Annotated in this window: 40 protein-coding genes and 1 tRNA gene; 17 read left to right on the top strand and 24 right to left on the bottom strand. The window is 38.7% G+C overall.

Annotated features, from left to right (window positions below):
* Positions 1–920: 920 nt before the first annotated feature.
* The 14 genes from HMPREF9145_RS06850 to HMPREF9145_RS06785 form a co-directional block, all read right to left on the bottom strand.
* Positions 921–1,265 (bottom strand): hypothetical protein, encoded by a 345-nt coding sequence (locus tag HMPREF9145_RS06850; RefSeq protein ID WP_021825619.1) that lies wholly within the window; start codon positions 1,263–1,265, stop codon positions 921–923.
* 79 nt (positions 1,266–1,344) lie between these two features.
* Entirely contained in the window at positions 1,345–1,641 is a 297-nt protein-coding gene (locus tag HMPREF9145_RS06845) for a winged helix-turn-helix domain-containing protein (protein WP_021825602.1), read from the bottom strand.
* Positions 1,642–1,804: 163 nt separating this feature from the next.
* On the bottom strand, positions 1,805–3,562 hold the full coding sequence (aspS, locus tag HMPREF9145_RS06840; RefSeq protein WP_021825595.1) for an aspartate--tRNA ligase: 1,758 nt from the start codon (positions 3,560–3,562) through the stop codon (positions 1,805–1,807).
* Positions 3,563–3,792: 230 nt separating this feature from the next.
* The gene (gene pdxT, locus HMPREF9145_RS06835; RefSeq protein WP_021825553.1) at positions 3,793–4,362 is read right to left on the bottom strand and encodes a pyridoxal 5'-phosphate synthase glutaminase subunit PdxT; all 570 of its coding nucleotides are present in this window, start codon (positions 4,360–4,362) and stop codon (positions 3,793–3,795) included.
* The gene (gene pdxS / locus HMPREF9145_RS06830) at positions 4,359–5,240 is read right to left on the bottom strand and encodes a pyridoxal 5'-phosphate synthase lyase subunit PdxS (protein ID WP_021825556.1); all 882 of its coding nucleotides are present in this window, start codon (positions 5,238–5,240) and stop codon (positions 4,359–4,361) included. The genes pdxT and pdxS overlap by 4 nt, the downstream gene beginning before the upstream one ends.
* A 19-nt stretch (positions 5,241–5,259) precedes the next feature.
* The gene (locus HMPREF9145_RS06825) at positions 5,260–6,210 is read right to left on the bottom strand and encodes a hydroxymethylpyrimidine/phosphomethylpyrimidine kinase (protein WP_007133902.1); all 951 of its coding nucleotides are present in this window, start codon (positions 6,208–6,210) and stop codon (positions 5,260–5,262) included.
* A 96-nt stretch (positions 6,211–6,306) separates the two neighbouring features.
* Entirely contained in the window at positions 6,307–8,451 is a 2,145-nt protein-coding gene (locus HMPREF9145_RS06820; protein WP_021825550.1) for an alpha-amylase family glycosyl hydrolase, read from the bottom strand.
* Positions 8,451–9,338: an ACP S-malonyltransferase gene (gene fabD, locus HMPREF9145_RS06815; RefSeq protein WP_021825561.1), complete on the bottom strand. Its 888-nt coding sequence runs from the start codon at positions 9,336–9,338 to the stop codon at positions 8,451–8,453. Before fabD ends, HMPREF9145_RS06820 begins: the two co-directional genes overlap by 1 nt.
* Before the next feature lie 149 nt (positions 9,339–9,487).
* Complete coding sequence (gene rplI, locus HMPREF9145_RS06810) at positions 9,488–10,006, bottom strand: 50S ribosomal protein L9 (protein WP_021825563.1); 519 nt, start codon at positions 10,004–10,006, stop codon at positions 9,488–9,490.
* Between the two features lie 17 nt (positions 10,007–10,023).
* Entirely contained in the window at positions 10,024–10,296 is a 273-nt protein-coding gene (gene rpsR, locus HMPREF9145_RS06805) for a 30S ribosomal protein S18 (protein WP_007133906.1), read from the bottom strand.
* 2 nt (positions 10,297–10,298) lie between these two features.
* Positions 10,299–10,643: a 30S ribosomal protein S6 gene (gene rpsF / locus HMPREF9145_RS06800; protein ID WP_007133907.1), complete on the bottom strand. Its 345-nt coding sequence runs from the start codon at positions 10,641–10,643 to the stop codon at positions 10,299–10,301.
* Positions 10,644–11,009: 366 nt separating this feature from the next.
* On the bottom strand, positions 11,010–11,708 hold the full coding sequence (gene rprY / locus HMPREF9145_RS06795; RefSeq protein ID WP_007133909.1) for a response regulator transcription factor RprY: 699 nt from the start codon (positions 11,706–11,708) through the stop codon (positions 11,010–11,012).
* Positions 11,709–11,753: 45 nt separating this feature from the next.
* Positions 11,754–13,316 carry a sensor histidine kinase gene (locus HMPREF9145_RS06790; RefSeq protein ID WP_007133910.1) on the bottom strand — a complete coding sequence of 521 codons (1,563 nt, stop codon included), beginning with the start codon at positions 13,314–13,316 and terminating at the stop codon, positions 11,754–11,756.
* 166 nt (positions 13,317–13,482) lie between these two features.
* Entirely contained in the window at positions 13,483–15,645 is a 2,163-nt protein-coding gene (locus HMPREF9145_RS06785; RefSeq protein ID WP_021825621.1) for an elongation factor G, read from the bottom strand.
* Between the two features lie 137 nt (positions 15,646–15,782).
* Here HMPREF9145_RS06785 and hemW point away from each other — a divergent pair, with 137 nt between their 5' ends.
* Entirely contained in the window at positions 15,783–16,937 is a 1,155-nt protein-coding gene (hemW, locus tag HMPREF9145_RS06780) for a radical SAM family heme chaperone HemW (protein ID WP_021825545.1), read from the top strand.
* An 846-nt stretch (positions 16,938–17,783) separates the two neighbouring features.
* Here the strand turns inward: hemW and HMPREF9145_RS13715 are convergent.
* The 6 genes from HMPREF9145_RS13715 to HMPREF9145_RS06755 all read right to left on the bottom strand — a co-directional run bounded on the left by HMPREF9145_RS13715 (position 17,784) and on the right by HMPREF9145_RS06755 (position 26,324).
* A complete protein-coding gene (locus HMPREF9145_RS13715) occupies positions 17,784–17,951 on the bottom strand; it encodes a hypothetical protein (protein WP_007133913.1) in 168 nt (55 codons plus the stop codon).
* A gap of 270 nt (positions 17,952–18,221) precedes the next feature.
* The gene (gene carB, locus HMPREF9145_RS06775; RefSeq protein ID WP_021825603.1) at positions 18,222–21,446 is read right to left on the bottom strand and encodes a carbamoyl-phosphate synthase (glutamine-hydrolyzing) large subunit; all 3,225 of its coding nucleotides are present in this window, start codon (positions 21,444–21,446) and stop codon (positions 18,222–18,224) included.
* A 7-nt stretch (positions 21,447–21,453) separates the two neighbouring features.
* On the bottom strand, positions 21,454–22,530 hold the full coding sequence (gene carA, locus HMPREF9145_RS06770; RefSeq protein ID WP_021825592.1) for a glutamine-hydrolyzing carbamoyl-phosphate synthase small subunit: 1,077 nt from the start codon (positions 22,528–22,530) through the stop codon (positions 21,454–21,456).
* 58 nt (positions 22,531–22,588) lie between these two features.
* A complete protein-coding gene (locus tag HMPREF9145_RS06765) occupies positions 22,589–24,472 on the bottom strand; it encodes an amidophosphoribosyltransferase (RefSeq protein WP_021825614.1) in 1,884 nt (627 codons plus the stop codon).
* A 387-nt stretch (positions 24,473–24,859) separates the two neighbouring features.
* Positions 24,860–25,636 (bottom strand): polysaccharide biosynthesis/export family protein, encoded by a 777-nt coding sequence (locus HMPREF9145_RS06760; RefSeq protein WP_021825581.1) that lies wholly within the window; start codon positions 25,634–25,636, stop codon positions 24,860–24,862.
* Positions 25,637–26,236: 600 nt separating this feature from the next.
* Positions 26,237–26,324 (bottom strand) — tRNA-Ser (locus HMPREF9145_RS06755).
* Between the two features lie 154 nt (positions 26,325–26,478).
* Between HMPREF9145_RS06755 and uvrA the strand changes: the two genes are divergently transcribed.
* Positions 26,479–29,298, top strand: coding sequence for an excinuclease ABC subunit UvrA (uvrA, locus tag HMPREF9145_RS06750; RefSeq protein WP_021825557.1), 2,820 nt, complete (start codon positions 26,479–26,481; stop codon positions 29,296–29,298).
* Between the two features lie 4 nt (positions 29,299–29,302).
* The gene (locus HMPREF9145_RS06745; protein WP_021825577.1) at positions 29,303–30,190 is read left to right on the top strand and encodes a glycosyltransferase family 2 protein; all 888 of its coding nucleotides are present in this window, start codon (positions 29,303–29,305) and stop codon (positions 30,188–30,190) included.
* Here the strand turns inward: HMPREF9145_RS06745 and HMPREF9145_RS06740 are convergent.
* A complete protein-coding gene (locus HMPREF9145_RS06740; protein WP_231369766.1) occupies positions 30,174–30,644 on the bottom strand; it encodes a fibroblast growth factor in 471 nt (156 codons plus the stop codon). The two genes, HMPREF9145_RS06745 and HMPREF9145_RS06740, sit on opposite strands and share 17 nt — an antisense overlap.
* Before the next feature lie 157 nt (positions 30,645–30,801).
* Between HMPREF9145_RS06740 and HMPREF9145_RS06735 the strand changes: the two genes are divergently transcribed.
* Entirely contained in the window at positions 30,802–31,605 is an 804-nt protein-coding gene (locus tag HMPREF9145_RS06735; protein ID WP_021825582.1) for an MBL fold metallo-hydrolase, read from the top strand.
* Between the two features lie 28 nt (positions 31,606–31,633).
* On the opposite strand, the gene tamL is transcribed toward HMPREF9145_RS06735, so the two are convergent.
* Complete coding sequence (gene tamL, locus HMPREF9145_RS06730) at positions 31,634–33,847, bottom strand: translocation and assembly module lipoprotein TamL (RefSeq protein WP_021825597.1); 2,214 nt, start codon at positions 33,845–33,847, stop codon at positions 31,634–31,636.
* 150 nt (positions 33,848–33,997) lie between these two features.
* Here tamL and HMPREF9145_RS06725 point away from each other — a divergent pair, with 150 nt between their 5' ends.
* From HMPREF9145_RS06725 to rpmA, 4 genes are all read left to right on the top strand, one after another.
* Positions 33,998–34,750, top strand: coding sequence for an RNA methyltransferase (locus HMPREF9145_RS06725; RefSeq protein WP_021825601.1), 753 nt, complete (start codon positions 33,998–34,000; stop codon positions 34,748–34,750).
* Between the two features lie 24 nt (positions 34,751–34,774).
* The gene (locus HMPREF9145_RS06720; protein WP_021825618.1) at positions 34,775–35,695 is read left to right on the top strand and encodes a putative membrane protein; all 921 of its coding nucleotides are present in this window, start codon (positions 34,775–34,777) and stop codon (positions 35,693–35,695) included.
* A 158-nt stretch (positions 35,696–35,853) separates the two neighbouring features.
* The gene (gene rplU / locus HMPREF9145_RS06715; RefSeq protein WP_007133926.1) at positions 35,854–36,171 is read left to right on the top strand and encodes a 50S ribosomal protein L21; all 318 of its coding nucleotides are present in this window, start codon (positions 35,854–35,856) and stop codon (positions 36,169–36,171) included.
* A 17-nt stretch (positions 36,172–36,188) separates the two neighbouring features.
* Complete coding sequence (gene rpmA, locus HMPREF9145_RS06710; RefSeq protein WP_007133927.1) at positions 36,189–36,476, top strand: 50S ribosomal protein L27; 288 nt, start codon at positions 36,189–36,191, stop codon at positions 36,474–36,476.
* 341 nt (positions 36,477–36,817) lie between these two features.
* Here the strand turns inward: rpmA and uxaC are convergent, their stop codons facing one another.
* On the bottom strand, positions 36,818–38,221 hold the full coding sequence (gene uxaC / locus HMPREF9145_RS06705) for a glucuronate isomerase (protein WP_007133928.1): 1,404 nt from the start codon (positions 38,219–38,221) through the stop codon (positions 36,818–36,820).
* 201 nt (positions 38,222–38,422) lie between these two features.
* Between uxaC and HMPREF9145_RS06700 the strand changes: the two genes are divergently transcribed.
* Together HMPREF9145_RS06700 and HMPREF9145_RS06695 are read left to right on the top strand one after the other, a co-directional pair.
* The gene (locus tag HMPREF9145_RS06700) at positions 38,423–39,478 is read left to right on the top strand and encodes an asparaginase (protein WP_021825616.1); all 1,056 of its coding nucleotides are present in this window, start codon (positions 38,423–38,425) and stop codon (positions 39,476–39,478) included.
* Positions 39,479–39,745: 267 nt separating this feature from the next.
* Positions 39,746–41,023 (top strand): O-acetylhomoserine aminocarboxypropyltransferase/cysteine synthase family protein, encoded by a 1,278-nt coding sequence (locus tag HMPREF9145_RS06695; protein ID WP_021825572.1) that lies wholly within the window; start codon positions 39,746–39,748, stop codon positions 41,021–41,023.
* Positions 41,024–41,111: 88 nt separating this feature from the next.
* Here HMPREF9145_RS06695 and HMPREF9145_RS06690 read toward each other — a convergent pair whose 3' ends face one another.
* The gene (locus HMPREF9145_RS06690) at positions 41,112–44,063 is read right to left on the bottom strand and encodes an outer membrane beta-barrel protein (RefSeq protein WP_021825566.1); all 2,952 of its coding nucleotides are present in this window, start codon (positions 44,061–44,063) and stop codon (positions 41,112–41,114) included.
* A gap of 434 nt (positions 44,064–44,497) precedes the next feature.
* On the opposite strand from HMPREF9145_RS06690, the gene HMPREF9145_RS06685 reads away from it, so the two are divergent.
* The 7 genes from HMPREF9145_RS06685 to HMPREF9145_RS06655 all read left to right on the top strand — a co-directional run bounded on the left by HMPREF9145_RS06685 (position 44,498) and on the right by HMPREF9145_RS06655 (position 50,446).
* On the top strand, positions 44,498–44,710 hold the full coding sequence (locus tag HMPREF9145_RS06685; protein ID WP_021825590.1) for a hypothetical protein: 213 nt from the start codon (positions 44,498–44,500) through the stop codon (positions 44,708–44,710).
* Positions 44,711–44,723: 13 nt separating this feature from the next.
* Positions 44,724–44,996, top strand: a complete 273-nt coding sequence (locus HMPREF9145_RS06680; protein ID WP_021825551.1) for a type II toxin-antitoxin system RelE/ParE family toxin — start codon at positions 44,724–44,726, stop codon at positions 44,994–44,996.
* Positions 44,997–45,419: 423 nt separating this feature from the next.
* Positions 45,420–46,394 (top strand): DUF6261 family protein, encoded by a 975-nt coding sequence (locus HMPREF9145_RS06675; RefSeq protein WP_036906900.1) that lies wholly within the window; start codon positions 45,420–45,422, stop codon positions 46,392–46,394.
* A 240-nt stretch (positions 46,395–46,634) separates the two neighbouring features.
* Positions 46,635–47,162 (top strand): DUF4494 domain-containing protein, encoded by a 528-nt coding sequence (locus HMPREF9145_RS06670; RefSeq protein WP_021825600.1) that lies wholly within the window; start codon positions 46,635–46,637, stop codon positions 47,160–47,162.
* Positions 47,163–47,168: 6 nt separating this feature from the next.
* Positions 47,169–47,843: a YggS family pyridoxal phosphate-dependent enzyme gene (locus HMPREF9145_RS06665; protein ID WP_021825564.1), complete on the top strand. Its 675-nt coding sequence runs from the start codon at positions 47,169–47,171 to the stop codon at positions 47,841–47,843.
* 98 nt (positions 47,844–47,941) lie between these two features.
* Positions 47,942–49,150 carry a pyridoxal phosphate-dependent aminotransferase gene (locus HMPREF9145_RS06660; protein WP_021825570.1) on the top strand — a complete coding sequence of 403 codons (1,209 nt, stop codon included), beginning with the start codon at positions 47,942–47,944 and terminating at the stop codon, positions 49,148–49,150.
* Positions 49,151–49,198: 48 nt separating this feature from the next.
* Positions 49,199–50,446, top strand: a complete 1,248-nt coding sequence (locus tag HMPREF9145_RS06655; RefSeq protein WP_021825555.1) for an ABC transporter permease — start codon at positions 49,199–49,201, stop codon at positions 50,444–50,446.
* The last annotated feature ends 53 nt before the right edge of the window (positions 50,447–50,499 follow it).

The following is a 50,499-nucleotide window of genomic DNA, read 5'->3' as shown; positions in this document are numbered from 1 at the left end:
TTATAGAGTGGCTTTTTTATTCTATCATCATACCAATAGAAACATCATCACGGCCCACCTCTACCCTATCCGTAGACTTCAAAAATAGAATTTGAAAACAATATTTTCTATTGGAAGGAAACAACACCAAGAATTTCAAGCTACAACACCATTCAGTAAGGCAAAAAAGAGTTTTGCCAATGCTTCTGTCAACGACATAAACGCAAAATGAAGAAAATAATCGCTCCTGTCAACGACATAAGCACAAAATGAAGAAAATAATCGCTTCTGTCAACGACATAAGCGCGAAATGAAGAAAATAATCGCTTCTGTCAACGACATAAGCATGAAAAAAAGAAAATTGGTGCTTCTGACAACGACATAAGCATGAAAAAAAGAAAATTGGTGCTTCTGACAACGACATAAGCATAAAAAAAGAAAATTAGGTGCTTCTGACAATGACATAAGCACGGAATGGAGAAAATAAATGCTTCTGACAACGACATAAGCATGAAAAAAAGAAAATTGGTGCTTCTGACAACGACATAAGGACGGAATGGAATTTTTTTAGTGCTTAAGCGCGGCGCGGAAAGACGTAAAAGAGATTTTTGGTGTTTAAGCGCGGCGCGGAAAGGCGAAAATAGAAAAAACCATGTTTCTGAACATTTCAGAAACACCAAAAAGAAGTTTTTCACGCTTCTGAACATTTCAGAAACACCAAAATGAAGATTTTCACGCTTCTGAACATTTCAGAAAGGCCAAAAAGAAGTTTTTCATGCTTCTGAACGTTTCAGAAAGACCAAATGGAAGTTTTTCGCGCTTCTGAACGTTTCAGAAATACTTAAAAAAGAAGAATTGCCGTTAGCGCATAACTTTCTATCACAATATGGCGTAAAAAGAAGGGAGATGACGCGCAATTTTAGACACATTGCGTTTTGGGCCTAAAAATCATCAAATAAAGATAAAGATTGGTCAACAGCTGCTTCCTGTGAATTCTCCTTCTCATCATATTCATCTTGAAATTGCAACATTAGTTGTTGAGAATGTTCATTGCGCAAATTAATACGATACACGCCGCGCAAATCGGTTCGCTCTATAATGGAGTCAGCACACTTAGAATTGCGTTTCAAATATTGGCCTACATAAGCATAAACCTCATCGAAACTGACATTAGAAAACAAGGTGTTATGGGCATTGTGAACATGGCGCGCAATCTTCTTGACCGACAATCCATCATTGCCAGCCTCAGCTAAAACTTTTAATATTTCGTTATTATAGATTTGCATAACCAATCGAAAAAAAGGGGAACTGAACGCTTATAGTCAGTTCCCCTTCCTCTTGACTCAATATTCTCTTCAGTGAATATTATGCGAGTGTCATCAAATTGTTCTCGTCCTTAACTTTGCCCTCTTTGAAGAGCCAGCCAATACCGAGATAAACTTCTTCAGTGCTAATCTTTGCAGCTTTAGCAATCTCAACTACAGAGAGAGCCTTACCTGCTGCTGCCAAAGCCTGGTAAACATCACCGGCACGGAAACCTACATTTTCAGCATTGATAGACAATACAGACTCTTTTGCTGTGTCCTTCTTAGGCGCAGCGACCTTCTTTGTTGCAGCCTTCTTTGCAGGCGCAGCCTTTGTTGTTGCTTTCTTTTCTGCCATAACTAACAAATTAATTAATCTTTATCATAAATGTGAGCGTATCATGTCAAACATTTAAGTTGACAGCACAAAAGTAATTATTATTTTTTAAATCGACTAAGCTTGTGTAAGAAAACTTACAAGCCCTTATCATAGAGAGCTATTTTCTTGACATATATCAACATTACTCTTTGATATCGAGCTTAAGCTGCAACTCGTCTAATTGTTTCTGATCTAACGTTCCTGGAGCATCAAGCATCACGTCACGTCCACTATTATTCTTTGGGAAAGCAATGCAGTCACGAATAGAATCGAGTCCGGCAAGGATACTTACAAAGCGATCTAAGCCGAAAGCAAGGCCTGCATGAGGTGGTGCTCCATATTTGAAGGCATTCATCAAGAAACCAAACTGCGCCTCAGCTCGTTCTTTGGTAAAGCCAAGAACTTCAAACATCTTCTCCTGAAGTTGTGTGTCGTGGATACGAAGTGAGCCTCCTCCAACTTCAATACCACTGCAAACAAAGTCATAAGCTTTAGCACGCACCTTCTCGGGTTGGCTTTCAAGCAGTGGGATGTCGTCGGGATTAGGCATTGTAAATGGATGATGCGTTGCCATGAGACGCTGCTCTTCATCACTCCACTCAAACAATGGGAAATCAATAATCCAAAGGCATTTAAAGACGTTTTTATCGCGAAGGCCAAGTCGATCACCCATTTCAAGACGCAAAGCACAAAGCTGGATGCGTGTTTTATTGGCGTTGTCTCCACTAATAATCAGCACAAGGTCGCCATCATTGGCCCCCATGACCTTCTTGATTTCAAGGAGTTCGTCTTCACTATAGAACTTGTCAATTGAACTCTTAATAGTTCCGTCGGTGTTATATTTAATGTAAACAAGTCCTTTCGCACCAACCTGTGGTCGCTTGACAAAGTCTGTCAACTCATTAAGTTGCTTGCGGCTGTAGTCTGCACAACCTGGAACACAAATACCACCAATATATTTCGCTTCATCAAACACTGAGAAAGTGCCCTTTCCTGCAAAAGCATCCTTGAGTTCAACAAACTCCATTCCGAAACGCAAATCAGGTTTATCACTACCAAAACGCTTCATTGCTTCGTGCCATGTCATTTGTTGTAGCTTGGGCAACTCAACTCCGCGAATCTCTTTGAACAAGTGGCGTGCCATCTCTTCGAACAAATTGATGACATCATCTTGGTCAACAAAACTCATCTCGCAATCGATTTGAGTAAACTCAGGCTGACGATCGGCACGCAAATCTTCATCTCGGAAGCACTTTGCAATTTGGAAATAACGATCAAAGCCTGCAACCATCAACAATTGTTTCAGTGTTTGTGGACTCTGTGGAAGCGCATAGAACTGGCCAGGATTCATGCGACTTGGAACAACAAAGTCGCGTGCACCTTCTGGCGTACTACCAATAAGTATCGGAGTTTCTACTTCAATGAAGTTTTGAGAATCTAAGAAGTTGCGAATCAAGATTGTCATACGATGACGCAACTCTAAATTCTTTCGCACCGCATTTCGACGTAAATCAAGGTAACGATACTTCATACGGATGTCGTCACCTCCATCTGATTCATCTTCAATGGTGAATGGAGGAGTTAATGAAGGTGAGAGAATTTGAAGTGTCTTTACTAAGATTTCAATATCACCTGTGTCTATCTTTGGATTCTTACTCTGGCGTTCACTGACAACACCCTTTATCTGGATGCAATATTCACGACCGAGTTTGTTGGCAGCATCACAAAGAGAATGATCATCAGCTTCATTAAAAACAAGCTGTGTGATACCATAACGATCACGGAGATCAACAAAGGTCATACCTCCCATCTTTCTTGATCGCTGTACCCATCCAGCCAAAACTACTTCTTTTCCAACATCAGAGAGACGAAGCTCTCCACATGTATTTGTTCTATACATAATACGTATGTGTTTATTATCTTTCTACTAAGTTGCAAAGTTACAAAATAATATTGAATCTGAATACCAATCAAATGATTAAAACAAGAACATTATCATACTTCCAAACTAAAATAATAACCTTTATTATCTATATACAAAAAGGAAACGTTCCTCTATACGCACACAGAGAAGAACGTTTCCTGTTATAGAAACAAATGATTTGGACAACATTCTCAATGTTAGGGAAGTTATACGTTGCCTTGAATCATTTGCAAGAAGTATTTATGCACAAATGTGTTTTCAGTGAGTTCTGGATGAAAGGCTGTTACAAGTTGTTGTTGTTCACGAGCTGCAACAATTCTGCCATCTACCTCAGAAAGCACTCGAACACCATCATTTACCTTACTAATATAAGGCGCTCGGATAAAAGTCATGGGAACCATAACGTCGGCAAACGAAGCTTCTGTATTGAAACTCCCCAATTGTCTGCCATAAGCATTCCGCTTAACCTCTATATCCATAGTAGCTATTCGCTCATTCGATTCATGCTCAACCTGCTTGGCCAGCAGTATTAAGCCTGCACATGTGCCAAACACAGGAAGTCCGTTTTGAATAGCTTCACGTATAGGAAGCAAAAGATTTTGTTTGCCCAGTAAAGATGCTTGAACAGTACTCTCTCCTCCGGGAATAATCAAAGCATCTTTCGACTGTTGCCAGTCTGCAAGCTGACGAACTTCAAAACTTTCGACACCTAATCGATGGAGCATCTGCCGATGTTCAGCAAACGCCCCTTGTAATGCAAGAACTGCGATTCTCATTTTCCGCGTTCAGCCATTAGAAGTTCTATTTCATCTTCATTAATTCCTACCATAGCCTCCCCTAAGTCTTCACTAAGTGCAGCAAGACAAGCAGGATCATTATAGTTGGTTACAGCTTGAACAATGGCAGCAGCACGCTTTTCAGGATTACCACTCTTAAAGATTCCGCTTCCAACAAAGACTCCTTCTGCCCCCAAAAGCATCATCAATGCTGCATCTGCAGGTGTAGCTACACCACCAGCGGCAAAGTTTACAACAGGCAAATGATTATGGTCATGTACAAATTTAACAAGATCGTAAGGTGCTTGCAACTGCTTAGCTGCTTCAAAAAGTTCATCTTCAGCCATACTTGATAGTCGATGAATCTCACTTTGCATCAATCGCATGTGACTTACAGCCTGTACAACATCACCTGTACCAGGCTCACCCTTTGTGCGAATCATCGTTGCACCTTCTGCTATTCTACGCAGAGCCTCGCCTAAATTACGTGCTCCGCATACAAAAGGAACATTAAATTGAGTTTTATCAATATGATAAATATTATCTGCAGGAGATAAAACCTCACTCTCATCAATATAATCTATGTCGATAGCTTGAAGAATCTGTGCCTCTGCAATATGTCCAATTCGGCACTTAGCCATAACAGGAATACTTACTGCTTCTTGGATACCTTTAATCATCTTAGGGTCACTCATTCTTGATACTCCTCCAGCTGCCCTAATGTCTGCAGGGATTCTTTCTAATGCCATAACAGCACAAGCACCGGCAGCTTCTGCAATTTTCGCTTGTTCGGGAGTTGTTACATCCATAATAACACCACCCTTCAACATCTGTGCAAGGTTCCGATTTAATTCTTGACGTTCATTCTTATTATTCATATTCTTTGTATTAATTAAATTATTCATGTTGAAGTTTTCTATATTCTGAAGGAGAAATCCCTTTTATTTTATGGAAAAACTTAGAAAAATGAGCTTGATTGGAAAAGCCAAACTCATAGGCAAGCTGTTGAATTGTTTTAGAAGTCTCTGCCGTAAGAGATTTGGATAGCTGGTCAACTATATAATCATCAATAATTGCTTTTGGTGACTTTGAAACCACGCGTTTACAAACCTGAGCTAAGTATCGTGCAGAAACATTCATACAATTAGCATAAAAAGCAACATCACTGTTTGTCTGATAATTCTGATGTACTAAGTGGATAAACTCGTGAAACAATTCTAAACTCCTACCATTAAGTGGGCTTGGCGAAACCATTGATTGTTCAACATACTTTCGAGCAAGCTGAAAAGCCTCTTCATTAGACTTTCCTTTCTGCAAATAAACAGCTACAGCACTGGTAAAAACATTCCGAACACCATGTCGTTTGATATCTTCTATGAAGTAAACATTAGGGAATGAGCACTCACCTAAAAGCAAATCATTCTCTGAATGCTGAATAATAATAACAGAACAAAGTGGTAAGAGACATGATCTAATCTGCGAGATAACATCTCGACTCATCAATTTCTCCTTCAAAAAAGAACTGATAACAGGATCAAAAACAACATGCTTTGGCTTATACTTCACAATCGTATTGACAATGACATTCAACATTTCAACACTCCGAATCATACCGATTTTGATTACAGTAGGTTGAACATCATTGACAATTGCCTCTATCTGAGCTGCAACAATATCACATGGGATATCATAAAAACACTGGATGCCAAGCGTGTTCTGAATCGTTATTGTCGTTATTGCAGACACTGCATGACAACCTAATGCAGTTATCGTTCTTACATCTGCTTGCAAACCTGATTCACCAGTGCCGTCACTTCCCGTTATCGTTAATATCGCAGTCTGATTCATTAAATTAGAAATTAGATTACAAAGTAAAAGAATAAATTGCACAAAAAGAAATGATGTTCTCCTTTTGACAAAGAAAACATCATTTTAAATAAACTTCTATTGGATAACTTTGAAACGTATCCTAAAGGAATGGTTTGATTCATCCCATTTCGTACCAAGCATTTCAAAACGCCCAATTTGTGAAGTAGAACGAACATGCTTACCTATACAAGGACAGATATCAAATGTCCCTATATGAACCAAACGTAACATTTCTGATACATCATTTGGTAACCTGTCAAGAGTAACACCATCTGGAATATGCGCTCTATCAACAAGTTCGTAAGTAACAGGTAAGTCTTCTTGAATAAGTTCATTCATCCTCCTTTCAATTTCTTTTTCTTCTTGTCTTGTAGGTTTATGATTCAAGATAAAGCTCATCTTGCTCTTCTTCCTTTCAATATGAGCATTGTAACTCCTATCACAATGAAACATTTGAATCATTACTTGGTTGAGTAAATGTTCAGCAGTATGCGCTGGAGGGAACTCTTCTTTATTGTGTTCATTAAACAAATAATCATTATTCTTCATACTCAAATCAAACTTAAACACTCCACAACCATAAGCGGGAACTGTCACACGAACAGCCGAGTCGCATCTTAAATCTAAATTAAAGAATTTACCACTCAATAATTCCTGCGATACAATCTTCATCTCGGGAAGATGCCAAAAATCGAATGCATGTGAAGGGATAATGACGTTTGTATCTTTTTTTTCATTAGAGAAATTCGCTACAATGAGTAATACGACGTTACCTTTCTTTCGCATAAATGCAAACTCTCTACATGAATCAAAGTGCTCACTATTAGGATTTGCATAAGTTAAATCAAAGAATTCACCTTCTTGAATTGCAACTTCTGTTCGAGAAATATGAAGTAGTTTACGATAAGATTCTGCAAGTTCTTTTTCTTCTTTTGTCAAGGACGGCGTCTCAGAGAAAGCACGTCGAAGTGTTGAAACTGACCAATAATCAAAAATTGTAGTTCTTCCATCTAAACCACTAAAGCCCTCTTTATCCATACCTCGCTCTCCAAACTCCTGCCCACTATAAAGCATAAAAGGATTTGTCCTCATAAAAAGAGCTACAGCTACAGCTGGAATTGCTTTATATCCTTCACCCGCAAAGAAATCACTCGCAATTCTTTGTTCATCATGATTTTCAAGAAAATAGAGCATATGAGAATTGATATCATCTGTTGCCTGCCACCAATGTGTAATCTCATTAGCACTTCTTACACCCGTAATAATGCCACGCAGGCAATCATACATACCCACTTTATCATACAAATAGTCAAAGCCATTAGCAATATAGCTACAATATTGTGACATATCGTAAACTTCTCCTATAAAGATTAATGATGGGAAATTTGCTTTAATGTTTCTAATTGCATAGTTCCAAAAATCTACAGGAACCATTTCTGCCATATCACAACGAAAGCCATCAATCCCCATTGATGCCCAATACAGAAGGATATTTGTCATTTTATCCCATGTTTCAGGACGCGGATTAAAATGATAACTACGTCCTCCTGCATCACAATAGTCTACACCATAGTTTAATTTTATGGTTTCATACCAATCATTTGATGCTGGATGTGCATCGAAATGATCATTTCCTGTAGCCTTAGCGGGAATCTCGTTGTATGTAGAATGTGCTGTGATTAAACTCAAATCAAGAGGCTCTCCCCAACAATAATAGAAATTATTAGATGGTGAAAATGCCATGGAAGAATTATCAGTAGCACCTATATCCTGTACATCTTGTGGTTTGCAAATAGATAAATACTCGCGTGCAACATGATTAGGGACAAAATCTATAATCACCTTCATTCCCGCAGTATGCGTACGATCAACTAATCGTTTCCATTCAGTCATTCGCAAAGAAACATTATCTGCAAGATCAGGATCAACATCATAATAGTCTACAATAGCATAAGGTGAACCAGCTTGTCCTTTCACAAGTTCAGCATGTTGAACAGGAATACCATGTATAGAATAGTCTGTTTGTGTTGCATGTCTGATGATTCCTGTAAACCAAATATGGGTAAATCCCATATCACTTAAAGTTTTTAGAGTCTTATCATCAAACGAAGAAAACTTACCACAACCATTTTCGGCAATCGTCCCGAATTCAGTTAATGATTCGTTCCGATTACCGAAAAGTCTTGGTAATACTTGATATATTAGTATTTTATCTTTCATTATGCAATGCCATGAGCATTAACATTCTTATCAATCCTACCAATCATCCCCTGAAGTGCCTTCCCCGGACCACACTCCGTAAAATCATCAGCACCATCATGAATCATGGTTTGAACACTTGCTGTCCAACGAACAGGACTTGTTAGCTGGGCTATCAAATTCAATTTTATCTCTTCTGCATCTGTATGCGGCTTTGCATCTACATTCTGATAGACTGAACATTTAGGTGACTTAAATGTTGTTTTCTCAATAGCTGCCTGCAATTCGTCTTTAGCAGGTTGCATTAAAGGAGAATGGAAAGCACCACTTACCTTTAAGGGTAGTGCACGTTTCGCACCAGCTTCTTTTAATTTTTCACATGCAACATTAACAGCATTGACATTACCTGAAATTACTAATTGTCCTGGACAATTATAATTTGCAGCTACTACAATATCACCTTCAGAACTAACAGAAGCACAAATCTCCTCAACTTTTTCGTCAGAAAGACCTATAATAGCAGCCATAGTACCAGAATTAATTTCACATGCCTTCTGCATAGCATTGGCACGAGATGCCACTAACCTCAAACCGTCTTCAAAATCTAAAGTTCCCGAAGCAACAAGTGCAGAAAATTCACCAAGTGAATGACCAGCGACCATTGCTGGATTAAAGCTGTCGCCTAAACATAATGCTTGAATAACACTATGCAAAAAAACTGCAGGTTGGGTCACTTTGGTTTCCTTTAATTGTTCATCTGTTCCATTGAACATTATCTCAGTAATCTTAAAACCAAGAATTTCATCTGCTCTATCAAAATATTTTTTGGCAAGTGCATTAGTCTCATACAAGTCCTTACCCATACCAACAAACTGAGCACCCTGCCCAGGAAATACAAAAGCTTTCATTATATGATATTTAAATGTTTATAATATTCTTTGCAAAGCTACAAAAAAAAAAGCAGAAACATGCAATAGAAAAAGAAAATCCCGAAAACAAACAAGTTGTTCTCGGGATTTATATAGATTTGCTTTACAGTGCAATAATTGTTATTCTATTATTCTGCAGCAGGTGTTTCTTCAACTTCAACCTCTGCTTTAGGAGTATCCTCTACTGCAACCTTCTCTACAGGAGCATTCTCTGGAACAACTATTACAGGTACCTTTACCTCTACTTCCTTATGGAAGTGCACTGTTGCCTCAAATTCGCCAACCTTTTTGATGTCATGCATCGTGATAATCTTACGATCAACCTCAATGCCTTTCTTTGATAACTCTTCTGCGACTGTAGCTGCATTCACAGAACCATAAAGAGCACCCGTTGCACTTACTTTCGCTGTAATTGTAAGAGAAACACCACTCAGAGCATTACCTTTCTTCTCAGCTTCAGCTTTAATAGCAGCAAGTTTGTGTGCTTGCTGTTTCAAATCTTCAGCTAAAACTTTCTTTGCTGAATCAGAAGCAATAACACCTTTACCTGTAGGAATCAAATAGTTACGTCCATAACCATTCTTTACATTCACAATATCATTCTTGTATCCAAGTCCGATAATATCTTCTTTCAGTATAATTTCCATATCAAAATCCTCCTTTATTACTTCATCAAATCGGTTACATATGGAAGCAAAGCAATCTGACGGGCACGCTTAATGGCTTGTGCCACACGACGTTGATACTTCAAAGATGTACCTGTAATACGACGAGGTAAGATTTTACCTTGCTCATTCAAGAATTTCTTCAAGAACTCAGGATCCTTATAGTCAATATACTTAATACCACTCTTCTTAAAACGACAATATTTCTTCTTACGAGTGTCGATTGAAGGAGCTGTCAAATAACGGATTTCTGTTTTTTTCTGCTCTGCCATAATTAAGCCTCCTCTTTTTTACCAAGTTTACTTCTGCGCTTTTCTGCATACTGTACAGCATACTTATCAAGACGCACTGTCATGTAACGAATTACTTTTTCGTCACGACGGAATCCTGTCTCAAGCGTGTTAACGATTGATGGTTCACCTTTAAATTCAACCAGGCAATAAAAACCTGTTGACTTCTTCTCGATAGCATAAGCCATCTTTTTCAATCCCCAGATCTCTTCATTCAAAATCTCGGCTCCATTATCTGTGAGGAGATTTCTGAATTTAGCGACCGTTTCCTTCATCTGTTCATCAGACAAAACGGGAGTCAAAATGAAAACGGTTTCGTATTGATTCATACTAATAAAATTGAAAAAATTATTATTTAAACGTTTAATTTATATTTGAAGATTAAATACTATTAGGCATTATATCTCCAAAAAGTTTTGCAAAATTACATTTTATTTGTGAGATAAACAAATTATTTTGTATTTTTGTGCCAAAATAAGATGAATGAAAAGGTTTGCTTTTACAAAAAGAAGACAATTACAAAAATTAGTAAACTTACCACTGGTATATTTAGGTGTCATTATTTTATGCATCCATCACATATTTAAATTATACCAGTCGAACTATTTACTATTTATAAGCTTGGTGCTTATCGTCATTGGTATTATTGGGCACACAATGAACGATAAGCACCAAAGTAGATATTAAATATTCAATTAATCCTCTTCTGGAGTAATCAACTTATATCCCTTGCCATGGATATTAATGATCTCTATTTGGGGATCATCTTTCAGATGTTTACGCAATTTGGTAATATACACATCCATAGAACGTGCATTGAAATAATTGTCATCTATCCAAATAGTTTTCAAAGCAAAGTCACGCTGCAAAATTTCATTGGCATGTGAGCACAACAAAGCAAGCAATTCGTTTTCCTTTGTAGTTAATTTTGTTTGCTTCTCTCCAATCACAAGCAGTTGTTTTTGAGTATCAAAAGTAAACTTGCCAATATGATAGAGTGTGCTTTCTTTATTTTTCTTACCACGAACTCTTCTCAAAATTGCCTCAATACGAAACACAAGTTCTTCCATAGAAAAAGGCTTAGTGATATAATCATCAGCACCAATCTTAAAGCCTTCTAATATATCTTCTTTCAAGGTTTTTGCCGTTAAAAAGATAATAGGTATTTCCGTATTCGCCTGACGTATCTCTTGTGCCAGTGTAAATCCATCCTTTTTAGGCATCATCACATCTAAGACACAAATATCAAACTTTGTCTTCAAAAACTCTCTATAACCGACTTCGCCATCTGGACAAAGTGTAGCGGCATAACCTTTTGCTTGTAAATACTCACGTAGAAGCATTCCCAAGTTCTCATCATCTTCACATAAAAGAATCTTCAATTTGTCTTCCATAACTTCATATTTTTAATGTTAGTAATCTTATTTATAACTCTATAATTAACTCTCAACATAGGGTAACTTAATCGTAAAAGTCGTTCCTTTTCCATATTCACTATCTACATGGATATCTCCATCATGCAAATCTACCATTTTTTTCACATAAGCAAGACCGAGACCAAAGCCTTTTACATCATGTACATTGCCTGTATGCACACGATAGAATTTATCGAATACTTTTTTTAAGTTCTCTTTTTTTATACCCATTCCAGTATCTCTCACAGAGACACAAACCTTCTTTCCTTCATTCCAAGTCCTCAAATAAACATTCAAAGGCTGGTCAGGATTCTTATATTTTACAGCATTATCCAAGAGATTAAAAATCACATTCTGAAAATGCATATCATCAACATAGATCATAGAGTCAACTGCTTCTATCTCTGTATAAACCTTTCCTCCAGTATGTTCTACACGCAAGGTGAACGAATTTCCAATGCTCTCTATCATCTCATTGATATCTATCTCACGCTTTTTTAATACAGCTTTCTTGCGATCGTACATGCTCATTTGCAATACTTTTTCAACAAGGAACCGTAAACGACGACTTTCATCATTAATAACGGAGCCCAAATGAGCCATCATCGATTCATTCTTCGTAACACTTTTATCATTTAACATCTGCGCAGCCAGAGATATACTGGCAATTGGAGTCTTAAGTTCATGCGTCATGTTATTTATAAAGTCATTCTTTATCTCACTATAACGTTTTGATCTAAAGATTATGACTATCGTAAAGATGAACGTTACCAACAACACCAATGTAAAGATTATACTCGGTATCATGAATCGAATACTCGAAAAAATATAATTATTCATATCTGGAAAATGAATCTTCACAACCCCCATTTTCGACTGAGGATCATTCCTAAACAGCACCTGTGAATAAGTAAATTCTTCCCCTTCATCCGAGTAATCTGGACAGCGATACACCTCTCTTCCATCCTGAGTTGAAACCGTAAAGTGATAAGGTATGTTGATACCATTATTCATTAGTTCCGCTCTCAAATCTTGATCAAGAAGCTTAAAATTAATGCGTTCCTTCAAGGGTTTATCCGAAGCAGAGTACAATATAGAATAAACGACTTCATCCAATAAGGCTTTCTGATAGACATAACGATTCTTAATAATCTCCTGTAAAGACTTAGAAGCCTCAGACAAAGAGTTCTTATCTGTCTTGAGAATCATTCCTTTTGGCATTGAAGCCGGTTTTGTCGCTATGGTTTTCAACTCAAATGATGAATACACCGTACCATCTTTACCTATAGTAGAATACTGGTGGCTCTGCTGAATTGTACCATCATTGGGTTGCCCCGAACGTGTACCAACGGAATCACGAACAAAAGAACGCCGCTCACTTTCCTTCACATCTTTCTCTAAATATCGAAGGGTTTCATTCAATTCAAGATTGCGTGAAGCCTGATAAAGAGCTCGGTTGACGGATTCATCAAACTGCTCCTTCTTCATTTCTGCCATCTCCTGTATATAGCTCAACTGCAGGAATAAGAGCCCCATAAATGAGATTCCCATGATGGTAGCAATTGTCCATATCGTTCTTTTCTTCATAATGACAAAGATAAACTAATCTTTAACAAGTTAACATGAATGTGTTAAAATAATCACCCTAATTTATTTAATTTAACAACATAATAATATTTTGATTACATATATACAATTACAAAGGGCGAGAACTATAATATTCTCACCCATTATATTTATTATCAAATAACTTTTAATCTTGTTCTTCTGCCAACTCTGCACTATGTTCACTAATCAAATTTGCCTGTAAATCTGTCGGAACAAGTTCATAACTTGCAAATTTTGCTGTAAACGATGCGCGACCACCTGTTAATGAGCTCAACGAAATGCTATAGTTATTCAACTCCTTCAATGGGATTTTGGCTTGCAACTTTTGATAACCAGCTTCTGCATCCATTCCCATAATCAATGCTCTTCGACCCTGAAGATCACTCATTACATCACCCATAAAATCAGAAGGAACAAATACTTCCAAATCATATATAGGCTCTAAGATCTTCGGTCCAGCATTACGGAAGGCATCAGCAAAAGCATGACGTGCAGCAAGCATAAACGAAAGTTCATTACTATCAACAGGATGCATTTTACCATCATACACTACTACACGAACGTCACGGGCGTAACTACCTGTCAACGGACCATGTTCCATACAATCCATGATACCTTTTAAAATAGCTGGCATAAAGCGAGAGTCAATTGCTCCGCCGACAACCGAGTTGATAAACACAAGTTTTCCACCCCACTCTAAGTCCACAACTTCCTTGCCTTTGATGTTTACTTTGAACTCTTGGCCATTGAAATTATACATTGTTGGATCGGGCATACCTTCAGCATAAGGTTCCACTATGAGATGAACCTCACCAAACTGACCTGCGCCACCACTTTGTTTCTTATGTCGGTATTCTGCTTTTGCTTTCTTGGTAATCGTCTCTCGATAAGGAATTCGAGGCTCCCCAAACTTCACTTGCAATTTTTCATTATTCTCTAAACGCCACTTCAAGGTTCTCAAATGGAATTCTCCTTGTCCATGAACAATAATCTGTCTCAGCTCTTTACTTTGTTCTACCACCCAGGTTGGATCTTCTTGATGCATCTTTACCATGGCAGCCATGAGCTTTTCTGTATCTTGCGAATTTACCGTTTTTATTGCTCGGCTGTATTTAGAATTAGGATATTTGATAAAATTATAATGCCAATCACAATCTTTTCCATTCAAAGCATTACCCGTTTTTACGTCTTTCAATTTCACGGTACAACCAATATCACCAGCGTTTAGCATATCAACTGCAATACGATTTGCACCTGCACACGCATAAATTTGCCCCATACGTTCGCGACTTCCACGGTCAGAATTGGTCAAATCATCACCCGGTTTAACCTGTCCACTCATAACTTTGAAGTAGCTAACTTCCCCAATATGCGGCTCCATTCCTGTCTTAAAGAAATACAAACTCGTGGGTCCTTCTGACGCAGGAACAACTTCTTCACCTCGTGAATTATGTTGTTTTGGCATTTCACTTACAAAGGGAACAACATTTCCAAGGAATTCCATCAAACGCTGAACTCCCATATCTTTTCCTGCACATACACAGAATATAGGGAAAATACTTCGTGTAATCAGGCCTTTCCGAATACCTTCTCGCAGTTCATCCTCAGTCAAAGTTTCATCTTCAAAGAACTTTTCCATCAAATGTTCGTCATTTTCTGCCGCTGCTTCAACTAACTTCTTATGAAGTTCTAAAGCCTTCTCCATTTCCTCTTCTGGAATATCTTCAACTATTGGTGCACCGCCTTCGGGTTTCCAAGAATATTTCTTCATCACCAAGACATCAATTAAAGCATTGAATCCTGGACCTGTTTGCAAAGGATATTGGACCTGTACACACTTCGAACCATAAATGTCTTGCATAGAAGAAATGATACTTTCAAAATCACATTTTTCACTATCTAACTGATTGATTAAGAAGATAACAGGTTTCTTGAGCTTTTCAGTATAACGGAAATTATTTTGAGTTCCAACCTCAGGTCCATACTGACCATTAATCAATATCAAAGCAATATCGGTCACATTCAATGAAGTTATTGCCCCGCCTACAAAGTCATCACTCCCCGGACAGTCAATGATATTCAGCTTCTTATTATTCCATTCAACATGAAATACCGTTGGAAAGACTGAATAACCATACTCTAACTCTACTGGAAAATAATCGCTTACAGTGTTCTTATTCTCAACACTTCCTCGACGTTTAATTATTCCAGCCTCAAAAAGCATACTCTCGGCAAGCGTCGTCTTGCCACTTCCCGCACTGCCAAGCAATGCAATGTTTTTGATTTCATTCGTCTGATAAACTCTCATATCAAAAGATTTAAAGTGTTAGTAATAATTTCATGGTTAGCAAAGACATTATATCTTTGTTGGCCCCTAAGTTAAAAAAAAAGACAAACCGACCAAGAATATTTTAGAAAATTAGTACTTTTGTAGTCAAAAATCACATGGCAGGCCTATATATCCATATTCCTTTTTGTGCAAGTCGATGCATATACTGCGGATTTTATAGTACTACGCAGCAATCACTTCAACAGAAATATGTTGATATGCTCTGTCATGAAATCGACCTCCGAGCGTCTGAGCTTTTCAACCTTAATACTGATTCTGACAACAAACTCCACACAATATACTTGGGTGGAGGCACTCCAAGTATGCTTTCTTCAGAACAATTAAACCAACTTCTCACACATATATATAAGGTATGGGGCAGCTTATCTGACTTGAAAGAACTCACCATAGAATGTAATCCCGATGACATTACAGAAGAATTTGCCATTCAACTTGCCGACTTAAAGTTTAATCGTGTTAGTATGGGAGCGCAAACTTTTAGCAATGAACGCCTAAAATTTCTTCACCGCAGACACAATCGAGAGGACATTTCCCAAGCTGTTACACGATTACGTCACGCTGGAATACAAAACATTAGCATTGATTTAATGTTTGGTTTTCCTAATGAAACAATAGTAGACTGGCAAAAAGATATTCGTGAAGCGATTGATTTGGGAGTTGAACATATATCGGCTTATAGCCTGATGTACGAGGAAGGGACTTCTCTTTTCAATATGAGGAAACATCAAAAAATTAAAGAAGTTGATGAAGAAACAAGTCTCTCCATGTACAATATCCTTATCAACGAGCTAACAAATGCAGGCTATGAGCAATATGAAATCAGTAATTTTGCCCGTCCAGGCTTCCGTAGTTTACACAATAGTAGCTACTGGCATGAAATTCCTTACATTGGACTTGGTGCATCAGCCCACAGCTATCTTGATGGGATTCGAAAATGGAATATCAGCAATCTCAAAAAATACATGGATGAAATTGCATGCAACAAACTTCCACAAGAGATTGAAGTTTTAAGCAAAGACACCCAATACAACGACTTAATCACTACTGCCCTACGGACCAAAGAAGGGATTGATCTCAATAAAATGAAAAATAAATATGGCGAAGAACGCTATAACTATTTAATGAAAGAAGCTCAACCTCATATCAATGCGGGGAAAATGAAACTTTCTAAACATCGTCTTTTCATAACAAGAATGGGCCTTTTTACATCCGATGATATTATGAGTGACCTTATTTATATAGCTGATTAAGATATTATTAAACTTTGTTGTCAACTTTATTATTAATGAATTGAACCATAAAACGCACTAAATTTAACTACTATATCAATTTAATTGTCCTATAAACAGATAGTAATAAAATGAGGATTCTAAGGTTCGATATAAATTTACAAAACAATTTATAAAGTCGAAATTTTCAAGTCTTAGCAAAATTATAGTTTAATAAACTACTACTTTTTACGGAATCATAACATCCTATGAATCAACACATTAATTAATACCCTCCGTTTTATCTTACCACAAACAAGAAAATTACAAATAATCTGCGTCAAACTATACAATAAAACATGCCTTTTTATACGATAATTTGATTCAAATAGAACGATAAACTGCATTACTTCACGCTACAAGAAAATTGATTATAAAAACAAATTCAATATAAAATTATAATAGAAAGCCTAAACATTACTTATAATGTAGTTTCTTTATGATAACAGGAATGGAATAGAAGTGATAGAATATAAGGCAATATTTTACAAAACGGCAAAAGAATAATCAAGAAAAAAGATAGTTTTTATTTGTGAAGTAGAAATCTATTTATGAAAGAATCAAAATCATCAATAACACAAATTCAGCTTTCAAACCTTATATAGTACTATCAAAAACAATAAAGCTAAATAGAATGAATTCGACATACAATATGCAGATAACGCATGTTGGAATTCATTACGCAATTTCATTCATAATAGAGTTTACAAAGAAAATCAATGAACCATGTCAAGAAATACATTTTCTCAGTTCAGAAATGAAACAAAAAAAACCGCTGAACAATTAAAGTTCAGCGGCAATCTCTCATTTTTCTACTCGTTTGCAAAATTACTTTGCAGTGTCAGCAGCAGCAGTATCAACAGCAGCAGTATCAGCAGTGTCAACCTGAGCTACAGAGTCTGAATCACCATTGTTTGCATTTGCTGCAGTTTTGTTACCACAAGATGCGAATGAGATAGCTGCAACAGCTACGAGTGCTAAAACTAATTTCTTCATTTTCTTTGCTTTTTAAATCTGTAAAACAATCATTTGTTTATTAAAACGATGCAAAGGTAACTATTTTTTTTAATTCACATTCATCTTTTAACTACTTTTTTTTACTCCGTATGTAACTTTTTATTAAGTTACTGATTATTAGTAATTTATAAACTGCAAAATATTGTTAATAAAATAACACCTTTTCTTTCACTCCAAAATTTAACAAAGAAAAAGGCACTCCATAAGTTCTAACAGAACCCCAGGAATGCCTCTTTTCGTTGTTATTTTTTAATATTCATTCCATGACTTGATGTCTATGTCGTCAAGTTTTAATGTGCAGAAAGCGTTTATAAAGGCACTGGCTAAACGACTATTCGTGATTAATGGAACATTAAGATCTATAGCCGCGCGTCTCACTTTGTATCCATTTGTCAACTCATGTACAGTAAGATTCTTAGGAATATTAACCACCATATCAATCTTATGCTCATGCAACAAATCTAAAGCTTGGGGAGTTTGTCCTGCTTCAGAAGGCCAATAAGCTCGTGTATTGCTTATACCGTTTTCATCAAGGAACTTACTTGTACCTCCTGTTGCATAGAGTTCATAGCCATTTTCTACCAGTTGACGCGCCGCATCAAGCATCTCCACCTTCTGCTTTGCTCCACCTGTAGAAAGGAGTATCGTCTTTTTAGGAATTCTTTGCCCTACGGCTAACATACTCTTTAATAGTGCAGCGTTCGTATCATCAGCCAAACAGCCAACTTCTCCCGTAGAACTCATGTCAACACCCAATACAGGATCCGCTTTCTGTAAACGATTAAATGAGAACTGGCTGGCTTTGATTCCAACATAATCAAGGTCGAACAAGTTCTTATTTGGCTTTTTGACAGGCAGTCCTAACATTACTCTTGTGGCCAACTCAATAAGATTAATCTTCAAAACCTTACTTACAAATGGGAATGAACGACTTGCACGAAGGTTACATTCAATAACAAGTATATCATTATCGCGAGCCATGAACTGGATATTGAATGGTCCGTTGATATGCAATTGCTTAGCAATCTGACGACTAATTCGCTTAACACGTCTAACTGTTTCTACGTATAGTTTCTGTGGAGGGAACTGAATCGTGGCGTCACCCGAGTGAACTCCCGCAAACTCTATATGCTCACTGATAGCATAAGCGAGTATCTCTCCGTTCTTTGCAACGGCATCCATCTCTATTTCCTTAGCGTGTTCAATGAATTTAGAAACGACAACGGGATGATCTTCACTTACATTTGCTGCCAATTGTAGGAAACGTTTAAGTTCTTCTTCGTTAGAACAAACATTCATGGCAGCACCCGATAAGACATAAGAAGGACGCACGAGAACAGGGAATCCAACTCGTTTAATGAACTCATCGATATCTTCCATACTCGTTAAAGCACTCCACTCTGGTTGATTAATACCATTTTCGGTCAGCATAGCAGAGAACTTTGCACGATCTTCTGCACCATCAATATCCTGTGCTTTCGTACCAAGAATAGGAACATTCTGAGCATCTAACTTCATCGCTAAGTTGTTTGGAATCTGGCCTCCCGTACTAACAACGACACCATGAGGATTCTCTAACTCTATAATATCCATAACTCGCTCGAATGTAAGCTCATCAAAATAAAGACGATCGCACATATCATAGTCTGTAGAAACAGTCTCGGGATTGTAGTTAATCATGATAGAACGCCAGCCTTCTTTACGGATTGTATTCAAAGCTTGCACCCCACACCAGTCAAATTCGACTGAACTACCAATGCGATATGCTCCAGAACCGAGCACAATTACAGACCGCTTATCATTCTCAAACACGACATCACTCTTCACACCTCCATAGGTTACATATAGGTAATTCGTCTGTGCTGGATACTCAGCTGCAAGCGTATCTATTTGCTTTACGACTGGAAGTATATCATAGAATTTGCGTTTATTGCGAACCAAAAGGGCTGCCTTATGCATGTTACCGATTTCATTTTCCAAGCCAATGGCACGTGCAATTTGGAAATCAGTAAAGCCATAAACCTTTGCTTCTCGCAGCAAATCACGATCTAAAGTATTTATATTTTGCTTCTTTAAAGCCTCATCTATATCAATGATATGCTTCAGCTTCTCTAAGAACCACTTATCAATCTTTGTGAGATTATGTATCTGATCTACAGAATAGTCTTTGTGCATAGCCTTTGATATGACAAACACACGTTTGTCTGTTGGCTCACGGAGTGCCGCATCAAGGTCGTTAATTTTTAATTCTTTGTTCTCAACGAAACCATGCATCCCCTGCCCTATCATGCGAAGACCTTTCTGAATAGCCTCTTCAAAGTTACGTCCTATCGCCATAACCTCACCTACAGACTTCATACTTGAGCCTAATTCTTTGTCTACTCCATGGAATTTTGAAAGATCCCAACGCGGAATTTTGCAAACCACATAGTCGAGTGCAGGCTCAAAGAAAGCATTAGTTGTCTTCGTAACTGAATTTTTTAATTCAAACAATCCATATCCAAGCCCTAACTTTGCAGCAACAAAGGCAAGTGGATATCCCGTTGCTTTTGAAGCAAGTGCAGACGAACGAGAGAGTCTCGCATTTACCTCTATTACACGATAATCTTCACTTTTGGGATCAAATGCATACTGCACATTACACTCTCCCACAATACCTATATGACGAACTATCTTAATCGACAATGCACGAAGCTTGTGATACTCGCTATTTGTCAATGTCTGTGAAGGGGCAATTACAATACTTTCGCCTGTATGAATACCCAATGGATCGAAGTTTTCCATATTACAAACAGTAACACAATTGTCATAACAATCGCGAACTACTTCGTACTCTATTTCTTTCCAGCCTTTCAAACTCTTTTCAACAAGCACTTGTGGAGAGAAAGAAAAAGCCTTTTCACAGAGCTTATTCAGTTCAGCTTCATCATCTGCAAAGCCTGATCCTAGTCCTCCTAAAGCGTATGCGGCTCGCACAATGACAGGATAACCAAGTGTAGATGCAGCCTTTCGTGCCTCCTCTACATTCTCACAAGCTTCACTTTTGATAGTTTTTACATCTATTTCATTCAACTGTCCAACAAACAGTTCACGGTCTTCGGTATTCATGATTGCGGCAACTGGTGTTCCCAAAACTTTGACCCCATACTTTGCAAAGATACCAGTCTTCTCCAATTCAACACCACAATTCAAAGCAGTCTGACCACCAAAAGAGAGTAACACGCCATCAGGTTGCTCCTTTTGAATAACTCGTTCAACGAAATAAGGCTGTATAGGAAGGAAGTAAATGTGGTCAGCTACTCCTTCAGATGTCTGTACTGTTGCAATATTTGGATTGATAAGTACAGTTTCTATGCCTTCTTCCCGAAGAGCTTTCAAGGCTTGTGAGCCTGAATAATCAAACTCTCCAGCCTCTCCAATCTTTAGTGCTCCTGAGCCAAGAAGCAATACTTTCTTTATCTTTTCGTCTTTCATCGTCTTTCTACTTTAAAGTTTTTACAAAGTCATCAAATATAAAAGCTGTATCAACAGGACCAGAACATGCCTCAGGATGAAATTGACATGTAAACCAAGGATTTGTCTTATGGCGTATGCCTTCATTAGAACCATCATTCATATTCACAAACAGCTCTTCCCAATCCTTATCTAAGGTTGCAGCATTCACCGCATATCCATGGTTCTGACTCGTGATAAAACACTTCTCACTACCTACCAAGCGTACAGGCTGATTATGTCCTCTATGCCCATATTTCAATTTATAAATCTCTGCACCTGCGGCTTTTGAGAGTAATTGATTACCCATACAAATACCACAAATGGGCTTAGTGCTTTGATTAATCTGTTTCTTAATGACCTCAACGGCATCCGAACACATATCAGGATCGCCTGGTCCATTGGCAAGGAATAAACCATCATATTCCATATTCGTATAGTCATAGTTCCATGGAACCCTAATAACTTCGATTCCACGATTAATTAAACTACGAATAATATTGGCTTTTACACCACAATCAACCAATATAACCTTCTTACCACCGCCTTCATTATAACGAATAATCTCTTTGCAAGAAACCCTGTTTACGAAGTTTACACCTTCATAATCAGCTTCTGGTATGTTGTCAGGTTCATCATCAAAGATGATCTTTCCCATCATCACACCATGTTCACGCAATACTTTAGTCAACTCACGAGTATCGATTCCCGTTATACCGGGTACGTGTTCACGCTTCAACCAATCAGCAAGACTCTCCACAGCATTCCAATGACTATAGTCTTTACTGTAGTCACTTACAATGATTGCTGAAGCATAAATCTTATCGCTTTCCATGAAAGTAGGAATTCCATTGGCTTCCATTGTAAATGGAGGAACACCATAATTTCCTACAAGAGGATAGGTTAACGCCATCAATTGGCCCGCATAAGAGGGGTCAGTCAGACTTTCTGGATAACCAACCATTGCCGTATTGAATACCACTTCACCAGCAACTGGGGCATCATAGCCAAAACTTTTGCCATGGAATTTACTTCCATCACTCAAGACTAAAGTTACGTTTCTCATTATATACCTTTATATAAGCTTTAAACAGATTATTATTTATATCATTATCTAAGCTTCATCAACGAGAGAAATGCATCTCATAATAGTTGACGAAAGCCTGATTACAGAGTTTAGTACCTCCAGGAGTTGGATAATGTCCCGTGAAATACCAGTCACCCTTATGCATAGGAATAGCCTTATGCAATCCTTCCAAACTCTGATAAACCAATTCTATCGGAGTAGTTACGCCTTCTGGCCGTAACATTTCAATGATTTTAGCGTTGATTTCTTCTACAGTGAATGGCTCATATATCGCACGAACCTGATTAACCATCATCGATTTAGGTTTCAATAACTCTTCTTGACAAGCCTTATAAGTATCATGTATAACACTCTCCAGATGGCGTTCTTTCAACAAAGCGATAGTTGCACGGAACACACAAAACTCTTCAAGGCAAGGCATATCTATGCCATAATAGTCTGGATAGCGTATCTGTGGTGCACTACTTACCATCACCATCTTCTTGGGATGAAGCCGATCAAGTATTCTTAAGATACTCTTCTTTAGCGTAGTTCCTCTAACTATGCTATCATCTATAATGACAAGATTGTCTTGTCCGGCTTCAATACTACCATAAGTAATATCATATACATGGCTGGCTAAATCGTTTCTGCTATTACCTTCTGTAATAAACGTGCGGAGTTTAATATCTTTCCATGCCACCTTTTCAGAGCGAACATACTCATGCATGATATCAACAAGTTCTTCATGTGTAGGCTTATGATCCAGCGCTTCTATCTTCTTAATCTTCTGTTCACTTAGATATCGCGTAAAACCATCAAGCATTCCATAATATGCAACCTCTGCAGTGTTAGGAATATATGAAAATACTGTATGGTCAGTATCATAGTCAACAGCCTTTAATATAGGTTCGGTCAATTGCTCACCAAGCTTCTTTCGTTCATTATAAATATCCCGATCAGAACCTCTACTGAAGTAGATTCGCTCAAAAGAACAGGCAGATTCTCCTCGCGGTTCAAGGATTCTTTTAATCGAACATTCACCATTCCGTTTAACCATCAAAGCCATACCAGGCTCCAATTCCTTTATTTCCTCACAGTCAAGATCAAAGGTTGTTTGTAAAACAGGGCGTTCACTGGCCAATGCAACGATTTCATCATCTTTATAATAAAATGCAGGTCGAATTCCCCAAGGGTCACGCATAGAGAACATTTCCCCACTTCCTGTCACACCACAAACAACATATCCTCCATCAAAATCAGGCATTGTCGTTTTTAAGACATTCTCCATTTTGACATGATCCTCAATATATCGTGTGATATCTTTATTGGTAAGATTCAGTTTTTGAGCCTCAACAAAGTTCCTTTCTACTTCTCTATCAAGCCTATGCCCCATGAGTTCAAGCATGATATACGTATCACTATAGATACGAGGGCATTGTCCTTGAAGCGTCAATTTCTCAAAGATCTCATCAACATTTGTCATGTTAAAGTTTCCACAGAAACAGAGATTCTTTGCTTGCCAGTTATTTCTTCTAAGAAAAGGATGTACATAAGAGATTCCGCTTTTGCCTGTTGTGCTATACCGAAGATGTCCCATATACAGCTCACCAGCAAAAGGTAAGTTTGCTTTTGCATAACTTGCATCAGCTAAATCATGCGCATCAACATTTGTAAAGCAATTATGTACTTCGCCGAAAATCTCGGTAATAGCGTTCGATCCCTCAGCTCTTTCACGGAACATATACTCATGTCCTGGTGTAGAATCCAACTTTACACAAGCCAACCCTGCACCTTCCTGCCCACGGTTATGCTGTTTCTCCATCATAAGATAGAGCTTGTTCAGACCATACATCCATGTTCCGTACTTCTGCTGATAGTATTCTAACGGCTTCAGCAAGCGTATTAACGCAACTCCACAATCTTCTTTTATTCCTTCCATCACATTTAATTGACTATTCTATTGTAACAGATTTTGTCTTATCTTGTCTATAACTTGTTTTCTTGTTCACATCTTCTACATCATGACAAAGAAGCTTTCAATGTCTCAACGCAAAAGCATTTCATCTTGTTTATATTAAAAAGATTCCATCATCTGATGTCTGCCTAAACATTATCATCATTCGACTTTAACCTTTTCATCATCATGTTAGCTTTTTAAGCCTGTTGGAATCATTAGCATATTATACCAAACGAAAACACATTGTGCAGCAATGCTTACAATGATTCCATACACAACTTCCGCTCATAAATCTATAGTTCAGAATTAAAAAAAGAAGAATGAAACTGATTTACAATCCATTTTCATTCTTCATTTCTTATATCTTATTTATCTTAACACAGTAACTAACAGAGAAGCTAAACTCGTAACGATTCCCACAAAAGAGAACCAGAGTGACGTTGAAGAGCCTATGATAGAGTTCCTTGCCTTTACTTTGTTAGGCTCTACATAGATAACATCGTTTTGTTGCAAATAATAATAAGGTGAATTTACTATGTTTGCATCATTTAAATTCAGTCGATGAAATTCCTTACTTCCATCTGATTTCTCCCGAAGAAGAATGATATTGTCTCGCTTTCCATATACGGTTAGGTCACCAGCTTGGGCTATTGCTTCTATTACACTCATCTGTTCTGTCGAAACAGGGATAACCTTTGGTGCGTTAACTTCACCAATAACAGTTACTCGATAGCTGGAAGTTCGAACCGTGACAACAGGTTTCTCGTCAGCTGAAAAATATGGTGTAATCTTATTTCTTATCAAGTCTTCGCATTGCTCTTTCGTAAGACCAGCAACATGAATCTTACCCAACACGGGGAAGTTTATATTTCCAGCGTTGTCTACTAAATAACCTTGTGCCGTGCTACTTGCACCAGACGATGCTGTTGTTGAAAGATTAAATGGAGCCGAAACCGTAGGATTTATCGTATTTACTGATATGGTCAGCAAATCTTTCGGCATAATATGAGCATTATAAAGATCTTTAGATGCCGCTAAATCTACTTGATCTATATTTTGAAAATAAGGCACTTTTTTTACTGAAGCACAACTACTTAATAATAAAAGTGCTACTAAAAATAGCAACGAAGCCAATGATTTTTTCATATCCTTTGTTGGTAAATTAAATCTCTGCAAATTTAATTCTATTTTTTTAGAACGGCAAATTTTTCATTCATTAAATGATATTAGTAACTTTATTTGCTTGTAAGACTGAAGACCATACTTTTTATATGCACAACATTTCTTAAGGATTGTAAGTATAAAAAGCCTAAATACTTTTTGGCAAACCATGGTATCAATTTCTTAAAAAGGCTAACATAAATTATTAAACTAAATGCTTTTGTTCTCAAGAACAGGCCTGCTTAAAACAACTATACCATAAAGCTAATAAATATTTTATATCAAATTGATTATCAATAGATTAAGAATAACAATACAAAACCTATCATTTAATCAAACAAAACAAGGCAATTAATCATGCAAAACGACTCATTTCGCTCTGTTAAATGGCTTGTTTTACAAACTTAACCCTATGCAAAACAAAATGGATTTAATGCACTTTCGGAAACAAACACTTGAATATTGCGTTTAGTTATAAACTTTTGTTCTGTCACATAACCCATACATCGTGCACCTTCTTGATTGAAGACACATCACTATAAAAAAGAAAGAGATACCGAAAACACGATATCTCACTACTAAAAGCGGAAAGGATAGGATTCGAACCTACGAACCGCTTTAGGCGGTTACACGCTTTCCAGGCGTGCCTCTTCAACCACTCGAGCACCTTTCCTTAGTCAAATGCGGATGCAAAACTAATCAATTTATTTTAATTTTCAACATGAAACGGCAAAAAAACATCACAGAAGAGAATTAAAACACATGTTTTTCTGTAATGTCAAAGAAATTAAGTATCTTTGCTAATCACTGAAAGTTTGTAATCATATATGGATAATTATATAGAAATAAAAGGGGCACGCGTTAACAATCTCAAGAACGTTTCGCTCAATATCCCACGCAATAAGTTTATCACCATTACCGGAGTGTCAGGTTCTGGGAAATCATCCCTGGCCTTTGACACACTTTATGCCGAAGGACAACGACGCTATGTAGAGAGTCTTTCGGCTTATGCAAGGCAATTCTTAGGCCGAATGAGCAAGCCTGAATGTGATTTTATCAAAGGCCTTCCACCAGCAATTGCCATCGAACAGAAAGTAATCTCACGTAATCCACGTTCAACCGTGGGCACAAGTACAGAGATTTACGAATACATGCGATTGCTTTTTGCACGCATAGGACATACCTATTCACCCATAAGTGGAGAGGAAGTAAAACGTCATACACCTGAAGACGTCATCCATTGTATCATGGGATTCTCTAAAGGAACGAAGTTTATGATGCTCTCACCACTGCATGTTGTCGAAGGAAGAACCCTTAAAAAGCAATTAGAAATGTACATGCAAGAAGGCTATTCTCGGCTGTACAAAGGGGGTGAAGTGCTACGCATTGAAGACTTGTTAAACGAAGATAATATTTCAGATACAGATGCTTCGAGTCTCTTTTTGATTATCGCGCGAATGAGTGTTGACGATAGTAAGGATGCCATCTCACGTATGACTGACTCGGCAGAAACGGCATTTTATGAAGGTGATGGACTCTTGAAACTTGTATTTTTACCAGGAAATATCACCTATGAGTTTTCAACTCGTTTTGAAGCTGACGGCATAAAATTTGAAGAGCCCAATGATAATATGTTTTCTTTTAATTCTCCTTTGGGGGCATGCCCTACTTGTGAAGGATTCGGAAGCACTATTGGTATTGATGAGAAACTTGTCATTCCTAACTCTTCTTTGAGTGTATATGATGGTTGTGTACAATGCTGGCATGGTGACAAAATGGGGAATTGGCGCAGTGAATTCATTCGACGTGCTGCCACAGATGATTTTCCTATATTTGAACCTTATTATAAATTAGACCGCAAATACAAAGACATGCTTTGGCATGGACTGCCAAGCGAGAAGACTCTTGATATTCATGATAAGGTATGTATTGACGCCTTTTTCCAAATGGTTAAAGAGAATCAGTACAAGATTCAATATCGAGTGATGATGAGCCGATATAGGGGTAAGACGGTTTGTCCTGATTGTCATGGAACCCGATTGAGGAAGGAAGCCACATGGGTAAAAGTTGGTGGTAAGAGCATTACAGAGCTTGTAGAGATGCCTATCATCAATCTTAAAGATTGGTTTGACCATTTGCAGCTCACAGAACATGAAGAACAGATTGCCAAACGATTACTAACAGAGATTAAGAATCGCGTGGGATTCCTTACTGAAGTGGGCTTAGGTTACTTAACACTCAACCGACAATCCAACACGCTTAGTGGCGGAGAGAGTCAACGTATCAACCTAACGACATCATTAGGTTCATCATTAGTAGGTTCGCTTTATATCCTTGATGAGCCCAGTATAGGTTTGCACAGCCGCGATACCGACCGCTTAATCCATGTATTGAGAGACCTTCAACAGCTTGGTAACACAGTAATGGTTGTCGAACATGACGAAGAAATCATGCGTGCTTCAGACTATTTGATTGATGTTGGCCCTGATGCTGGAACACACGGAGGAGAGATTGTATTCCAAGGAAGTACGGGAGAACTTAATGATTCACCTGAAAACATCCTAAAGAAATACCCTCGTTCTTATACCATTAAATACTTAACAGGACGAGATGTAATTGAAACACCTAAGTCAAGACGTAAATGGAACAAAGCCATTGAACTAAAAGGAGCACGTATGAACAATCTCCGCGGCATCGATGTAAAGTTCCCGCTCAACGTGTTTAATTGTGTAACAGGTGTTTCAGGCTCAGGAAAATCCAGTCTTATTAAAGGCATTTTATATCCCGCTTTGAAACGACATTTGGACGAAGTTGCCGATGCTCCAGGGGAATATACAGCGCTTGAAGGTGATTGGACGGCTATAAAGCATGTAGAATTTGTAGATCAAAACCCAATCGGAAAGAGCACTCGGTCGAATCCTGCCACTTATGTGAAAGCCTATGATGCTATTCGTCAACTCTTTGCAGAACAGCCATTAGCCAAACAGATGGGCTTTTCTCCACAATACTTCTCATTCAACACCGAAGGTGGACGATGTGAAGAATGTAAAGGAGCAGGCGTTATCAGTGTCGAAATGCAGTTTATGGCCGACTTGGTTTTAGAGTGTGAAGCTTGTCATGGACAACGTTTTAAGCATGACATCTTAGAAGTTCGGTTCCATGAAAAGAACATTAATGACGTATTAAACATGACCGTTTCTGAAGCAATTACATTCTTTGGAGAATATAAGCAGCAAGCCATTGTAAACCGACTCAAACCGCTTCAGGACGTAGGATTAGGCTATATCAAACTCGGACAAAATTCAAGTACACTCTCTGGAGGTGAAAATCAGCGTGTGAAATTGGCTTATTTCATTGGTCAGGAAAAACAAGAACCAACTTTATTTATCTTTGATGAGCCAACAACAGGACTACATTTTCATGACATCCAACGCCTACTTGACGCCTTCAAAGCACTCATAGAGCGTGGTCATACCATTCTTGTTATAGAGCATAATCTCGATGTTATCAAGTGTGCCGACTATGTAATTGATATCGGACCTGACGGAGGTGACAAAGGTGGAAGCCTTGTTTTTGCAGGCACACCCGAGGCACTTATAGAATGCAAAACAAGCATTACAGGACGTTATTTGAAAGAAAAAATCTAAAAAATTGCTCCCCAAAAAAGAATTAAGTATACTGATTCCTTGCTACAACTGCCAGTGTGTAGAATTAGTGAAGGGATTAGTCACTCAATGTGAAGACATTGAGGGCTTACGCTATGAGGTCATTGTAGCTGACGATGGTAGTACAGATAAACACTTATGTTTATTGAATGAAGAACTATTGGATTTGGAACATGTTCGATATATCACACGGGAAAAGAATATAGGTCGCGCATGCATCCGCAACTTTCTTGTGCAACAAGCTACTTACAAATGGGTCTTGTTTGTGGATAGTGACTTGAGTATCATACGAGAAGACTACATTCTGAATTATATTCAACTTGATAGTACATTCTTGGTTGCTTATGGTGGCTATGAAGTGGGAAACGAAAATATAACTAATCTACGATACCTTTATGAAAAAGATGCAGCCCCCAAGCATACGATGGAGCAGAGAAAGCGGCATCCTTACCACCATTTGCACACAGCAAACCTCATGATGAAGAGAACTACGGCACTCACCTACCCTTTTGATGAGCGTTTCAAATGCTATGGGTTTGAGGATGTTCTCTTAGGAAAAAGATTGCAAGAACATAATGTTTGCATTGCACAGATTAATAACCCTCTGCTCTTTGACCATTTTGAAACTAACGATTCATATATGGAAAAGACAGAAGAGGCTTTGCAAACACTATACACTTTTAGAAACGAATTAAGTGGTTTTTCTTCATTATTAACACTAAACTATCACCTTCGTAGATGGGGGTTACATTATCTTATCTTGTTTATCTTCCAACAGAAAAGGAGTAAATGGCGTACAATACTTTGTGGAGAACGACCTAACTTAAAACTTTACATGATATATAAATTAGGTTATTTCATTTCACTTTTTTAGGAAGTCCATCAAGATTAACTAACCACTTTCCACCTTGATAATGCAATTTTATCTCATAAGTAGCCTCATCAATCACATGACTTATCTTTCCTATTGTATCCATACATAAGAAACCTCTCACCAAAACATGAGATACGGCTACAGAATCTTTATCTTCAGTATCCACATTTATAATCTTGTAAGTCGCTCCTTGAGGCATATTACGTAATTGCTCAACATCATCTTGTTGAACTTGGCTGGCCACATAACGTAACCATTTCTGTGATATTGGCGTTACAAATGGCATGGAACGTTGGAACTGCCAATTGAAATAGTGCTGAGAAAACGAATCAACACATGCTTCAGCAGAATCACTTTGATGGATGTGACCACAAGAAGAGAAACACCATTGCAGTATTATAAAGAATGAGATTCCAGCAAGTGAGTTAAAAAGTAGATGATTAAAACGATGCATATACTATCCTTTAATTTTAAACAAAGATAGATAAAATCTTTGGATTTCTCATCTTTTCTTAATAATTTTGTAGAGAGCAACGCTATCAATCCATACTAAATGGAACAGAAAATGATAGCGTCAACAACATTATTATGTAGAAAGGACAACGATTAAAATGCTAAAATTCATATCATTAGGTAGTGGTAGTAGTGGCAACTGCTATTATCTTTTCACAGAAAAAGATGGTCTAATCATAGATGTAGGCGTCGGAATAAGAACGCTAAAGAAACATTTCAAGAACTACGGACTGCATTTGGAGGATGTAAACCATTTACTAATTACTCATGATCACACTGACCACGTGAAGTCAGTAGGTAGTTTAAGTAAGGACTATAACCTGGATGTATATACTACAAAACGTGTGCATGAAGGCATAGAACATAACTATTTCATTAAGAAAAGAATTGAACCAACACATAAAAAAGTTATAGAGAAGGGCACAACTTATACAATAGGAGACTTTATTGTAACTCCCTTTGGCGTTCCTCATGATAGTTCTGACAATGTTGGTTATATGATTAAATATGGCGATACCACCTTTGTTTTGATGACAGATATAGGACATATCACTACAGAAATGCAGACATTTATCGGCGAGGCCAATTATTTAGTCATAGAAGCAAACCATGATATAGAGATGCTTACACATGGAACATATCCTCAACACCTAAAAAACAGGATATTAGGACTTGATGGGCATCTCAGTAATGCAGCCTGTGGAGAAGCTATCGCGACCTTTGCCACGCCACGATTAAAAAAGGTTTGGCTCTGTCATCTAAGCGAAGAGAACAATCATCCCATACTTGCACAAAAGACAATTGAAGATGTTTTGCGAAACCATGGAATCATTGCAGGGGTAGATTTCACTGTAGAAGTATTGAAGAGAAAGGTCCCTACTGGCATATACGAACTATTATAATCAGTCCGTATATGCGAGATTAGATGATTTAGAAAGGGAAGCCTACTGCAAAATGAAATGCTAAATCACGCCCAAAGTTAGGATGTATCAGAGCGAAATGTTCTTCCTTATTTCTGTAAGCAGGATTAATAGCTTTCATTCCTGCATCAAAACGAAGAATGAAATAATCGAAGTTCAATCTTAATCCCAAGCCATAAGCAACGGCAATCTGCTTATAAAACGTGTTCATCTTAAATTGACCACCCGGTTGTTCAGCATAGTTTCTGAGCGTCCAAATGTTTCCTGCATCAATAAAGGCAGCTCCGTTGAGTTTCCAAAAGAGGTAAGTTCTGTATTCAAGATTAAGCGTTAACTTTACATCTCCAGTGTGGTTTATAAAATCTATACGTCCATCAGTACCACGATACTTACCAGGTCCGAGTTCTCTTACACCCCATCCGCGAACAGTATTGGCACCACCCGAAAAATAACGCTTTTCAAATGGCAATACAGAACTATTTCCATAAGGCCACGCAATCCCAAATTCTGCATGAGCAGCCAATGTATTTCGACTATCGAAAAGAAAGAGATGGGTGTAATCTATATCAAACTTTGCATACTGAGCATAGGCTATATTAAATAAGGTGTATTGGCCAATAGCATTTTGTTTGAATCGAAAAGCCTTTGACAAGCCATTAAGAATATTTCCCGAGGCTTCTATATTAGCTCGCACTGCATTGACTCCGTCATTGTAAGTAAGGCCAGCCCCACTCTTCATGATGAACAAATCTTCATAATTATAACGCAAGATTGCATTACGGTTACTGGCATTATCAAGATAATCATGCTTGAAAGTAGCACTTATCCAAGGCATATATATATAGTTAAGATCCAACAAATCAACACGATAACTGATGTGATGACGCGGTTCTGCCCAATGATAACGCCATGCTGTTGAGAACACGCGGCGATGAAATTCGGGCCGATTCTGCAGATTATAACTTAAAGATAATTCAGAAGTAGCAAGGCTCTTATGTTTGAAAGTGCTTGAAAGGAAGGGAGCAAGGAAACGTGGAAACTTAAGTTTTGACCCCAAACCATACTCTATATAGTTCTGATTCTGATAACCTTCAAGTCCTGTTATAGCTTCATAAGCGCCTCGAACAGTAACACTAAATAGTTCTGAACCATGGAAAAGATTACGATTCTCCCATATCAAACTGGCCGCAGCACCTAAGTCGCCTGCAGTATTTGTTCCTTCAGGTTGAAACGAAATACTATTGGGTTTATTGGTACTAATTTGAATATCACAATCAAGTAATGTTGTATCAGGATGCTCTCGGAAACTTATATTTGTATATCTCACAGCCTGGAATCGTGCAAATTTATTATAGGTCTGCTGTAAACCATCTGCACTATAAGGCGCATGTACATCTATCATCGTGGCATTTTTCAACACACTTTTTTTCAAATGAAGCCGTTCATCATCATCTCCACTATGATAACGAATTGTATCTATGGAATAACATGGATGCAAAGTATCAGTTGAATGATTTGCTGTTCGGTAAGGAAGAAGTTTTAATGTAATGTTGATATCACGACTATTGCGAGCCGAGTCAGCACTATATTGAATGAAATCCTTATGGAATTTATAATAACCATGATTCAAAAGAAAAGTAGTTAGATTACGGCGTTCCTCATTAAGTACATCAACTGTGAAACGACTTCCCGTCTTCAGAGACGGCTTAAAAGCATCTCTTCCTTTGTATGTATACAACAATTTCTTAATCAAACTATCCTGAATATCATAATTTACCATTGAAATCCGATAAGGTTCTCCAGGAATCAATCTATAAACTACATTAACTTTACGCCCTCGACGCTTTACATTCATCTCAGTTCTCGCATGCATATATCCCATATTCTGCATGGCTGTAGTGAGATCTTGCTTTGAAAGCTGAGCTTGTAAAGAATCGAAGATAACAGGTTGTTCACCGATATGTTTCAGCGTTCTGTTTAGCCATTTCGTCGAATCTCGGCCTGCAAGCGAATAAGTTGACATAGGAATCTTAAATAAAGAGAACCATTTGGAGTTTCCCTTTTGACGGATATAGGCCTGAAGTGTTGAAGCATCAAGTCCTTTATCAGCCGACTCTATCTTTACATCCTCTAATAGATATTGTCCATCGGGTATAAACTTAGTCGAACTACAGCCAATCAACAGCAGCGAAAACGATAATATGTAAATCCATTTATAACTCATAAACCGCACAAAGATAATATCTTTTTTTGAGATATGCAAGTCAATATAAAAGGTGTAAGATATAACATGATTTTGAAATATTATAAGTCTTAACATTCACTAACATCGAGATTGCGTAGGTATTTACAAAATTTTATGTAAGTTTGCAACATGATTAGTAAAGCTAAAATCAAATTTATTAAATCACTTCAGCTAAAAAAGAATCGCGAACAAACACATCTTTTTCTTGCCGAAGGATATAAACTTGTGGGAGAACTGCTTGCTAAACAACGAGCACATACCATTATCGCTACATACGAATGGATTGAAAACCAATCTTGTGTACAAGCAAATGAGGTTATTGAAGTAACCCAAGAAGAACTTAAAAAAGTAAGTTTGTTACAACATCCTCAACAAGTTCTCGGTGTTTTCCCATTCTTTCAAACAGGTAATGACACCATAGACGTATCATCATTAACACTCATGCTGGATGGCGTTCAAGACCCAGGGAATCTCGGAACAATAATAAGAATCGCCGATTGGTTTGGGATCAACGACATCTTTTGCTCACATGAAACGGCAGATTTGTATAATCCTAAGGTCGTGCAAGCCACAATGGGTAGCATCACACGAGTGCGTCTCCACTATGTTTCATTGGTATCGGTACTCAAACAACTACCAGAAGACTATCCCATTTATGGAACTTTGCTTGAAGGAAACAATATTTATAATGAGCAACTTTCTACAAATGGACTAATTATCATGGGAAATGAGGGCAACGGAATATCTACAGAAATTCGACAAATAGTAAGTCATCCACTTAGAATTCCTAATTATCCACCAGATGCAGCAACAGCAGAATCGCTAAATGTAGCTATAGCTACAGCTATCACATGTGCTGAATTTCGAAGACTTAGTAAATAGAATACGATAAGAATCAAATAGAATATGGAAAAGAATATATATAAAAACAGAAGCATATCAGCATGTATTAAATCGTCTTTTGACGAGCTAATCATGAACTTCACAACGATATTCAAAAAGACTTGGATAGGCAACTTAGTCTGGACCATAAGTACAACGTTCATTCTTCTCATCTTTGCACAACTTGGCAGGATGCTAATCAAAAATGAACCACTTTCATTACTGACAATGCTTTTACTGCTATGTGCATTTATTCTTTATTGCTTGACATCTATATATATGTCATCCAAGAATATTGTTTATCTCATTGAGCTACCACTCAAAACTGTTCTCAAACGCATAAGCGTAACAACTCTTATTGCCATCATTGTTTCAATTGCAGTACTTTTGCTCCCCTTTATAGTGTCTGATATAGTAACACACTGGCTCATTACAAGTAAGGTTACATCAGTTCTCACAGCCATTATATTGAACATCGTACTTCTTGGGGTATTATTTATACTCATTTTTATCTTTGTTTTACCATTAAACTATAGCCTGACTCACTATATCTGCAATATAAAATCGAAGTTCAAAGACATCTTTTGTCAGGGATATCACACTGGTTTACGCTATTGGGGGAAACTATTTTTAAGCCAAATGCTTACAACACTCTGCTGTTTTATCCCCATCTTGATCCTTGGATTACCACTATTTATACTATTTGCTGCCTATGGAGTAAACCTACATAATATGATTTATATGGGCGATCCTGATAAACTTCCAGGTTGTTTCACTCTCCTAATGATAGTTTCTACAATTATCATTTCTTTCTTACTAAGCTATGTTTACACATTTATAATCTTCGTCAATATCCATACTTTCGGGGCAATTAATCAGCAAGAAAAAGGAGACAAGAAATTTGTCACTGCTGAAAAAACGGCACATGAGTTGACTGGAAAATAAAAGTTAACGTGTATTAAAAAGCACAAGATTTATCTTTTGCTACGCATTTGATTCAAACAAAATTACGTACCTTTGCACAGATTTAGTCCGTTTTGGGCTCATAGAAGTGCTGACAAAGGTCAGACGCCTGGCGGAAAAACCCGTTTAATATATAAAAAATGTACGCAATCGTAGAGATTAACGGTCAACAGTTCAAGGTTGAAGAGGGCAAAAAGCTCTTTGTGCATCACATCAAAGATGCCGAAGCTGGTAAGACTGTTGAATTCGACAAGGTACTACTCGTTGATAACAACGGTACAGTAACAGTCGGTGCACCAACAGTTAGCGGTGCAAAAGTAACAGTAGAAGTTGTGAACCCACTCGTGAAAGGCGACAAAGTAATCGTATTTAAGATGAAGCGTCGTAAAGACTATCGCGTGAAAAATGGTCATCGTTCACAATTTACAGAAGTAACAGTTAAATCAATTAACGCTTAAAATCAGGAGGACAGACAATGGCACATAAGAAAGGTGTAGGTAGTTCTAAGAACGGACGTGAATCAGCTTCACAGAGATTAGGCGTAAAGATTTGGGGTGGTCAGAAGATCATTGCAGGCAACATCATCGTTCGTCAGCGTGGAAACAAGCATTATGCTGGTGAGAATGTTGCACAGGGTAAAGACGATACGCTTTATGCACTTGCTGATGGTGTGGTATACTTCCACAAAGGCAAGTTCAACAAGAGCACTGTATCAGTACTCTCTCCCGAGGCCTACGCAGAAAAAACAAAGGCTGAAGCTTAAATAACAAAGCACTTATTCCAAACAAACAATAGAATGCCAATCTCGTTGAGATTGGCATTTCTTTTTCCATACCATTTTAGATTAAGTTTTGAAGCAGGTTGTTTCTGATTCTAAAATGATATCAATGATGATGCAAAATGCCGCATATAGCATTGTAAAATGAAACAAATAATCCCACAAAGAGCTACATTTTAAACAGACAGATTTATCTTTCTATTTTACAACTACTTATGATGAATTTTCAGGATAAGAATAGATTATAAACATTTCCTACCCCCATAAAAGGATGGCAGTTCTTTTCTGAGGAGAAAAGAACTGCCAAACCATTGAATATTTTTTGTTTAATAGAATTTGAAATACCTACGAGCATTGTTATAAGAAATATCCTCAACCATGCGTGCAAGTGTTTCTTGATCATTTGGAAGAAGGCCGTTTTCAACATCATTCCCAAGAAGATTACACAACAATCGACGGAAATATTCATGGCGAGGATAGCTTAAGAACGAGCGACTATCTGTCAACATTCCAACGAATCGACTTAACAGCCCTAACACTGAAAGAGATTTTAACTGTCGAGTCATACCATCAAGCTGATCATTAAACCACCAACCAGAACCAAACTGCATTTTCCCCGGGCAGGTACTATCTTGGAAATTACCAATCATTGTGGCTAACATCTCATTAGCACCAGGATTCAAACAATAAAGGATTGTACGCGTAAGTTTTCCTTCTTTGTTGAGTTCATCAAGGAAATGTCCTAAGGCACGCGCTGTGTTAAACTCTCCAATAGAATCAAATCCGGTATCAGGACCAAGACGATTAAACATCAATGTGTTGTTGTCTCGAATGGCACCATAATGATATTGCTGTGTCCAGTCAGCCTCAGCATCCATCTCTCCGCACACTCTTAGAAAGGCATGTTTGTATTGTCTGACTTCCGACACACTAAGTTGTTGACCTCTAAGTGCCTTCTCGAAAATGATTTCAATCTGACTATCCGTGTAAGAATCATCATAGAACTCTTCCACTCCATGGTCTGAAAGACGACATCCATTCTCAGAGAAGAAGTCATGTCGCTTTTTCAAAGCATCCACCATATCCGAAAAGTGATTGATTTCCACATTGCTAACTTCTGCTAATTTAGCGATATACTCAGGGTAATCAGCCTTTTCTATGTTCATTGCCTTGTCGGGACGCCAAGCAGGAATCATCTTGATTTCAAAGCCACTTTCCCGTGTTTCTTTATGATAACGCAAGTCATCAATAGGGTCATCTGTCGTACATACACACTCAACATGATAATGACGCATTAGTCCCCGCGCTGTAAACTCAGGTTGCTGAAGTTTCTCATTACATTCATCGTAGATCTCACGAGCAGTCTTTGGGCTAAGCTGTTTAGTAATTCCAAAAGCTGTTTTCAGCTCAAGATGACTCCAATGATATAAGGGATTGCAGAATGTATAAGGCATTGTTTCAGCCCACTTCTCAAACTTCTCCCAATCACTTGTTTCTTCTCCTGTGCAATACTTTTCTTCTACACCATTTGTACGCATAGCACGCCACTTGTAATGGTCACCTCCAAGCCACAGCTCTGTTATGCTTTTGAACTTATGATCGTTAGCAACCATCTCAGGAACAAGATGACAATGATAATCGATAATAGGCATTTTTGCCGCATGATTGTGATAAAGTTCGCGCGAAGTTGGTGTTTCTAACAGGAAATCTTCGTTCATGAATTGTTTCATAAATGATTTATTGTTTAGATTAATCTTGATTAAATAGTTTATTAAATCCGTAAAACAATCACCGAATCAGACAAGACGATAACCATCTGCACCCGTCATTTTTTCGATGAAGTGTAATGCAAATATACGCATATTTTTTTGAACTACGGGAAAATTAAACTATATTTGCAATGTTTTTACGTAAACGATGACGTATATATAATGGATAATCTGCAAACAATAAATACCACAGGAAGAGTTCTACTCATATATACCGGAGGGACGATTGGTATGGGAATAAATCGTCAAACGAATGCACTTGAACCCTTAGACTTCAATCATCTCGTGAGTAACTTGCCCGAAATGAAGTACCTTTCCACGAATGTTGATGTCTATCAGTTTGAAAATCCCATCGACTCCAGTGATATGGCACCTGAAGTTTGGACAAGACTTGTTGGCATCATTGCCAATCGTTATCAGGCCTATGATGGCTTTGTAGTCCTTCATGGAACAGACACAATGGCCTATACAGCCTCAGCTCTCTCATTTATGCTTGAGAATCTGACTAAGCCTGTGATTCTAACCGGAAGCCAACTCCCTATTGGACATCTTCGGACGGATGCTAAAGAAAATCTCATTTCAAGTATAGACTTGGCATCAGCAAAGCATGAAGACGGCACTCCTATAGTCCCCGAAGTGTGTATTTACTTTAATGGCAGACTATTAAGAGGCAACCGCACGACGAAACAAAATGCTGATGGATTTAATGCTTTCGATTCCTTCAATTACCCACACTTATGTGAAGTTGGAATAAGATTTCAGTTTTCTTCTCATCATATTCTGAAACCTGATTATACAAAACCCATGGTTCCACATTATGATTTAAATCCAAACATTGTGGTTTTGTCACTCTTCCCTGGCATCCAAACGAATATATTTGAACATGCTTTGGATGCTCCTGAACTTAAAGGTGTTGTTATGCGTAGCTTCGGAAGTGGCAATGCACCTCAACAATCATGGTTGATTGAGACGCTCAAAAAGGCTTCACAGCGTGGCGTTTCTATCGTAAACATCAGCCAATGTGTAACGGGATTCGTTGAAATGGGACGTTATGACACAGGATATCAATTGAAAGGAACTGGGGTTATTAGTGGACAGGACTGCACAGTAGAGGCTGCTGTCACGAAATTGATGTACCTATATGGTCGCTACGGAGATAATACGAAAACAATTCGCGAACTACTTAGCATTCCTTTGGCTGGCGAATTTCAAGTATAATCAAAGCGCAATAGCTTCCATTCTATGTGATTCTAAACTGAACTGTCTATCAGTTTTTTGACTGAACCATTATCTTTTTCCATCAAATACAACTTAAAATGCAAGAAGATTTGATGGCAAAATGAGGGTGTATAAGAATAGAACATTTGCTATAAATCCATCGAACATAACACGCTACATGCGTAATAATCTCAAGAAATCCATGAACATAACGCAGAATCTATCGATTATTCACAATAGTATCTTATCAAATCAACAAGCAATAATATGAAAAAAAGTCTTGAAACGGTTTGCATCCATGGCGGATGGAAACCGACAAAGGGAGAACCTCAGCAACTGCCCATCTATCAAAGTACAACATTCAAATATGACACAAGTGAACAAATGGCACGTTTGTTCGACTTAAAAGATAGCGGATATTTCTATACTCGCTTGGCAAACCCAACCAATGATTCAGTTGCAAAGAAGATAGCTGCTCTTGAAGGAGGTATTGGTGCAGTACTCACCTCTTCGGGGCAAGCGGCCAACTTCTATGCTGTGTTTAATATTTGTGAGGCAGGTGATCACATCATTACTTCCAATACGATTTATGGCGGAACCTTTAATCTGTTTGGAGTAACCCTAAAGAAGATGGGGATTGACTGCACTTTCATTGACCCTGAATGGGAAGACGAACGTATTGAGGCTGCATTTAAGAGCAATACGAAGTGCTTCTTCGGAGAGACTATTTCTAATCCGGGTGGAAAGGTGTTTGACATCGAACGCTTTGCAAATCTCGCTCACAAACATGGGGTTCCCTTAATTGTTGACAATACATTTGCGACACCAATCAATTGTAGGCCTTTTGAATGGGGATGTGACATCGTTACTCACTCCACAACTAAATATATGGACGGACACGCCACGCAAGTTGGAGGCGCAGTCGTTGACTCTGGTAATTTTGATTGGGAAGCTCACAGCGATAAGTTCCGTGGACTGACAAGACCAGATGAAAGCTATCATGGACTCATTTATACAGAAAACTTTGGGAAAATGGCCTATCTCACGAAACTTATTAGTCAGTTGATGAGGGATTTGGGCAGCATTCCCTCTCCGCAGAATGCCTTCTTGCTTAATTTAGGGCTTGAAACGCTCCATTTACGCATGAGACAACATTGTGACAACGCACAGAAAGTGGCGGAATGGTTGGAAAAGAATGAGAAAGTAGCCTGGGTAAATTACTGTGGACTTCCTTCAAATAAATACTACGCTTTGGGACAAAAGTATCTTCCGAATGGTTCATGTGGCGTCATTGCCTTTGGTTTGAAAGGTTCACGCGAAGATGCCATCAGATTCATGGATAATCTTGATTTTATCTCCATCGTAACGCACGTAGCCGATGCACGCACATGTATTTTGCACCCGGCAAGCCACACACACCGCCAGCTTTCTGATGAACAACTTCGGGAAGCAGGCATAGCTCCCGACTTAATCCGTCTTTCGGTGGGCATAGAAAATGTAAATGACATCATTGCCGATATTGAACAAGCATTAAACAAAGCATAAATGACAAACAATATAAAAGGACACCCGCTTATTGAGTGTCCTTTTTTCGTTTCTCAAAACATTTATGAGAAGTTCTTTCCTCTTTTGATTAGAATCTTGGTGGGCCACCAAAGCCGCCGCGCCGACCAGGAGGTGGTGGTGGAGTTCCCCGTCGTTCACGACCACCCATCGGCGGACCGGGCATATCTTTGCGCGCTTCTTTTCCGCCAAACAAATTAAATCGATAAATGACGTGGAGCATTGCGTAGCTGTAAATGCTGTTATACTCGGTATCACTACGCATCAGCGCATTTACACTACGGCTGAAGTTACTCTGTTTGTGAAGAATATCATAGAACTGAAGACTGATTGATAGTGGCCTGCCTTTGAGCATACTTTGAGAGATTTGCGCATTCCAAATCAATTCATTGGTATTCATCGACGCATCGTTGAAGCCTCGGCGAGAGTTATTATGCAAATCTGTTGCAAGCGTTGTGCCCCAAGGAAGGGAAATATTCACCGAGCCACCATAAGAGAACTGCCACGTATTGAGATTACTCTGCCGTTGAAGTTGATTTCTACTGTGCATATAGTTTACCGACCCATCGACAGCTAATTCCAACCAACTATTCCTGTAACTGGTCTCCAAACGCTCACCGAGAGAGGTCGACCGCGTTATATTCTTAACTGAAGACGAGGTTGAATTTAATGCCAGGTACGCCACGTAATGATTATAGTTGACGTTTGTAAATGTGTTGACATTAAAGAAGCCAGCCGAATCTATTGCAGTATTAAACATGAATGCACCCATAGCATTCCAATTTCCGTTGATATTCTCGGGTTGAATGGTTCGCCCTCCCGTACGCTCATCATACGTAACCTTATTACTAATGCTGTTGCGCGTGTTACTATAATTGACGAAGGTCATTATTGCCCGTTGTCTTTTTTCTACATAATTATTGTAGAATAGACGGAAATTGTTTGTAAAAGATGGCTTTAAACCGGCGTTTCCTTTCGAAATGTTCAACGGATCACTATCATCGGTGATAGATAACAGCTGCGACATGCTCGGTTGTGACGTTGTACCGCGGTAATTGATGCGCAGATTGCTCACTTTGTTGAAACGATAACGGAAATCAAGTGTCGGCGAGAAATTTGTCACAGTGCGCATCGTATCTACATGGATTCCTTGATAATTCTGAAGATATTTCGACTTTTGTGGCTGCAACATCACGCCGACATTCAAGTTGTATTTCTTTCTGATGAGACGCAACATCAATTGAAACTCGTGGATATAGTTTCTATACGTAGAATACCTACTCAGACGTTGATCGTAGTAGTCATCGAGCGGATTGGCCAACCTGCCAAGATAACTATTCCAGTTTCCGTAGTCAAAAGGCAAACCGCTGAAGAATGTTTCGCCTAAATTACTAAAATCATAGGTCTTTCTGTTGCTCTTACTATATTTATATTGAAATTCATAAGAGAATTGAAGGAATGTCGCACGCGCAATGGGTTCGCTATAGGCAAATTTGAGTTTATACCCATAGTTTGTGGTAGGCACAAGTTTCCAGCGATTAGTTTGATATGTCGAATCTTGCCCCAAGACATTTTGAACCTGATATAAGTGGATGTTATTCAGCGTGAGTTCGTGGCCATCGCTCAACCCGTAGTTTCCGCCCACGCGCAAGGTCACGTTGCGTCCCTTTGTTCCAAACTTACGATTATATTGCAATGTTCCGCTTAAACTCTTATTCGAATTGTCACTTATGCCACTATTTTCCTGCGTATTCACCATCAGATTTTCAGCATCAAGCCTCGTAATGGCTTCTGCCAGCAGCGGATTAGCAACATACAGATAAGGGTCTTTACTGAACGTGGCCGAAAGGCTGTGCGCAAGATTATCCCCACGATTGTAAGTGAATTGTGGGCGGAACAAGATGTTTGTCATCGTGTCGGGCGTCCATTCCAACCGCAATTGGCCATCCCACGAGTTACTGCGCGAGAGGGTTGAGCTATTGTTGTTTGAAAATGCTCCTATCCTGCTGACGAAGTTCTCCATAGAGCCTAAGGCGTTCACATCCCCATCAGAATGATTCCAACGCACCGAAGCATCCATCTGCAACCGGTCTTTCAATTCATAATTATAGTTTAAACCGAGCATCTTCGACGCATTTAATCCCTGCGGACCTGCACCGAAGCCTCGGAATCCGCCGCCAGGGAAGCCCATGTCGTTGACATTATTTGCGTTGGCAAACATCATCAGCCTGTGGTTCCCGTTAAACCATCCGCCCATGGCTTTCTCCGCATAACGCCGCTGGCTGCCGATTGCCAAGTCAATATTCCCAAAACTACCCTTATTCATGCCGTCCTTCATTCCAAAATCAAGCACCGTTTGCTCTTCGCCATCATCGATGCCCGTCACTTTGGCCATATCGCTCTTTTGGTCATAAGCCTTGATTTTATTAATCACCGAACTTGGTATGTTCTTCAATGCCGTCTTCGTATCGCCAGTCATAAACTCTTTTCCGTCGACAAGAATCTTTTTCACTTCCTTTCCGTTGACAGTTATCTTTCCGTCACTCGACACTTGCGCGCCCGGCAGTCGTTTCACAAGTTCTTCTATGGTCGAACCTTCGGGTGTGCGAAAGGCTGAAGCGTTATAAACAAAAGTATCCTCTTTGAGCGAAACTTTTGTTGCCTGGCCAGTGATTGTTGTCCCTTTCAGCATCACGGCATCAGCGCCCATGACAATGGAACCCAAAACCACATCTTTCCCATTCTCCACATTGGCGTGTTTAATCACCGCTTTATATCCCACGCTCGTAATCCTAACGAGATAACGACCATCGGCAGGCGCACTGAGCTTAAACTTGCCGTCATTGTCAGAAAGAGTGCCCGATACGAACGAACTATCGCGGGCACGAAGCAGCTGCACAGTCGTTTGTGCCATACTCTCCTTGGTATCGCGGTCAGAAAGCTGTCCGCTAATCTCCCTACTCTGCGAAAAAACAGGAAGCCACACTATGATGGAGAAAAACAATAACAAAAATCTTCTCATGTAAATTGCGCTACAATAAATTTTAATTTATCTTCAAAAGTCTAACTCAAACTGACATAAACCGCAACATCCTCTTCAAATCGTTATCCACCTTTATATATATAAGGCCACATCCCTTCAGATACAGATTAAAAAGAGCTGCGATTGGCGCAAAATTAATCAAATAATCCCTCTCAACTGCAAATCTTCATGTTAAATAAATCTATCTTTGCCCATAAACACCGCATATCCCAACGTTTCTCGCCCCACCTTCGCCTATTTCTGAACAGAAACAATTGCAAATGAATTGCCAAAAAGAAAATAAAACCAATGACAAAAATTTTGATTTACCAACAGAAACTATTATCTTTGCAAACAATAGTAAATGTTCACGATTTGAAATAAAAGCTCGTTGCATTTGCTGTTAATCAAATAAAAAACAAAGAGGCTAAATCATGAATACGACAACAATTCACAAAGAGATGGTCAAGTTAGGAGTTTCAAGTGTTGCAGACCTCAAATTCCTCAAAGAACTTGCAAAACGCATGGGATGGACGTTCGAACATACACGGCGCAATGGACTTGATGAGGCAATAGAAGACTTTAAGGCAGGGCATACGCATAAAGCTAAAAATGTAGACGACTTGATGGCTCAGCTGATGAAATGAAAAACGTATCAACATGTATGAAATAGAATTCACAACAAAATTTCGCCGCTCGTTTAAGAAATGCATCAAACGCGGATTAGACGCAAACATTTTCAAACGGGCTATCATGTTGCTACAAACATCTGGCACCCTACCTGTTGAGTATCGTCCTCATAAGTTATCAGGAAAATATGCAGGATATTGGGAATGTCACTTACAACCTGATTGGCTTATGATTTGGTTACAAGACGACCACAAACTTGTGTTACATCTCATTGACACTGGCACACATGCTGACCTGTTCTGACTATTTCTGTAGAGGGAATGTTATCCTGTTCAGCTTTCAAATAATTTTCTAAGCAAAAACAAGTCTAAGCCTCCAATCTCTAAACATAAACAACCTTAAACAATCAAATAATGAAAAAATGAAAGAAAATTCTCCATGAAAAATATACAAAATGAATAAAATTGTCTGAGGAACTGGTGTAAATTATCTGTTTTCATGAAAAACTGCTCGGGAACGGGTGTAAATCATCAGATTTCATGAAAAACTGCTCGGGAACGGGTGTAAATCATCAGATTTTATGAAAAACTGCTCGGGAACGAAGGACAATCATCAGATTTCATGAAAAACTGCTCGGGGACGAAAGACAATCATCGGTTTTTTAGAAAAGCCACTAATATATTTTAATTCATAACCCTATTGTTGAATTTATAAAATGAATACACAATGGAAATAATCGAAATCCGTAAACATTCGCTTCACAACATGGAGCATTACCAGTTCGCCACACAAGTTATTAAACTTTGTGAAGAGGCGGGCATCGAAAAACTTAAAACTTTGTTGAAAACCTTGAAGGATGCAGTTGCCGAAGAAGACAAGGCGCTGAATATTCCAAGGAAAAAAGAGGGAACGGCTGATTTGGAGGCGCTCGACCGCGCACGAGACCATGCCTATCGCGCACTGCAGCTGTTGGTGGAGATGAATTTGCTCTCCGAAGACGTTGATGAACAAAAGGCGGCTCAAAAAATGGAAAATGTGATGTCGCGCTACCCAAAAGTAACCACGTCGAACTATAACAAAGAATCGGCCTTGATAAAAAATCTTGTGGCCGACCTGCAAGACGCTAAACTCGCAGAAGCTGTGACGAAACTTGCTGCAACGGAGTATATCACGCGACTATCGAAAGCCAACGAAGCCTTCGACAAGCGCTATCTTGATGCGTTGAAGACAATCATTCCCACGGGAACTTATGATATCAAAGCGTTGCGCGCTGCCACTGACAAGGCATTGAGTGCGGTTGCACTTCGCATCAAAGCACTCGCCGATCTTGCGCCCGAAACTCCAAAATTGGATGTGCTTATCTCCGAATATAACGCAAACTCTGACAAATTCCGTGCGACAGTGGCTCACCGCGAAGGAAATTCGAAAAGTGCTCAAGAGAAACGTTCAGCCACTGAAGAAAAACTGCTGAAACCCGGTTTCGAAGCATTAGAAACGAAGCTGAATTTGGCAAAAAACAGTCTCAAATTTACAGGAAAAGCCGAAGGGCGAGGTTCTAAACGCCATTATGAATTAGCCATTGCCGGACAGACGACAGCCGACGGCAAACCCAAGACAATTTGGGTGAGTGTGGACAAAGACGGAGTGTTGGAAGTCATCGAAAAGACGATAACTATCAAGAAAAAACCTGCGGAGAAGTAAAAAACGGCTCGTTCTGAATGAATCCTACAAGAAAAGCGTACAACCGACTGCGATTGTGCGCTTTTTTATTGGTTTCTCTTCAGATTCTTGGGATAAAACGATTATAAACCATCGTTTGAAGAGGCAAACGAGCAACCGACTGAACCTCGTCCACGGATTGAACCCTGGAAATCTCGAAAAATTTGCATAATTCATTTTTCTTTTATAACTTTGCTCAACAAAAAACAAAAGATTAAGACAATGAGAAGCAGAACTGCAGTTTGGTTTGAAGCCAAAATACGTTACGAGAAGACAATGGAAGACGGCATGCAAAAAAAAGTGTCGGAAAGTTATGTCGTTGATGCATTGAGTTTCACGGAGGCGGAAAATACCATCATCGAAGAGATGCGTGTGTATATCAGTGGAGAATTCAAAGTAACCGACCTTAAATCTGCCGCTTATGGTGAGATTTTCTTCAGCGACGTCGATACAGATGACAAATGGTATAAGTGCAAACTGCAATTCATTACGATAGATGAAAAAACGGAGAAGGAAAAACGCTCAACCATCACTTATTTGGTACAGGCCAACAATGTTCCATCCGCAGTGAAACACATTGAAGAAGTGATGGGCAAGACAATGATCGATTATGTGATTGTGGCTATTCAGGAAACTCAGATTATGGACGTATTTGAGCATAATAGTCCAAAATTGAATCAGGATACGCACAGCAATGATGTCCCTGAGTATGAAACTCCGGAGCAAAACAATCAAACAGCAACAGAATAGAAGTGTATGAATGTTGATGTAGCAAAAAATCTGCATGAAGTGATAGGCAACCTGCCTAAAGGAGTAGAATTGGTTGCCATCAGCAAATATCATCCTTGCGAATATATCGAAGCGGTGTATGCTGAAGGTCAACGGCGGTTTGGAGAGAGCCACGAGCAAGAACTGAAACAAAAGGTTGAGCAATTGCCAAAAGATATCCAATGGCACTTCATTGGCCATCTGCAAACCAACAAAGTGAAGTATATTGCTCCATATATTTCGATGATTGAAGCCGTAGACAGTTTAAAGCTGCTCAAAGAAATCAATAAACAGGCTGCCAAGCATGATCGCGTCATAAAAGTGCTCTTAGAACTTCACATTGCTGAAGAAGAGACAAAATATGGACTCACAATTGAAGATTGTAGAGCGCTGTTGGAAGAAGGGACTTGGCGCGAGCTTGACCATGTGAAAATTTGTGGTTTGATGATGATGGCGAGCAACACCGACAATCAAAAGCAGATTGCTGCCGAGTTTGACACCGCAAAACAGTTCTTCGATGAGATAAAAAACCAATATTTCTCAAAAGAAAAAGACTTTAAGGAGCGTTCTTGGGGCATGAGCCACGACTATAAGATCGCAGTTGAACATGGTTCTACAATGGTTCGTGTAGGCACAACGATATTCGGTCCTCGTGTTTATTAGTATCATCGAAAACGAATTTGAATCAAAAAAAATAACTACCTTTGCAGGCAGAATGATAAATCATGGTGGGGAAAAACCATCGTAAATAAAACAAATTTATGCCAGATATATCAGTACGCGGATTAGAGATGCCAGAATCACCTATCAGGAAGCTGGCCCCTCTCGCAACAGCAGCAAAACAACGCGGCACAAAGGTTTACCACCTCAATATCGGACAACCCGATCTTCCTACGCCACAATGTGGCCTCGATGCATTGAAGAAAATCGATCGCAAGCTGTTGGAATATTCTCCAAGTCAAGGCTATCAAAGCTATCGAGAGAAGTTAACCGGATATTATAAGAAATATAACATCAACGTTGAGGCTGATGACATTATCATCACTTCAGGCGGAAGTGAAGCTGTGCTGTTTGCCTTTATGAGTTGTTTGAATCCTGGCGACGAGATTATCATTCCTGAACCAGCTTATGCAAACTACATGGCGTTTGCCATTAGTGCAGGCGCCACCATACGTACAATTGCTACAACTATCGAAGAAGGTTTCTCATTACCCAAAGTTGAAAAATTTGAGGAACTAATCAATGAGCACACACGTGCCATCATGATTTGCAACCCAAATAACCCGACCGGTTATCTATATACGCGTCGCGAAATGAATCAAATCCGCGATCTCGTGAAGAAATATGACCTTTATCTGTTCTCTGATGAGGTTTATCGCGAATATATTTACACAGGCTCACCTTATATTAGTGCCTGCCATTTGGAAGGGATTGAACAGAATGTAATTCTCATTGATTCCGTTTCAAAACGATATTCAGAATGCGGTATCCGCGTAGGTGCATTGATAACCAAGAATACAGAAGTGAGAAAAGCCGTCATGAAATTTTGTCAAGCACGCCTTTCTCCGCCACTTATCGGACAGATTGTTGCAGAAGCATCACTCGATGCCTCTGAAGAATACTATCGGAATGTATATGATGAATATGTTGAGCGTCGTAAATGCCTCATCGATGGTCTAAATCGTATACCGGGAGTATATTCTCCAATTCCTATGGGCGCATTTTATACGGTTGCCAAACTCCCTGTTGATGACAGTGAAAAATTCTGTCGTTGGTGTCTTGAGGAGTTCAATTATGAAGGCGAAACCGTGATGATGGCGCCTGCTTCTGGTTTTTATACAACGCCAGGCGCTGGGATTAATCAAGTGCGAATAGCTTATGTGCTAAAGAAAGCAGACCTCGAGCGTGCATTGGTTGTACTGCGAAAAGCACTCGAAGCTTATCCGGGACGCGTCCTTGACGAAGAGTAAAAAGCTAAAAAGGAAGATAAACTTGTTGTAGAAATAGACAAAAGAACATTGAATCTACCATTTTTCATAGCCAAGAGAATCTATGGTGGCAAGACCGAAGGAAAACAAGTGTCGCGCCCTGCCATTCGCATTGCAACAGCAGGTGTAGCTATCGGACTTGCAGTAATGCTGATTTCGGTGAGTGTCGTACTTGGATTCAAACATACGATACGTGACAAAGTGATTGGATTTGGTAGTCATATTCAGGTTTCAGACTTTATGACTCTACAAACAGGTGACTCCTATCCCATTCAGATGGATGACTCCATGATTACGGTATTGAAGTCTATTCCTGGCATTAAACATGTCCAACGCTACGCACTTAAACAAGGAATACTTAAAACCGACAATGATTTCTTGGGTGTAGTATTCAAAGGTGTCGGTCCCGAATATGACACAACATTTCTTCATCAGAATTTAGTTCAAGGCTGCATCCCACGCTTTAATGATACGACAACCGACAATAATATCCTCATTTCGAAAAGCATTGCAGACAAGTTAGGCGTGAAAGTCAATGATAAAATCTATAGTTATTTCATAGATAAAGATGGAATACGCACAAGAAGATTTAAGATTCAAGGTATTTATCAAACGAATCTATCACAATATGACGACATTACTTGTTTTGCAGACTTAAATACGATTGTAAAACTCAATGGTTGGCATGATGATCAAGCTACTGGAGCAGAACTCATTGTCAAGGACTTCAACCAGTTAGATAATGTGGAGAATCTCGTCATCAAAAAGGTAAACCGCACACTCGACCACTATGGTGAGACATATTCTTCAAAGACAATCCGTGAACTTTGCCCTCAAATTTTCTCATGGCTTGACCTACTCGACCTAAATGTATGGGTTATCCTCGCACTGATGATTGCCGTAGCAGGAGTAACTATGATATCCGGATTACTAATAATCATCTTGGAACGTACTGTGATGATTGGTATTTTGAAAGCTTTAGGCGCACGAAACAAAACCATCAGACACACATTTATGTGGTTTGCGGCATTCATTATAGGCAAAGGTTTGTTGGTTGGAAACCTGATTGGACTTGGCCTTATCACGCTTCAACAGTTCACAGGACTCGTCAAACTCAATCCGCAAACCTATTATGTGAGTACGGTTCCCGTGGAATATAATATCCCTTTATTTATCATTTTGAACGTTGCTACCCTGCTCATCAGCCTCTTTGTGCTCATCGCTCCAAGTTATTTAATTTCTCATATCCATCCTGCAAAGTCCATGAGATACGAGTAAATAAAATCTAATATAGGAAACAAAAAGTGCACATAAAGTTTTGAGATGTGCAA

It is taken from the genome of Segatella salivae F0493 (assembly GCF_000477535.1).
GTDB classification, from domain to species: domain Bacteria; phylum Bacteroidota; class Bacteroidia; order Bacteroidales; family Bacteroidaceae; genus Prevotella; species Prevotella salivae.
The sequence above is the reverse complement of the archived record's forward strand: the minus strand, read 5'-3'. Positions and strand labels throughout refer to the sequence as shown.

Excerpts from the sequence above, each read along its gene's own strand:
- rpsF (WP_007133907.1), bottom strand. The coding sequence starts at position 10,643 with ATGAATCAATACGAAACCGTTTTCATTTTGACTCCCGTTTTGTCTGAT.
- HMPREF9145_RS06725 (WP_021825601.1), top strand. The coding sequence starts at position 33,998 with ATGATTAGTAAAGCTAAAATCAAATTTATTAAATCACTTCAGCTAAAA.
- HMPREF9145_RS06675 (WP_036906900.1), top strand. The coding sequence starts at position 45,420 with ATGGAAATAATCGAAATCCGTAAACATTCGCTTCACAACATGGAGCAT.
- HMPREF9145_RS13715 (WP_007133913.1), bottom strand. The coding sequence starts at position 17,951 with ATGAAGAAATTAGTTTTAGCACTCGTAGCTGTTGCAGCTATCTCATTC.
- rplU (WP_007133926.1), top strand. The coding sequence starts at position 35,854 with ATGTACGCAATCGTAGAGATTAACGGTCAACAGTTCAAGGTTGAAGAG.
- HMPREF9145_RS06735 (WP_021825582.1), top strand. The coding sequence starts at position 30,802 with ATGCTAAAATTCATATCATTAGGTAGTGGTAGTAGTGGCAACTGCTAT.
- HMPREF9145_RS06695 (WP_021825572.1), top strand. The coding sequence starts at position 39,746 with ATGAAAAAAAGTCTTGAAACGGTTTGCATCCATGGCGGATGGAAACCG.
- rplI (WP_021825563.1), bottom strand. The coding sequence starts at position 10,006 with ATGGAAATTATACTGAAAGAAGATATTATCGGACTTGGATACAAGAAT.
- HMPREF9145_RS06700 (WP_021825616.1), top strand. The coding sequence starts at position 38,423 with ATGGATAATCTGCAAACAATAAATACCACAGGAAGAGTTCTACTCATA.
- HMPREF9145_RS06690 (WP_021825566.1), bottom strand. The coding sequence starts at position 44,063 with ATGAGAAGATTTTTGTTATTGTTTTTCTCCATCATAGTGTGGCTTCCT.
- HMPREF9145_RS06825 (WP_007133902.1), bottom strand. The coding sequence starts at position 6,210 with ATGAATCAGACTGCGATATTAACGATAACGGGAAGTGACGGCACTGGT.
- HMPREF9145_RS06760 (WP_021825581.1), bottom strand. The coding sequence starts at position 25,636 with ATGAAAAAATCATTGGCTTCGTTGCTATTTTTAGTAGCACTTTTATTA.
- HMPREF9145_RS06740 (WP_231369766.1), bottom strand. The coding sequence starts at position 30,644 with ATGCATCGTTTTAATCATCTACTTTTTAACTCACTTGCTGGAATCTCA.
- rpsR (WP_007133906.1), bottom strand. The coding sequence starts at position 10,296 with ATGGCAGAGCAGAAAAAAACAGAAATCCGTTATTTGACAGCTCCTTCA.
- HMPREF9145_RS06660 (WP_021825570.1), top strand. The coding sequence starts at position 47,942 with ATGCCAGATATATCAGTACGCGGATTAGAGATGCCAGAATCACCTATC.
- carB (WP_021825603.1), bottom strand. The coding sequence starts at position 21,446 with ATGAAAGACGAAAAGATAAAGAAAGTATTGCTTCTTGGCTCAGGAGCA.
- HMPREF9145_RS06820 (WP_021825550.1), bottom strand. The coding sequence starts at position 8,451 with ATGAAAGATAAAATACTAATATATCAAGTATTACCAAGACTTTTCGGT.
- carA (WP_021825592.1), bottom strand. The coding sequence starts at position 22,530 with ATGAGAAACGTAACTTTAGTCTTGAGTGATGGAAGTAAATTCCATGGC.
- HMPREF9145_RS06765 (WP_021825614.1), bottom strand. The coding sequence starts at position 24,472 with ATGGAAGGAATAAAAGAAGATTGTGGAGTTGCGTTAATACGCTTGCTG.
- HMPREF9145_RS06845 (WP_021825602.1), bottom strand. The coding sequence starts at position 1,641 with ATGGCAGAAAAGAAAGCAACAACAAAGGCTGCGCCTGCAAAGAAGGCT.
- pdxT (WP_021825553.1), bottom strand. The coding sequence starts at position 4,362 with ATGAGAATCGCAGTTCTTGCATTACAAGGGGCGTTTGCTGAACATCGG.
- HMPREF9145_RS06790 (WP_007133910.1), bottom strand. The coding sequence starts at position 13,316 with ATGAAGAAAAGAACGATATGGACAATTGCTACCATCATGGGAATCTCA.
- tamL (WP_021825597.1), bottom strand. The coding sequence starts at position 33,847 with ATGAGTTATAAATGGATTTACATATTATCGTTTTCGCTGCTGTTGATT.
- rprY (WP_007133909.1), bottom strand. The coding sequence starts at position 11,708 with ATGGAAGACAAATTGAAGATTCTTTTATGTGAAGATGATGAGAACTTG.
- rpmA (WP_007133927.1), top strand. The coding sequence starts at position 36,189 with ATGGCACATAAGAAAGGTGTAGGTAGTTCTAAGAACGGACGTGAATCA.
- uxaC (WP_007133928.1), bottom strand. The coding sequence starts at position 38,221 with ATGAAACAATTCATGAACGAAGATTTCCTGTTAGAAACACCAACTTCG.
- HMPREF9145_RS06680 (WP_021825551.1), top strand. The coding sequence starts at position 44,724 with ATGTATGAAATAGAATTCACAACAAAATTTCGCCGCTCGTTTAAGAAA.
- hemW (WP_021825545.1), top strand. The coding sequence starts at position 15,783 with ATGGCAGGCCTATATATCCATATTCCTTTTTGTGCAAGTCGATGCATA.
- fabD (WP_021825561.1), bottom strand. The coding sequence starts at position 9,338 with ATGAAAGCTTTTGTATTTCCTGGGCAGGGTGCTCAGTTTGTTGGTATG.
- uvrA (WP_021825557.1), top strand. The coding sequence starts at position 26,479 with ATGGATAATTATATAGAAATAAAAGGGGCACGCGTTAACAATCTCAAG.
- HMPREF9145_RS06665 (WP_021825564.1), top strand. The coding sequence starts at position 47,169 with ATGAATGTTGATGTAGCAAAAAATCTGCATGAAGTGATAGGCAACCTG.
- HMPREF9145_RS06685 (WP_021825590.1), top strand. The coding sequence starts at position 44,498 with ATGAATACGACAACAATTCACAAAGAGATGGTCAAGTTAGGAGTTTCA.
- HMPREF9145_RS06720 (WP_021825618.1), top strand. The coding sequence starts at position 34,775 with ATGGAAAAGAATATATATAAAAACAGAAGCATATCAGCATGTATTAAA.
- HMPREF9145_RS06850 (WP_021825619.1), bottom strand. The coding sequence starts at position 1,265 with ATGCAAATCTATAATAACGAAATATTAAAAGTTTTAGCTGAGGCTGGC.
- pdxS (WP_021825556.1), bottom strand. The coding sequence starts at position 5,240 with ATGAATAATAAGAATGAACGTCAAGAATTAAATCGGAACCTTGCACAG.
- HMPREF9145_RS06670 (WP_021825600.1), top strand. The coding sequence starts at position 46,635 with ATGAGAAGCAGAACTGCAGTTTGGTTTGAAGCCAAAATACGTTACGAG.
- HMPREF9145_RS06785 (WP_021825621.1), bottom strand. The coding sequence starts at position 15,645 with ATGAGAGTTTATCAGACGAATGAAATCAAAAACATTGCATTGCTTGGC.
- aspS (WP_021825595.1), bottom strand. The coding sequence starts at position 3,562 with ATGTATAGAACAAATACATGTGGAGAGCTTCGTCTCTCTGATGTTGGA.